Annotated in this window: 54 protein-coding genes (2 of these 54 running past the window's edge); 20 read left to right on the top strand and 34 right to left on the bottom strand. The window is 63.2% G+C overall.

Annotated features, from left to right (window positions below; genetic code table 11):
• On the bottom strand, positions 1-820 hold the 5' portion of the coding sequence (locus tag BM190_RS04830; RefSeq protein ID WP_092252405.1) for a class II 3-deoxy-7-phosphoheptulonate synthase. 569 nt of this gene lie to the left of the window's left edge; the window shows 820 of its 1,389 coding nt (coding positions 1-820); it begins with the start codon at positions 818-820; the stop codon falls past the left edge of the window.
• 180 nt (positions 821-1,000) lie between these two features.
• Between BM190_RS04830 and BM190_RS04825 the strand changes: the two genes are divergently transcribed.
• Positions 1,001-1,897 (top strand): alpha/beta hydrolase family protein, encoded by an 897-nt coding sequence (locus tag BM190_RS04825; protein WP_092252403.1) that lies wholly within the window; start codon positions 1,001-1,003, stop codon positions 1,895-1,897.
• Positions 1,898-3,338: 1,441 nt separating this feature from the next.
• Positions 3,339-3,506: a hypothetical protein gene (locus BM190_RS40270; protein WP_092252401.1), complete on the top strand. Its 168-nt coding sequence runs from the start codon at positions 3,339-3,341 to the stop codon at positions 3,504-3,506.
• A 164-nt stretch (positions 3,507-3,670) separates the two neighbouring features.
• On the opposite strand, the gene BM190_RS04810 is transcribed toward BM190_RS40270, so the two are convergent.
• From BM190_RS04810 to BM190_RS04790, 5 genes are all read right to left on the bottom strand, one after another.
• On the bottom strand, positions 3,671-3,934 hold the full coding sequence (locus tag BM190_RS04810; RefSeq protein WP_092252399.1) for a hypothetical protein: 264 nt from the start codon (positions 3,932-3,934) through the stop codon (positions 3,671-3,673).
• A gap of 203 nt (positions 3,935-4,137) precedes the next feature.
• Complete coding sequence (locus tag BM190_RS04805; protein WP_092252397.1) at positions 4,138-4,719, bottom strand: TIGR00645 family protein; 582 nt, start codon at positions 4,717-4,719, stop codon at positions 4,138-4,140.
• 33 nt (positions 4,720-4,752) lie between these two features.
• On the bottom strand, positions 4,753-5,388 hold the full coding sequence (locus BM190_RS04800; RefSeq protein ID WP_018319996.1) for a TerC family protein: 636 nt from the start codon (positions 5,386-5,388) through the stop codon (positions 4,753-4,755).
• Positions 5,385-5,747, bottom strand: a complete 363-nt coding sequence (locus tag BM190_RS04795) for a hypothetical protein (RefSeq protein ID WP_092252395.1) — start codon at positions 5,745-5,747, stop codon at positions 5,385-5,387. Before BM190_RS04795 ends, BM190_RS04800 begins: the two co-directional genes overlap by 4 nt.
• A 2-nt stretch (positions 5,748-5,749) precedes the next feature.
• Positions 5,750-6,223, bottom strand: coding sequence for a tellurite resistance TerB family protein (locus BM190_RS04790; protein WP_092252393.1), 474 nt, complete (start codon positions 6,221-6,223; stop codon positions 5,750-5,752).
• Between the two features lie 500 nt (positions 6,224-6,723).
• Here BM190_RS04790 and BM190_RS04785 point away from each other — a divergent pair, with 500 nt between their 5' ends.
• The 3 genes from BM190_RS04785 (at position 6,724) to BM190_RS04775 (ending at position 9,050) form a co-directional block, all read left to right on the top strand.
• Positions 6,724-7,551 carry a class II glutamine amidotransferase gene (locus BM190_RS04785; protein ID WP_092252391.1) on the top strand — a complete coding sequence of 276 codons (828 nt, stop codon included), beginning with the start codon at positions 6,724-6,726 and terminating at the stop codon, positions 7,549-7,551.
• Positions 7,552-7,570: 19 nt separating this feature from the next.
• A complete protein-coding gene (locus BM190_RS04780) occupies positions 7,571-8,800 on the top strand; it encodes a carboxylate-amine ligase (protein WP_092252389.1) in 1,230 nt (409 codons plus the stop codon).
• Between the two features lie 64 nt (positions 8,801-8,864).
• Positions 8,865-9,050 (top strand): hypothetical protein, encoded by a 186-nt coding sequence (locus BM190_RS04775; protein ID WP_018319991.1) that lies wholly within the window; start codon positions 8,865-8,867, stop codon positions 9,048-9,050.
• A 13-nt stretch (positions 9,051-9,063) separates the two neighbouring features.
• Here the strand turns inward: BM190_RS04775 and BM190_RS40265 are convergent, their stop codons facing one another.
• Positions 9,064-9,372, bottom strand: coding sequence for a hypothetical protein (locus BM190_RS40265; protein ID WP_244550597.1), 309 nt, complete (start codon positions 9,370-9,372; stop codon positions 9,064-9,066).
• A 377-nt stretch (positions 9,373-9,749) separates the two neighbouring features.
• Between BM190_RS40265 and BM190_RS04765 the strand changes: the two genes are divergently transcribed.
• Complete coding sequence (locus tag BM190_RS04765) at positions 9,750-10,889, top strand: hypothetical protein (protein ID WP_092253040.1); 1,140 nt, start codon at positions 9,750-9,752, stop codon at positions 10,887-10,889.
• An 8-nt stretch (positions 10,890-10,897) separates the two neighbouring features.
• On the opposite strand, the gene gor is transcribed toward BM190_RS04765, so the two are convergent.
• The 3 genes from gor to rpiA are packed head-to-tail and all read right to left on the bottom strand — an operon-like array spanning position 10,898 to position 13,591.
• Complete coding sequence (gene gor, locus BM190_RS04760) at positions 10,898-12,286, bottom strand: glutathione-disulfide reductase (protein WP_092252387.1); 1,389 nt, start codon at positions 12,284-12,286, stop codon at positions 10,898-10,900.
• A gap of 46 nt (positions 12,287-12,332) precedes the next feature.
• A complete protein-coding gene (locus BM190_RS04755) occupies positions 12,333-12,875 on the bottom strand; it encodes a DUF2059 domain-containing protein (protein ID WP_092252385.1) in 543 nt (180 codons plus the stop codon).
• Positions 12,876-12,877: 2 nt separating this feature from the next.
• Positions 12,878-13,591 carry a ribose-5-phosphate isomerase RpiA gene (gene rpiA, locus BM190_RS04750; RefSeq protein WP_092253038.1) on the bottom strand — a complete coding sequence of 238 codons (714 nt, stop codon included), beginning with the start codon at positions 13,589-13,591 and terminating at the stop codon, positions 12,878-12,880.
• A 168-nt stretch (positions 13,592-13,759) separates the two neighbouring features.
• Between rpiA and BM190_RS04745 the strand changes: the two genes are divergently transcribed.
• From BM190_RS04745 to BM190_RS04725, 5 genes are all read left to right on the top strand, one after another.
• Positions 13,760-14,434: an HAD family hydrolase gene (locus BM190_RS04745; protein WP_092252383.1), complete on the top strand. Its 675-nt coding sequence runs from the start codon at positions 13,760-13,762 to the stop codon at positions 14,432-14,434.
• A gap of 353 nt (positions 14,435-14,787) precedes the next feature.
• Positions 14,788-15,807: a GTP 3',8-cyclase MoaA gene (moaA, locus tag BM190_RS04740; protein ID WP_092252377.1), complete on the top strand. Its 1,020-nt coding sequence runs from the start codon at positions 14,788-14,790 to the stop codon at positions 15,805-15,807.
• Between the two features lie 171 nt (positions 15,808-15,978).
• Complete coding sequence (locus BM190_RS04735; RefSeq protein WP_092252375.1) at positions 15,979-16,560, top strand: TRAP transporter small permease subunit; 582 nt, start codon at positions 15,979-15,981, stop codon at positions 16,558-16,560.
• Positions 16,561-16,586: 26 nt separating this feature from the next.
• Positions 16,587-18,242 (top strand): TRAP transporter large permease, encoded by a 1,656-nt coding sequence (locus tag BM190_RS04730; protein ID WP_092252373.1) that lies wholly within the window; start codon positions 16,587-16,589, stop codon positions 18,240-18,242.
• Between the two features lie 119 nt (positions 18,243-18,361).
• A complete protein-coding gene (locus BM190_RS04725) occupies positions 18,362-19,651 on the top strand; it encodes a M20/M25/M40 family metallo-hydrolase (RefSeq protein ID WP_092252371.1) in 1,290 nt (429 codons plus the stop codon).
• Between the two features lie 204 nt (positions 19,652-19,855).
• Here BM190_RS04725 and BM190_RS04720 read toward each other — a convergent pair whose 3' ends face one another.
• The 8 genes from BM190_RS04720 to BM190_RS04685 all read right to left on the bottom strand — a co-directional run bounded on the left by BM190_RS04720 (position 19,856) and on the right by BM190_RS04685 (position 28,026).
• A complete protein-coding gene (locus BM190_RS04720) occupies positions 19,856-21,304 on the bottom strand; it encodes a sensor histidine kinase (protein WP_092252369.1) in 1,449 nt (482 codons plus the stop codon).
• Position 21,305: 1 nt separating this feature from the next.
• Positions 21,306-21,980, bottom strand: coding sequence for a response regulator (locus BM190_RS04715; RefSeq protein ID WP_092252367.1), 675 nt, complete (start codon positions 21,978-21,980; stop codon positions 21,306-21,308).
• Between the two features lie 194 nt (positions 21,981-22,174).
• Positions 22,175-22,738, bottom strand: coding sequence for a MarR family winged helix-turn-helix transcriptional regulator (locus BM190_RS04710; protein ID WP_092252365.1), 564 nt, complete (start codon positions 22,736-22,738; stop codon positions 22,175-22,177).
• Between the two features lie 477 nt (positions 22,739-23,215).
• Complete coding sequence (locus BM190_RS04705; protein ID WP_092253036.1) at positions 23,216-23,566, bottom strand: YunG family protein; 351 nt, start codon at positions 23,564-23,566, stop codon at positions 23,216-23,218.
• 184 nt (positions 23,567-23,750) lie between these two features.
• The gene (locus tag BM190_RS04700) at positions 23,751-24,839 is read right to left on the bottom strand and encodes a TRAP transporter substrate-binding protein (protein ID WP_018319977.1); all 1,089 of its coding nucleotides are present in this window, start codon (positions 24,837-24,839) and stop codon (positions 23,751-23,753) included.
• 168 nt (positions 24,840-25,007) lie between these two features.
• A complete protein-coding gene (locus tag BM190_RS04695) occupies positions 25,008-26,096 on the bottom strand; it encodes a TRAP transporter substrate-binding protein (RefSeq protein ID WP_092252363.1) in 1,089 nt (362 codons plus the stop codon).
• Positions 26,097-26,316: 220 nt separating this feature from the next.
• A complete protein-coding gene (locus tag BM190_RS04690) occupies positions 26,317-27,459 on the bottom strand; it encodes an Mrp/NBP35 family ATP-binding protein (RefSeq protein ID WP_092252361.1) in 1,143 nt (380 codons plus the stop codon).
• A gap of 129 nt (positions 27,460-27,588) precedes the next feature.
• Positions 27,589-28,026, bottom strand: coding sequence for a VOC family protein (locus BM190_RS04685; RefSeq protein ID WP_018319974.1), 438 nt, complete (start codon positions 28,024-28,026; stop codon positions 27,589-27,591).
• Between the two features lie 197 nt (positions 28,027-28,223).
• On the opposite strand from BM190_RS04685, the gene BM190_RS04680 reads away from it, so the two are divergent.
• The 5 genes from BM190_RS04680 (at position 28,224) to BM190_RS04660 (ending at position 33,057) form a co-directional block, all read left to right on the top strand.
• Entirely contained in the window at positions 28,224-29,096 is an 873-nt protein-coding gene (locus BM190_RS04680; protein ID WP_092252359.1) for an NAD(P)-dependent oxidoreductase, read from the top strand.
• A 114-nt stretch (positions 29,097-29,210) separates the two neighbouring features.
• Entirely contained in the window at positions 29,211-30,491 is a 1,281-nt protein-coding gene (nhaD, locus tag BM190_RS04675; RefSeq protein WP_092252357.1) for a sodium:proton antiporter NhaD, read from the top strand.
• Positions 30,492-30,629: 138 nt separating this feature from the next.
• Complete coding sequence (locus BM190_RS04670) at positions 30,630-32,225, top strand: sensor histidine kinase (RefSeq protein ID WP_026202287.1); 1,596 nt, start codon at positions 30,630-30,632, stop codon at positions 32,223-32,225.
• Positions 32,226-32,270: 45 nt separating this feature from the next.
• Complete coding sequence (locus BM190_RS04665) at positions 32,271-32,474, top strand: DUF1289 domain-containing protein (protein WP_026202286.1); 204 nt, start codon at positions 32,271-32,273, stop codon at positions 32,472-32,474.
• Positions 32,475-32,502: 28 nt separating this feature from the next.
• A complete protein-coding gene (locus tag BM190_RS04660; protein ID WP_091952184.1) occupies positions 32,503-33,057 on the top strand; it encodes a TIGR02281 family clan AA aspartic protease in 555 nt (184 codons plus the stop codon).
• Between the two features lie 350 nt (positions 33,058-33,407).
• Here BM190_RS04660 and dusA read toward each other — a convergent pair whose 3' ends face one another.
• Positions 33,408-34,406 (bottom strand): tRNA dihydrouridine(20/20a) synthase DusA, encoded by a 999-nt coding sequence (dusA, locus tag BM190_RS04655; RefSeq protein ID WP_092252355.1) that lies wholly within the window; start codon positions 34,404-34,406, stop codon positions 33,408-33,410.
• Positions 34,407-34,554: 148 nt separating this feature from the next.
• Between dusA and BM190_RS04650 the strand changes: the two genes are divergently transcribed.
• On the top strand, positions 34,555-35,652 hold the full coding sequence (locus BM190_RS04650; RefSeq protein ID WP_177236914.1) for an integrase: 1,098 nt from the start codon (positions 34,555-34,557) through the stop codon (positions 35,650-35,652).
• Here BM190_RS04650 and BM190_RS40260 read toward each other — a convergent pair.
• Both BM190_RS40260 and BM190_RS41040 read right to left on the bottom strand, forming a co-directional pair.
• Complete coding sequence (locus BM190_RS40260; protein WP_157644208.1) at positions 35,649-35,822, bottom strand: hypothetical protein; 174 nt, start codon at positions 35,820-35,822, stop codon at positions 35,649-35,651. The genes BM190_RS04650 and BM190_RS40260 overlap by 4 nt on opposite strands.
• 300 nt (positions 35,823-36,122) lie before the next feature.
• Positions 36,123-36,311 (bottom strand): MFS transporter, encoded by a 189-nt coding sequence (locus BM190_RS41040; protein WP_018316651.1) that lies wholly within the window; start codon positions 36,309-36,311, stop codon positions 36,123-36,125.
• A gap of 337 nt (positions 36,312-36,648) precedes the next feature.
• Here BM190_RS41040 and BM190_RS41855 point away from each other — a divergent pair, with 337 nt between their 5' ends.
• Both BM190_RS41855 and BM190_RS41850 read left to right on the top strand, forming a co-directional pair.
• A complete protein-coding gene (locus BM190_RS41855) occupies positions 36,649-36,894 on the top strand; it encodes a sigma factor (protein ID WP_502686979.1) in 246 nt (81 codons plus the stop codon).
• Complete coding sequence (locus tag BM190_RS41850; RefSeq protein ID WP_502686978.1) at positions 36,849-37,040, top strand: sigma factor-like helix-turn-helix DNA-binding protein; 192 nt, start codon at positions 36,849-36,851, stop codon at positions 37,038-37,040. The genes BM190_RS41855 and BM190_RS41850 overlap by 46 nt, the downstream gene beginning before the upstream one ends.
• Before the next feature lie 53 nt (positions 37,041-37,093).
• On the opposite strand, the gene scpA is transcribed toward BM190_RS41850, so the two are convergent.
• The 6 genes from scpA to mdeB all read right to left on the bottom strand — a co-directional run bounded on the left by scpA (position 37,094) and on the right by mdeB (position 48,567).
• On the bottom strand, positions 37,094-39,232 hold the full coding sequence (gene scpA / locus BM190_RS04635; protein WP_092252351.1) for a methylmalonyl-CoA mutase: 2,139 nt from the start codon (positions 39,230-39,232) through the stop codon (positions 37,094-37,096).
• 63 nt (positions 39,233-39,295) lie between these two features.
• Positions 39,296-41,311: an acetyl-CoA carboxylase biotin carboxylase subunit gene (locus BM190_RS04630; RefSeq protein WP_092252350.1), complete on the bottom strand. Its 2,016-nt coding sequence runs from the start codon at positions 41,309-41,311 to the stop codon at positions 39,296-39,298.
• Between the two features lie 8 nt (positions 41,312-41,319).
• On the bottom strand, positions 41,320-42,849 hold the full coding sequence (locus tag BM190_RS04625) for an acyl-CoA carboxylase subunit beta (protein WP_092252348.1): 1,530 nt from the start codon (positions 42,847-42,849) through the stop codon (positions 41,320-41,322).
• A gap of 17 nt (positions 42,850-42,866) precedes the next feature.
• On the bottom strand, positions 42,867-44,582 hold the full coding sequence (gene lpdA, locus BM190_RS04620; protein WP_092252346.1) for a dihydrolipoyl dehydrogenase: 1,716 nt from the start codon (positions 44,580-44,582) through the stop codon (positions 42,867-42,869).
• A gap of 8 nt (positions 44,583-44,590) precedes the next feature.
• Positions 44,591-45,871 carry a 2-oxo acid dehydrogenase subunit E2 gene (locus BM190_RS04615; protein ID WP_092253034.1) on the bottom strand — a complete coding sequence of 427 codons (1,281 nt, stop codon included), beginning with the start codon at positions 45,869-45,871 and terminating at the stop codon, positions 44,591-44,593.
• 17 nt (positions 45,872-45,888) lie between these two features.
• Entirely contained in the window at positions 45,889-48,567 is a 2,679-nt protein-coding gene (mdeB, locus tag BM190_RS04610; protein ID WP_092252344.1) for an alpha-ketoglutarate dehydrogenase, read from the bottom strand.
• 369 nt (positions 48,568-48,936) lie between these two features.
• On the opposite strand from mdeB, the gene BM190_RS04605 reads away from it, so the two are divergent.
• Entirely contained in the window at positions 48,937-49,797 is an 861-nt protein-coding gene (locus tag BM190_RS04605; protein ID WP_177236913.1) for an AraC family transcriptional regulator, read from the top strand.
• Between the two features lie 72 nt (positions 49,798-49,869).
• Here BM190_RS04605 and BM190_RS04600 read toward each other — a convergent pair whose 3' ends face one another.
• The 7 genes from BM190_RS04600 to BM190_RS04570 all read right to left on the bottom strand — a co-directional run.
• Positions 49,870-51,093, bottom strand: a complete 1,224-nt coding sequence (locus tag BM190_RS04600) for an ABC transporter substrate-binding protein (RefSeq protein WP_092252342.1) — start codon at positions 51,091-51,093, stop codon at positions 49,870-49,872.
• A 76-nt stretch (positions 51,094-51,169) separates the two neighbouring features.
• The gene (locus BM190_RS04595) at positions 51,170-53,035 is read right to left on the bottom strand and encodes an AMP-dependent synthetase/ligase (protein WP_092252340.1); all 1,866 of its coding nucleotides are present in this window, start codon (positions 53,033-53,035) and stop codon (positions 51,170-51,172) included.
• Position 53,036: 1 nt separating this feature from the next.
• Complete coding sequence (locus tag BM190_RS04590; RefSeq protein ID WP_007594449.1) at positions 53,037-53,816, bottom strand: enoyl-CoA hydratase/isomerase family protein; 780 nt, start codon at positions 53,814-53,816, stop codon at positions 53,037-53,039.
• A gap of 16 nt (positions 53,817-53,832) precedes the next feature.
• The gene (locus tag BM190_RS04585; RefSeq protein WP_092252338.1) at positions 53,833-54,966 is read right to left on the bottom strand and encodes an LLM class flavin-dependent oxidoreductase; all 1,134 of its coding nucleotides are present in this window, start codon (positions 54,964-54,966) and stop codon (positions 53,833-53,835) included.
• Positions 54,967-55,133: 167 nt separating this feature from the next.
• The gene (locus BM190_RS04580; protein ID WP_092252336.1) at positions 55,134-55,928 is read right to left on the bottom strand and encodes a creatininase family protein; all 795 of its coding nucleotides are present in this window, start codon (positions 55,926-55,928) and stop codon (positions 55,134-55,136) included.
• Entirely contained in the window at positions 55,929-56,693 is a 765-nt protein-coding gene (locus BM190_RS04575) for an enoyl-CoA hydratase/isomerase family protein (protein ID WP_092252334.1), read from the bottom strand.
• Between the two features lie 102 nt (positions 56,694-56,795).
• Positions 56,796-57,197, bottom strand: partial view of an ABC transporter ATP-binding protein gene (locus BM190_RS04570; protein ID WP_092252332.1) — the 3' portion only. 318 nt of this gene lie beyond the right edge of the window; 402 of the gene's 720 nt are visible here — the last part of the coding sequence; its start codon lies off the right edge, out of view — the gene reads right to left on this strand; its stop codon occupies positions 56,796-56,798.

The following is a 57,197-nucleotide window of genomic DNA, read 5'->3' as shown; positions in this document are numbered from 1 at the left end:
CGAGCTGGCGGGTGCGGTCGCCGATCCAGATCATGTGGCCCGAGGTCGCGTACCAGTCGCCGGTGGTGGAATCGACGCGGGTCATGGCCTGCTCGTAGCCGAGCAGCAGCGCCTCGTGGCTGGTGTAGAAATCGGTGGCGCGCAGCTCGGGATGGGCCTCGAGATCGAGACCGCAGGCGCGCATGAAGTTGAGCGCGTCGGAGATGCGGTCGGCCAATTCCTTGTAGCGGCGGGACTGCGGCGAATCCTTGAGGAAGCCGAGCATCCACTCATGCACGCTGCCGAGATTGGCGTAGCCGCCGGTCGCAAACGCGCGCAGCAGGTTCAGCGTCGCGGCGGACTGGCGATAGGCCATCAGCTGGCGCTGCGGATCCGGCACGCGCGCTTCCCTGGTGAAGGCGATGTCGTTGACGATGTCGCCGCGATAGCTCGGCAGCTCGACGCCATTGAGCTTCTCGGTCGGCGACGAGCGCGGCTTTGCAAACTGGCCGGCGATGCGGCCGACCTTCACCACGGGCACCGCGCCGGCGTAGGTCAGCACCACCGCCATCTGCAGCAGCACGCGGAAGAAATCGCGGATGTTGTTGGCGCCGTGCTCGGCAAAGCTCTCGGCGCAGTCGCCGCCCTGGAGCAGGAAGGCCTCGCCGGCCGCAACGCGGGCCAGCGCCTTCTTCAGGTTGCGCGCCTCGCCCGCGAACACCAGCGGCGGAAAGGTCGCAAGCTGCGCCTCCACGTCGGCCAGGGCCTTGGCGTCGGGATAGTCGGGCACCTGTAGCACCGGCTTGCTGCGCCAGGACTCGGGCGTCCACCGCTCGGACATCGCAATCTCTCCGTGAAGCAAAAAGCACAACCTGATCTAGGGGTTGCGAGGGCCGCCTTATACACAGGCTGGCCCCGCCCCGCCAGTTGTAAATCCAGTCGGCACTGCAAGCCCTTGCGGGGAAAGCCAAATTCGCATTTGCTGGGAGGGCGAGGCAAACTGGCAGGATACCTTGCGCCCATGGACGCGGCACTGGACGACGTTTTCATCGACGAGATCAACTTCCCGGCGACCGACGGGTATGCCCTGGCCGGCACCCTGTTCCTGCCGCGCGGCACCAAGCGCCATGCCGTCCTGATCAATTCGGCCACCGCCGTGCCGCGCAAGATTTATCGGGGCTTTGCCTCCTACCTCGCCCATCGCGGCTGCGCGGTCCTCACTTACGACTATCGCGGCATCGGCGATTCCCGGCTGCCGGCGATGGTCGGCTACAACCAGCCGAAATCGCTGGTCGGCTTCAAGGCCTCGATGTCGGACTGGGCCGCGCTCGACGTCACCGCCGCGGTCAGCTGGATGCGGGAGCGGTACAACACCCTGCCACTGGCCTATGTCGGCCATTCCTTCGGCGGTCAGGCGCTGGGGCTGATCGCCAACAACAGCGAAATCTCGCGCGCTACGTTCGTGGCCTCGCAGGCCGCGACCTGGCGGCTGATGACCTCGCCCGAGAAGTACCGCGTCTTCGCCTTCATGAACCTCATCGGCGTCCCGCTCACCCACACGCTCGGCTACGCCCCGGGCTGGGCCGGCGTCGGCGAGGATTTGCCCAAGGGGGTCTTCCTGCAATGGGCCAATTGGGTCTCGAGCCCCCGCTATCTCTTCGATTCCAAGCTGCCGGCGCTGGAGAATTTTGCGAAGTTCAAGGGCGAGCTGCGGGCGCTGTGCTTCTCCGACGATCCGTGGGCGACGCGGCCGGCGGTCGAACTGCTCGCGAGCGGGTTCACCGCGATCAAGCCGGAGGTGCTCAACGTCAAGCCGTCCGACGTCGGCGCCAAGACGATCGGCCATTTCGGCTTTTTCCGGCCCGAGCATCGCGACACGCTGTGGCGCGGCGTCGCCGAATGGATTCAGGGGGACTGAGACACAGCTTCGCGTTCTCGCGGCTTTTCTCGCCCGAGCTTTGACCAGTGCCTCACCCTCTCATGAAAGAGGGCGCAGGGAAGGCCGGGAGCCGGTTGGCTCCCATCGACCGCCATGCGAAGAGCAGATTGCGTGTGCTTCATGCATAGCGGATAACAGGGCAACCGGAGCATCCCGGCCTTCCCTGCGCAGTGGATTTACGGCTTATGTCGTACTCTCCCCGGGGAGCGTTGCACTATTGCCCCCGTCGCCTTGTGGATGATTGATGCGCGTGCCCGGTTGGACCGCCACATCACCGCAAGACTTGGCGCACAGACCCCGGGCGCCAGGACCACACGATTTTGCCGTACGCGGATCCCACCGGTCGTGTGCGCGACGGTCTTGCTCACGGTTGCCCGCCCTGCAAAACCCTCAGCGCCGATGTGACCCACGTCCACCGCCACCCCGCCCGCGTTCGTGACGATCGCGATACGCCCCTCTTCGTTGGGCCGGGATGCAGAGACACATACGCGATTTCCGAATTTCGGTAAAGTAGAATATTTTGGGCAGTGCGCGTTGACCCAGGGCTCGCGTGTTTTGCCCGTCGGGCAACACAAGGCCTTGTAAATATCGTGCGGCCGCGGCTCGAGCGTTTCCGTGGAAACGCTGAAAGGCGTGCGATTCCCGGCGCGCAGCCGCGTCTGCACCGACGAGGAAGCCTCTGAGGTGAAGGCCGTGTGACCGCCGGCGCCCGCCTCGAATTAGGGCGTGTACCCATAAATGTCGGCTCACCACCGTAAAGCGGAAGTCGCCACCATGATCTACTGTTCGCGCCCCAAAGCGGACACTACAACTACAAATTTACCGCCGCTTGGCCCAGATAACTCGGACTTTCGATCGTTTGCGACTGCTTCTCTCGCAGGTCTTCAATACCCGAGCGCGGAGGTTCCGAAGTTCTGCAAGTTGAGAGTTGAGCAACCACACCCGTTGATTCAAAATGATCATACGGTCGCAAATCCGACCACGACTATTCATTACGAGCTCCAAGAGCTGCAACTGCTGAAAATTACCGACATTTGTAAAAGGCGTTCACCGGGGATCTTAGCGTTGCTTCACGTAAAAGATGTGAAACGGCACATACGCGGCAGGAAAGGTATTTCACCTATCGAGTTTCTGAAGGCGTGCCTTAGGCACTAGTTGGCGCAGAAAGGGCCACGACCGTGATGCAGGAGCAAGGTGATGTCACGAGCCTGTGGCATGTTCGTTGCACATTGGCGTCAACTGAGATTTCAGTGCTCAGTTAGAGAATAGGGCGCCGCCGGGACGCATATTTCAAGCCCGGCCGCGCCTCTTTTAACTGCTGCCCTGCTCTCGCGCCGTCATAAATCCGTAATTTTCAGGCATCGAACCTTGGCGCTGTCGCCCGATTTGCTTAGGAGTAAGGCCGCGAGAGGACCTGATCATGACCGACAATACGCAATACGACGACGCTAAGCGAAATCGCCTGCTCGAAGCAGCTCAGCAGGAGATGATCAAGTTCGAACGCAAAGAGAACGAGTTCCGCAAGAGGGATCGTGCCGAGAGAGCGGCGGAACTGCAATTGCCTCTGGTAAAGCTCAATATTCATTGATTACGTTGCCGGCAGTTTCCAGCCATGGTCCATCTAGCTCGGGTCGCGCCGTCGGATTCTGGCTACTGTTCGGATTCGACAAGCTCATTAGCGGTTGAACTGCCAGCGCCCTGGCTGGCGGTAAACCGGACGTCAGGCGGACAGCCGATTAATGAGTACAGGCCCTAACGGATAATCGTCGTCAGGGACGAGTAGCGCCTGTTGGGCTTGGCCTCGCCCGGCGCGAACTGCGAGAACGCGTCGCTGACGCGGACCGCCGGCGGCGTGTCGGTCGCAAACCGAAACTCCTTCGGCCGCGGTGCGTAGAAGCTGGCGCGATAATAGGCGTCGTCGAAGCGCGCCTCGCCGACCCCGAACAATGCGTCACAGACGAGCAGGAGCGCGTAGACTCCCGCGACCGATGCGACGATCTCCCTTAGAGTTGACATGCCGATAGCCCTGCCCTTTTGCGAGCAGGATGCAGATCGGTTCCAAAGGCCTGGTTTAAGGCGCCAGGCTTCTTGTCTGCAGGGTTTGCTGCTGCTGAGCGGATTGCAGACAATTTTATCGATGGAAAAAGGAGCCCGCCGGATCGGACGATCAGGCGGGCTCAGGATTGGCCGCTCGGGAGGTTATCAGACGGCCAGGTTCGTCAGCCGTGGGCGGCCTCCTTGCGATGGCCGTTGTCGCTGAGGCGGTCGACCCAGGCGATTCCGATCGCCGAGACGATGAAGGTCATGTGGATCAGCACCTGCCACATCACGCCGGTCTCGGTGAAATTGCTGCGCGTGGTGCCGAGATTGCCGGCCTCGATGAAGGTCCTGAGCAACGAGATCGAGGAGATGCCGATGATCGCCATCGCGAGCTTGATCTTGAGCACGCTGGCATTGACATGGCTCAGCCATTCCGGCTCGTCGGGATGGCCGGTCAGGTTCAGGCGGGACACGAAGGTCTCGTAGCCGCCGACAATCACCATGATCAGGAGGTTCGAGATCATGACGACGTCGATCAGCCCGAGCACGACCAGCATGATCTGCTGCTCGCTGGCGTCGAACGAGTGCGCGACCAGATGCCAGAGCTCCTTCAGGAACAGCAGCACATAGACGGCCTGCGCGACGATCAGGCCGACATAGAGCGGCACTTGCAGCCAACGGGAGCCAAAGATGAGCTGCGCAAACAGGCCTAGGCGCGGCGGCTCGCCTTGCGCCGAAGGTGCTTTGGGTTCGGACGTCATGAATTACTCCGGATTGCGGAAAGAGTTGTCGCCTCAGAGACTCGCGATGACAGGCGCGAGCTCGAGCGAGCCCCGATAGATCATCTCGAAGGCGACGTAAATGATGATGGCGAGGCCGACATAGGCGACCCAGCGATGCTTCTGGAGCACGCGACCAAGCAGATCGGCGGCAACACCCATCATCGCCACCGACAGCAACAGCCCGAAGACGAGAATGTAGGGATGCTCGCGCGCGGCGCCCGCGACCGCGAGCACGTTGTCGAGCGACATCGAGACGTCGGCGGCGACGATCTGCACCGCAGCCTGACCGAAGGTCTTTCGCTGCACGGTCGCACCGTCCGCGCCGCCGCCATGGCTGAACGCCAGCTGCCCCCCATGCGACTGCTCGCGCAGCTCGCGCCACATCTTCCAGCAAACCCAGAGCAGCAGCACGCCGCCGGCAAGCAACAGGCCGATGACCTGCAGCAGCTGGGTCGCGACGCCGGCGAAGACGATGCGCAGTACCGTGGCGGCGGCGATACCGACGATGATGGCGCGGCGGCGCTGTTTGGCCGGAAGTCCCGCTGCGGCGAGGCCGATGACGACGGCATTGTCGCCGGCGAGAACGAGGTCGATCAGGACGACTTGAAGCAGCGCAGTGAGCGCTTCGGGCGTGATGAATTCAGTCATGATTGATCATTTTTCGATGCGGATGGATCGAGCCAATGCGGCTTCTTCCGCTCGACCCAATCCAGGACCTTCGAACGTGAGGAGCGCAACGCAGGCACGTCCTCGGCAAGCAGCGCGAGACCGAGCGGCAGCATCCAGACGCCGAGGATCGGAAGGAAGGAAAGCACGCCGCCCACAATGAGGAGCGCGCCCGATGGAATTCTGACCCAGCGGTTCGACGGCTTGAGCAGATAGGTGACGGTGTCACCCATGCGCGGCGGCAGTCGATCGACGAGCTTTTCGAGGCGCGGGTCGCCGCCGGCCATTTCGCTGGCGGGACCTGCGGCTTCACTCGTACGCTCGTGCGATGCTGCGCTCATGCTTACTCCTCTGTGGCCATCTGCCGTTCGGTGCGCCCTTGACCCGACGTGACCGGCTTCGCGCGCGGCAGCACCAGCGTCAGCAAGCGCAACAATTTTATCGCCTGCACTTCGCGGGGATGGACGTCCTCATCCGCCGCAGCCACCCGCTCCGACAGCTCAATCAAATGGGACGACAGCGGCAAGTTCGAAACCGGCCGCAGCGTGTCGATCACGACATTGGCAAAATCCGGTTCCTCGAGCCGTTCGGCGAGCTCATCGAACATCGCATAGAGCCGTTCGTCCGAGATGTGCGGCGCCAGCTTGCGATCCTTGATGAAACGGATCACCTCGTCGCGCTCGACCGGCGAAACGCGCCGGTCGGCAACCGCAACCAGCGCGCCCACGATCACCAGCGCAACCGCGGCCTGCTCGTTCAGGCTGGACGGTTCCGTGATTTCGATTTCGATCGGATTTGAATGCTTGGCGTCAGTCATCGTTGCTCCTCAATGTTGCGAAATGGCCGCACGGAGCTGCGATGGGGACGAATGGTCGGAGAGAGAGTACAGAGGCCCGACGATCGGCCGATCCATCGCATTCGCGCGGGACAGGTCATCCGACATCACGAGGTTTGCCGACGAACGTCGGCGTCCTCGCCAGAGGGGCCCGGATTCTTGTTCGTGTCAGAGATAAAGGTGGGTCCGTCGGAATCAAGGCGAGATGACTGCGACCAGCCGCCGCATCGGTTCCGCGGTCGTGCATCTTCGTTAAGCACGTCGCGCTCCGTGTCCCGGACGCGATGCAACGCGTAGCGCTGCTGCGCAGAGCCGGGACCCAGATGGCGCACCCAACCTTATGGGCCCCGGCTCAGCAGTGCGCCGCCAAGAGGCGCTGCACTGCGTCCGGGGCAAGCCCTCGGCGCCGGGAACATCGCCTCGGCGGGTGTGTTGGTGCAACTCAGCACGCATTGTCTGACAGGAAGCCGCAAGGAACTCCCATGTGCCGCTGGATCGCATACCGGGGCGAGACCACCTCGTTTGAGCCTTACGTCACCGAGCCCGAACATTCGCTGGTCGCGCAGAGCATCCGCTCGCTGCAATCCACGGCGGGCTCGAACGGCGACGGCTTTGGTCTCGGCTGGTACGGCGAGCATCCGGAGCCCGGCCTTTATCGCGAGACCCGCCCGGCCTGGTCGGACGAAAACCTGCGCTACCTCTGCCGGCATCTGCGCTCGCACTTGTTCTTTGCCCATGTGCGCGCCGCCACCGGCACGGCGGTGACGCGACAGAATTGCCATCCCTTTGCCTGCGGCCACTGGATGTTCATGCACAACGGATTCGTCGGGAGCTGGAATCGGCTGCGGCGCAAGGTCGAGGCGCTGATCCCCGATGCCTATTATCCATCGCGGCTGGGCACGACCGATTCGGAGGCTGTGTTCCTGGCGATGATGGGTGCCGGGCTCGACAGCGATCCGCTTCAAGCGACGCGGCGCGTGCTGCACGCCCTCGTCGGCCTCGTCAACGAGGGGCAGCTGCGCGAACGGCTGCGCTTCACCAGTGCGATCGCGAACGGCCGGGATCTCTATGCGTTTCGCGTTGCGGTCAACGACGCCGCAAACACGCTGTATTACCGGGAGGACGGCGGCCAGGTCATCGTCGTGTCCGAACCCTTCGACAAGGAATCGGATTGGTCCGAAGTGCCGCCAAATCACGCGCTGATCGCGCGCGCGTCCGAAAACGTGAAGATTGTTCCGTTCGACGTTGCAATTTCCGGTGAGTGCGACGCGGAACCCGCCCCCGTCAGACGGATTATCGCCCGCAGGTAATGCCTTTGCCGGGTGGCCAATGACATCTACTTCGGACGTTTTGAAACTGCTGCGCCTCGATTCCTCGGGTGATAGGCAGCACCTGGTCATTCGCTCTGCCGGCGGCGGGGCCAAGGCGGCTGAATATTCCTTCGGCATCGAGGAGGAGTACTTCCTGGCGGACCGCCGCAGCTTCGACGTCGCCATTCAAACTCCGAACGAGCTGTTCGAATCGGCGAATTGGTCGACCGGCGGCCAGGCCATGCGGGAGATGCTGCAATCCCAGCTCGAGGTCGCCACCAACGTTCACGTCGACGTCAACGACGCCCGCGAAGAGCTTCGCTTCCTGCGGCGCGAAGTCGCCAACGTCGCCGCGCAATATGGTTTCGTGATCATGGCCTGCGGCACGCACCCGACCGCGGTCTGGCGCATGTCGCAGCCAAGCCCGAAACCGCGCTATGAGGAGATGATCGAGGATCTGCGCAGCATCGGCCATCGCAACATGATGTGCGGCATGCATGTGCACGTCCAGCTGCCCGATCCCGAGAAGCGCATGGCGGTGATGCGGGCGATGCTGCCGCATCTGCCGCTGTTCATCGCGCTGTCCGCGTCCTCCCCGTTCTGGAATTCGCACAAGACCGGACTGAAGGGCTACCGTCTCGCCGCCTATTCCGAGCTGCCGCGCACCGGCCTGCCCGAACTGTTCGAGAGCAGGCAGGATTACGACGACTATGTCGGCGCGCTGCAGCGCTCCGGCGTCATTCCCGACGAGAGCCACATCTGGTGGGCGATGCGCCCCTCGATGCGGCACCCAACCCTCGAGCTTCGGGCGCCCGACACCTGCACCTTCGTCGACGATGCCGTCGCCATCGCCTCGCTCTATCGCTGCCTGACGCGCCGCCTCTATCTGCGACCGGATCTGTCCAAGGGGGTCACCGCGGTCGAACGCGCAATTGCGGTGGAGAATAAATGGCGCGCCCAGCGCTACGGCACCGATTGCATCTTCGCCTCCAGAGACGGACCGGTCACGATCTCGGAGATGCTCTCCCGAATCATCGACGACATCACCGAGGACGCCGACGCACTGGGCTGCGCCGCCGAGATCGAGCATTGCCGGGTCATTGTGGACCGCGGCAGCTCGGCCGAATTCCAGCTTCGCGCCTATCGCGAAAACGGCGACGACATCGCAGCCGTGTCACGATGGATCGCTACATCGACGATCTCAGGAACCAGCGCGCCGATCGGGCGCAGCGCTCCAGCGCCGTCATAGCGCCCGCGCAAGCTTCCCGGACGAGAACGTCATTTCTGAATTTTGCTACGCCGTGGGGGAATGCATGACTGACATCGCCTGGTGCGCCGGTTGCGGCCACAGCCTGGTCCCGATCCTGTCCGAGAACGGCCGCGCGCGGCCAAGCTGCTTCTGGTGCGAGGGCGTCGACGCCCGGACCATGGAGATGGCAAAGTGGGCTGACAGCCCGGCCGGCAAGCCGGATCGGGCCGCGCCTCACGCCTTTGATTGAGCCGCCCTCTGCGTCAAACCCGCGCCACCACGCGCGGACGGAACACGGAATCCGCGGTCGGCGAAAGCGCCGTGACCGGCTTTCGCGTCGGCCGGCGCCGCGGGATGAAGAAATTGTTCACGACGATCGGCTCGTGATCGCCGAGCGCGATCCGCTCCTTCGCGAGCAGGCTCATGACCGAGCGCATCTTGATGACTTCCTGCGCCACGAAGCTGCAATCCTCGTCGCGGTTGATCTGCTCATGCATGATCGCTTCGGCCTCGCGCATGCTGACGCGGAGTGCTCTGATGGTTCTGCGAATTTCGCTGATACGGTTGTCCATGGCTGCCTCCATCTCGGTTGCAGCATAAGAACAAAACGTGAACAATCTGTCAATCGCCGCCCTGCCTTGTCGCGACGTTTCCGCTAAATCCCGAAGGCGCCCATCGGACCGATCCGGCACCGCCGCCGCTGCACGCGCACTCCCGCCCTGCCGACAAATTAGACAGGTCCCCTCACTGCGCCGGACGCGCGCATCCCCGGCACGCGTCCGACCAGCAGAACAAGCCGTTGATCTAACCTCCCGTGCAACCACCGGATTTTTCCTGAACGGGCACGCCGGCATCGCGGCGTCAGGCCCGCTTGCTGCTTCGCAAACCAACTGGCCCAAAATTCGCAATGACGCTGCAAGCGAAGCAACGGCGCAGAGCGGAGAACGTCATGAACGTGCATGCTGCGGGCGATCTCAAGACGACCGGCCTCACCCATCCGAATGGCGCGCCGCTCCGCCTCAACACGCAGGACTTCATCGCGATCGATCGCGATCGGAAAGCGAAGTTCGAGGCGACGTATCGCCCGCAAGCGCTCTACAATCGCGCCAATGAAGGCTTTCACGCCAACAACGAAACCTTCCTGCTCCACGAAGTCGCGACCAATCTGCCGATCTACCGTCCCGACACCGGTCCCACCGACTTCCATCTGCATCTGCCGCCCGGCGGCTTTCAGCTCGTGCTGGTCACCTCGGGCGCTTTCACGTTCGACTATGACGGGCGCTTCTACAATGTCGGCCCCGGCGCGGTGATGCTGCAAAGCGCGATCGTGCATCGCCAGCTGTTCTACACCTGGTCGGGTTTGCCAACTGAAGAGAATTTGAAGACGCCGCAGACGGTGGTGCCGGATCCGGTCTCGATGGGCTATTCGGGCAAATTCCTCGAAGCCTTCATCACCGATCCCACCACCTTTCCGAATCCCACCATCGTCGGTCCCGATCAGATCAACGAAGCCGAAACGCCGCGCGTGGCCTGGAGCCATCCGTTGCACGATCGCCCGGCCAATGCCGGCTTCTGGCTTCAGGATCCCCTGGCGCTGGATGCACTGTTCAAGCCGCTTGGCGACGGCTCGATCAAATCGGCGCTGTCCGTTTACGTGCGCGATATCGGCATCGAGGCACCGAGCGGCCAGCTCGTCACCGGCCACATCATCGCAACCGATCCGCGCGGCCGGTCGCTTCTGCCGAAGAGCACATCGGCATCCGCGGACGCCGCCTCGTTCGCCAAGGGCGAGGTCGTGATCTATCGCGTCATTCGCGGCACGGCCGAATTCAGGAACAAGGCAGGCGAGACCTTCGAGCTCGCGGCCGGCGACGTCGTGACCGCAGGCAAGAGCTCGATCAGCCTCATTGCGGTCGGTGAGAACACGCAGGTGCTCCGGCTCGGCCTTCTCAGGGGTATCGACGACCTTCGCGGCTGGACGCCGACGCAGCGCGACGAGATCGACGGTCTCGCCGGCCAGATCATCACGCAGAAGGACATTCGTCCGCTCCGCACCGAAGGCAAGCCTGTCGGATATCTCTACGCTTAGGAGACGCCCTACTCCGCGGCCTGGCGCACGTGGCGCGCGGTCGGGGTGCGCATGGTGACGAGCTCTTCGGCTGCGGTCGGATGCAGCGCGATGGTCGCGTCGAAATCGGCCTTGGTCGCCTTCATCTTCACCGCGATCGCGACGGCTTGCGTGATCTCGGCTGCGGCATCGCCGACGATGTGGCAGCCGAGCACGCGATCGGTCGAGCCGTCGACGACGAGCTTCATCAGCACGCGGGTGTCGCGGCCGGACATCGTCGCCTTGATCGGGCGGAACGAGGTCTTGTAGATGTCGACGTGACTGAACTGCGCGCGCGCTTCAGTCTCGGTGAGACCAACGGTGCCGACCTCTGGCTGCGAGAACACGGCGGTCGGGATGTTGGCGTGGTCGACCTTCACCTCGCGCTTGCCGAACACGGTGTCGGCGAAGGCGTGGCCTTCGCGGATCGCCACCGGCGTCAGGTTGAAGCGATGGGTGACGTCGCCGATCGCGTAGATGCTGTCGACCGAGCTCCTGGAGAAATGATCGACCGCGATGCCGCCATTCGCAGGATTAATGGCAACGCCGGCGTTCTCGAGCCCGAGATTGGCCACCGCCGGATGGCGGCCGATCGCGAACATCACCTGCTCCGAGGCGATGCTCGATCCGTTCGACAGATGCGTGGTGAATTCATCGCCGTGGCGGTCGACCTTGCTCACCGTGCAGCCGGTGAGAATGGTGATGCCCTGCTTCTCCATCTCGGCACGAACGTGGACGCGAACGTCCTCGTCAAAACCGCGGAGGATGTTGTCGCCGCGATAGATCACAGTGACGTCGGAGCCGAAGCCGGCGAAGATGCCGGCGAATTCCAGCGCAATGTAGCCGCCGCCCTGGATCACGATCCGCTTCGGCAGCCTCGCAAGGTGGAACGCCTCGTTGGAGGAGATCACGTGCTCGATGCCGGGAATCGATGCGCCGTGGTTGGGCGCGCCGCCGGTGGCGATCAGGATGTATCTTGCGGTGATCTTGCGGTCGTTTTCGAGCAGACGGATGGTGTGCTTGTCCTCGATCACCGCGCGGCTCTTGACGATCTGCGCGCCTGACTTCTCGACATTGGCGGTATAGGCCGCCTCCAGCCGCGCGATCTCCTTGTCCTTGTTGGCGATCAGCGTCGGCCAGTCGAAGCTGGCAGGCGGAACGGTCCAGCCGAAACCTGCGGCGTCCTCGAGCTCGTGGCGAAAATGCGAGCCGATCACGAACAGCTTCTTCGGCACGCAGCCGCGGATCACGCAGGTCCCGCCCATGCGGTACTCTTCCGCGATCGTCACGCGGGCGCCGTAGCCCGCCGCGATGCGGGCGGCACGCACGCCGCCCGAGCCGCCACCGATGACGAAGAGGTCGACGTCGAATTCAGCCATTGTCCACTCCGACCCCTGTCAGGAATTCCTGATCAGATAGTGTCTGTCAGATCTCCTTGCCACGCTTGCGCATCTCGGCGCGGAAGGCTCCCATCACGGTCTCGGCGAAGTTCTGGGCCCAGGAATTCATGAAGGCCATGGACAGGCCGATGGCGCGCGGCTCGGCGTCGATCAGCTTCTTGCCCAGCGGCGACTTGTAGAAGGTGACGAGATCCTTCAGCTCCTGCTCGGTGAACTCGCTGGCGTAGATCTGCGCCATGCCTTCGCCGATCTCGTTCTGGCGGCCTTGCAGCTGCTGGGCGACGATCGGGGCGACCTCGTTGAGGTCCTTCTGGTAGTTGAGGTTCTGCTGGGTCAGCGCGATCTTGGTCTTCTCGACCAGACCGGGCACTGCGCCCGCGTACATCGCGGTGGCGTTCTTGATCTGCAGGATCTCCCTCGCCGCCGCGATCGCCGCAGGCGAGGCCTTGGGCTGGGCGGGTGCGGCGCCAGCCTTGGGCGCAGCCTGCTGCGCGGCGGCCGGGACGACCGAGAGGGCCAGTCCCACAGCGAGGGTCGCAGCCGGCAAAAATCTCAAAACGCTCTTCATTCCTAGTCTCCTTTCGGCTTACGCCGTTCAATCACGCGAATTCCCTCGCCGCCCGCCAGAACAGCCGAGCTGGCCAAGCCGATGAACAACCCATGCTCGACCACGCCGGGAATCGCGCTCAACGCGCTGGCGAGGCCGGCAGGATCCCCGATCTGTCCGAGCTGGGCATCGACGATCCAGTGGCCGCCGTCGGTGACGAAAACGTGGCCTTCCTTGGCTTTGCGGACTGCCATTTGCCCGGAAACGCCGCATTCGGCAAATGCCTTCTCGATCGCCCGGCGCGTCGCGCCGAGCCCGAACGGGATGACCTCGACCGGCAGCGGAAAGCGGCCGAGCGTCGGCACCCATTTGGTGTCATCTGCAATCACGATCATGCGATCCGAGGCCGCCGCCACGATCTTCTCGCGCAGCAGCGCGCCGCCGCCGCCCTTGATCAGGTTGAGCGCCGGATCGATTTCGTCGGCGCCGTCGATGGTGATGTCGAGATGGTCGATCTCGTCGAGCGTGGTCAGCGGCACGCCGCACCGCACAGCATCGAGGCGAGTCGCCTCCGAGGTCGGCACGCCGATCACCTTGAGCCCGGCGGCGACGCGCTCGCCGAGCAGCTCGACGAAATGCTTGGCGGTCGAGCCGGTGCCGAGCCCGAGCTGCATGCCGTCCCGCACCTCCTCGAGCGCGCGCGCCGCGGCCTGTCGCTTCAACTGGTCCATATTCACGTTTGCGCCCGCCTCTGAAGTCTCGAACATGCCGCCGATCGTGGCCGCTTTCGGCGGCCTATGTAGCCTCGTTTTCCGCCGGAGAACAGGGTCTGGGAACCAGGCTATAAGCTGAACTTATGGCGCCGCCCCTTGCACTGACCTGACCGGGCCGGTAGCGCTTGGACCATGACCTCCCCTCACACCATCGTCTTCGATCTCGACGGCACGCTTGTGGATACGGCGCCCGACCTGATCACCGCGCTGAACCACGTGCTCGACCGCGAAGGGCTGCCGCCCGTGCCGATGGCCTCGGCCCGCAACATGATCGGCGCCGGCGCCCGCAAGCTGATCGAGCGGGGGCTGGAGGCCGAAGGCCGCACCGTCACCCCCGCCGACATGGACCGGATGACCGCGGATTTCATCGCCTATTACGCCGATCACATCGCCGTCGAATCCCGCCCCTTCGAGGGGCTCGAGGCCGCGCTGGACCATTTTTCCGCGCAAGGCCATCGCCTCGCCGTCTGCACCAACAAGCTGGAATGGCTGTCGAAGCGGCTGCTGGACGAGCTCGACCTCAGCCGCCGCTTCGCGGCGATCTGCGGCGCGGACACCTTTGGCGTCCAGAAGCCCGACCCGACCATCTTTCGTGAAACGGTGGCGCGGGCCGGAGGAGCGGTCAAAGCCAGCATCATGGTCGGCGATGCCGGAACCGATGTCGGGGTGGCCCGCCGGGCCGGAGTGCCGGTGATCGGCGTCAGTTTTGGCTATACCGACGTGCCGATCGCCGAGCTGAAGCCGGACCGGCTGATCCATCACATGCGTGACCTGCCGGCCGCCGCCAGCAGCCTGATGATGACATGACCTCATCAAGATACTGATATCGCTACGGTATTCCGCGAGACCCCGCACTAACCATCCACTAACTATGCGCAGCCCGCCGGTTGCCTGCCCCGGACGACGCTCCTAAGGTCCGGCCCGGGGCTTATGTGGCGGTTTGTCGCAGACGAAGTGGATGGCTCAAGCGTCATGTCATCGCGGTTGCGCTAGCCGGAGCCAGCCTATTGGGAGCGGCAAGATTTGGTGGTGGCTGCTCCGGCAGGCGTTGATCTACGTATACCACCCGATTGTCCTCGTCGCGTCCGATGCTTAGATTGGGTGCCGAGCACCGCTGAAGCCAAGGTGCACCCGTCGCCGTTAGTGACAAGGCCTCTCGCATGAACGGATCCGCCGCGCTGTCCACCCCGATGACCGATCCGTTCGGGCGGACCATCAGCTATTTGCGCGTTTCCGTCACCGATCGCTGCGACCTGCGCTGCTTCTACTGCATGTCGGAAGACATGACGTTCCTGCCCAAGGCGAACCTGTTGACGCTGGAGGAACTCGACCGGCTCTGCTCGGCCTTCATCGCCAAGGGCGTCAAGAAGCTGCGGCTCACCGGTGGCGAGCCGCTGGTCCGGCGCAACGTGATGACGCTGGTCCGCTCGCTGTCGCGGCATCTGTCGAGCGGCGCCCTGAACGAGCTGACGCTGACCACCAACGGCACCCAGCTGGCGAAACACGCAAGCGAGCTCGCCGATTGTGGCGTGCGCCGCATCAACGTCTCGCTCGATACGCTCGATCCCAAGAAGTTTCGTGAGATCACCCGCTGGGGCGAGATCGACAAGGTGCTGGAAGGCATCGAGGCCGCGCGCGGCGCGGGACTTGCCGTGAAGATCAACGCGGTGGCGCTGAAGAAACTCAACGAGGACGAGCTTCCCGACCTGATGCGCTGGGCCCACGGCAAGGGCATGGGCCTGACGCTGATCGAGGTCATGCCGATGGGCGAGATCGGCTCGGGCCGCATCGACCAGTATCTGCCGCTGTCGCTGGTGCGCGCGCGCCTCGCCCAGCAATTCACGCTGACGGATTTAGCGGAGAGCACCGGAGGTCCGGCCCGCTATGTCAGCGTCACCGAGACCGGCGGCAAGCTCGGCTTCATCACGCCGATGACGCATAATTTCTGCGAATCCTGCAACCGGGTTCGTATTACCTGCACGGGAACGCTGCACACCTGTCTCGGCCACGAGGATGCCTCCGATCTGCGGAAACCTCTGCGTGCATCCGATGACGACATGCTGCTTGCGGATGCGATCGACCGCGCCATCGGACTGAAGCCCAAGGGCCACGATTTCATCATCGACCGCCGCCACGATCGCCCCAGCGTCTCCAGGCACATGAGCGTCACCGGCGGCTAACTCCGTACAACTCCGGCCTTATTCCCCTTAACTATCAACAAACTTCCGATTGACTGGCGGCACGGCCGCTGGTTTGGTGCGGCTGCCTCATGCCTGCGCGGCGAGACAAGCCACGCGCCCGCTTCGGCGCAGTCAAGACGGCCGGGGCACACCATCGGGGAGGACCTATCGTTGCAAGCGCTCCTGAAGCTGAGCCAAAGGATTGACGCGTTCACACGCTGGACGGGCAAACGCCTGGCGTGGCTGATCGTGGCCGCCGTCATCATCTCGGCGGTCAATGCAATCGTCCGCAAGACGTTCGACACGTCCTCCAATTCGTGGCTCGAGCTGCAATGGGTGCTGTTCAGTATCGTGTTCCTGCTGTGCTCGCCCTGGACGCTGCTCGACAACGAGCATATCCGCATCGACATCGTGAACAACACGCTGCCGAAGACGGTCCGCAACCTCATCGACGTGGTCGGTCACCTGTTCTTCCTCATCCCGCTGTGCATCGTCATGATCATCACCGGCGTGCCGTTCTTCCAGCGCTCATTCCATATCAACGAGCAATCCGGCAACGCCGGCGGTCTGCCGCAATGGCCCGCCAAATCCCTGATCATGATCGGATTCGCATTCCTGCTCGTTCAAGCCATCTCCGAGCTGATCAAGCGAATTGCCGTCATGCGCGGAATGATTCCGGACCCGCATGAATCCCAGGTGTCGGCGCTGGAGGCGGAAGTCGAGCATCTCGTCGAAGCGATCGAGAAGAAGTAGCCGTTGGCGACGGTTTAGGGGAAATCATGACCGCGTTTATCATCGCCAATATGGCGCCCATCATGTTCGCGTCGCTGGTCGTCATGCTGTTGCTTGGCTACCCCGCGGCCTTCTCGCTCGGTGCCGTCGGCCTGTTCTACGCCATCGTCGGCATCGAGCTCGGCGAGTTCCGCCCGGACTTCCTGCAGGCTCTTCCGGAGCGCGTCTACGGCGTGATGAATAACGACACGCTGCTCGCCATTCCCTTCTTCACCTTCATGGGGCTTGTGCTGGAACGGTCTGGCATGGCCGAGGACCTGCTCGACACCATCGGCCAATTGTTCGGGACCATCCGCGGCGGCCTTGCCTATGCCGTGATCTTCGTCGGCGCGCTGCTCGCCGCAACGACGGGCGTGGTCGCCGCCTCCGTGATCTCGATGGGTCTGATCTCGCTGCCGATCATGCTGCGTTATGGCTATGACCGCCGCGTGGCCGCCGGCGTCATCGCCGCGTCCGGCACGCTCGCGCAGATCATTCCGCCCTCGCTCGTTCTGATCGTGATGGCCGACCAGCTCGGCAAGTCCGTCGGCGACATGTACGAAGGTGCCTTCATCCCCGGTCTCGTGCTCGCCGGCCTCTACGCCGGTTACGCCTTCCTCGTCAGCATGTTCTTCCCGAAGGCCACCCCGGGCCTGCCGAAGGAAGCCATCGGCTTCCGCGAGGAGAGTGGCAGCCGCGGCCTGGTCTCGCTCGGTATGCTGTTCCTCGCGAGCTGCGTGTTCGGTTGGTTCATGATGCGCAATTCGAACGTGCATGGTGCCGATTACGTCGTGCTCAGCATGTTCTGCGGCATCATCTTCGCCTTCGCCGTGGCCGTGGTAAACTGGGTCATCGACAAGCTCACCGGCTTCCGTTTCCTCTCGAAGATGGCGCAGCAGACCACCTTCGTCATGGTGCCGCCGCTGTTCCTGATCTTCCTGGTGCTCGGCACGATCTTCATCGGCATCGCGACGCCGACCGAAGGCGGCGCGATGGGTGCCGCCGGCGCCCTCATCCTCGGTGCCGCGAAGCGGCGGCTGAGCTGGGACCTGATCCGGCAGGCCACGGAATCGACCGCCAAGCTGTCGGCGTTCGTCGTGTTCATCCTGGTCGGCGCCCGCGTGTTCTCGCTGACCTTCTACGGCATCAACGGCCACGTCTGGGTCGAGCACCTGCTCACCTCGCTGCCCGGCGGCCAGGTCGGCTTCCTGATCTTCGTCAACGTCTTCGTGTTCGTGCTGGCCTTCTTCCTCGACTTCTTCGAGCTGGCCTTCATCGTGATTCCGCTGCTCGGACCTGCCGCCGAGCACCTCGGCATCGACCTGATCTGGTTCGGCGTCATTCTCGGCGTCAACATGCAGACCTCGTTCATGCATCCGCCGTTCGGCTTTGCGCTGTTCTATCTCCGCTCGGTCGCGCCGAAGGAGCGATACACCGATCGCGTCACCGGCAAGCGGATGGAACCGGTCACCACGGGCCAGATCTATTGGGGCGCGGTGCCATTCGTCGTCATCCAGATGATCATGGTCGGCCTGGTGATCGCGTTCCCGTCGATGGTCATGCACTACAAGGGCGTGCAGACCAACATCGATCCCAGCACGATCAAGATCGAAGTGCCGCAGATCGAGCTGCCGCCGCTGGATCTCGGACCGCCGTCGAAGTAGCGGCGGACGCCCCTCGCCGTCGTGCTCCGCTCAAGCGGCGCATGACGCGCGACGGCGCGCGTGACAAGCACCGGAAACGGAGGCATACCGGGCCATCCTCAGTCTATGGACGGCCGCTCATGCCCCGATTGCACCCTGCTCCCTCGGTCCTTGGCCCGTTGATCGCCTCGCTCTGGCTGGCCTGTGCCGCAACGATGGTGCGGGCCGAGCCGATTGCCGATGTTCATGTGCTGGCGCAAAAGGAGCAGCAGCCGCTGCTCGACACGCTGCGCGATCTCGTCAACATCGAATCCGGCAGCAAGGACATCGAAGGCCTGAACCAGATCGCCGAGCGCGTTGCCGGTCAGCTCAAGCAGCTCGGCGGCACGGTGGAGATCCTGCAACCCACCGACATCTATCGCCTCGACGACACGCCCGAGAAGGTCGGGCCGGCCGTGCACGCCGTCTTCAAGGGCACAGGCACCAAGAAGATCATGCTGATCGCCCATATGGACACGGTGTACCTGAAGGGCATGCTGAAGGATCAGCCGTTCCGCATCGACGGCGACAAGGCTTACGGCCTCGGCATCGCCGACGACAAGCAGGGCGTCGCGCTCATCCTCCATACCGTGGCGCTACTGCAAAAGCTGAGCTTCAGGGATTACGGCACGCTCACAGTGCTCACGAACGGCGACGAGGAGATCTCCTCGTCGGGCTGGCGCAGCACCATCACCAAATTCGCCTCGGATCAGGACGCGGTATTCTCGTTCGAAGGCGGCGGAATGGACGGCACGCTGCGCCTCGCCACCAGCGGCATCGGCTCGGCCTATCTCAGCGTGCAAGGCAAGTCGTCACATGCCGGCGCAAGGCCCGAGGGCGGCGTGAATGCGCTGTACGAGCTCTCGCACCAGGTTCTGCAGATGAAGGACCTGTCGAAGCCGGAGCAGGGCCTGAAGCTGAACTGGACGGTCTCCAAATCCGGCACCAACCGCAACGTGATCCCTGCCGACGCCACCGCCCAGGCCGATGCGCGTGCGCTCAAGGTGTCCGACTTCGACGAGTTGGAGAAGGCGCTGCAGGACAAGATCAAGAATCGCCTGCTGCCGGACTCCAAGGTCGCCCTCAAGTTCGAGGTGCGTCGCCCGCCGTTAGAGGCGAATGAGGCCTCGCGCCGCGTGGCCGCCTACGGCAAGACGATCTATGGGGAGATCGGCCTATCCCTCAAGGTCGACGAGAAGGCGACCGGCGGCGGCACCGACGCGGCATTTGCCGCGCTGAAGACCAGCGGAGCCGTGGTGGAGGGCATGGGCCTGTCGGGCTTCGGTGCGCACTCCAACGACGCCGAATATGTGCAGGTGGGCAGCATCGTGCCGCGGCTGTATCTCGCCACACGCATGATCATGGACCTGTCCACGGGCAAGCTGAAATAGGGGCGCGCTTTCTTCCTTCTCCCCTCATGTCCGCCGAGCCTTGGCGAAGGCGGATGTGGGAGAAGGCGGCATAGGCGGCCTACGGCCGCCGTCTTAAGCATACGCCGACGCGCAGCGTCGGCTACGGTGCCGGATGAGGGGTTCTCTCCACGCGCGCGATTGAGAGTGGGACTCGTGGAGAGAACCCCTCACCCGTCTCGCCGCTTATCGCGGCGAGCCATCCTCTCCCACATCCGCCTTCGCCAAGGCTTCGGCGGACATGAGGGGAGAGGGGAAAGAAGCAGCCTCCTCCGCCAGCCGAAACCGCAGCGTGAACTCGGCCCCGCCCCCCGGAAGGTTCTCCACCGCGACCGTGGCGGCGTGGTCGTCCGCCACCGCGCGCACGATGGAAAGCCCCAGTCCCGCGCCGTCGCTGCGGCGGCGGTCGGCGCGCCAGAAGCGCTGGAAGATAAGCTCGCGCTCGGCCTCCGCGATCCCCGGGCCGCTATCGCGCACGCGCACCGAACCGTCCTCGCGCACCTCGACATCGACGGTGGTGTCCTTTGCCGTGAACTTGATGGCGTTTTCCGCGAGGTTGAAGACAGCGCGCTGCAGCATCTCCGAATTGCCGTGGATCCTGACAAGCGCGTCGGTACCCCGGAGCGCGATGTCCTTGTGCTGCGCGATCGCGAACGGGGCGATCGAGGCGACCACTTCGGCGCAGACAGCGCGCAAATCCGCAGTCTCGCCGGGATCGAGCACCAGGGTGTCGAGCTCGGCGATCTCGAGCAATTGCGCGACGAGGCGGCTCATGGTTTCGATGTCGGCATGCAGCGCCTGCCGTGCCGCACGATCGTCGAGCGTCTCGATCCGCGTGCGCAGGATCGCGAGCGGCGTGCGCAATTGATGCGCGGCATCCGCCGTGAACTGCCGCTGCACCCGAAAGCCGCCTTCGAGGCGGTCGAGCGCCTGGTTGACGGCGGTGACGAGCGGCAAGATCTCGCGCGGGATCTGCTCCGTCGGCAGGCGGATGTCGGTGCGCGCCGGCCCGATATTGCTGGCTTCCTCGGAGGCCTTCCACAGCGGCGCGATCGCGCGGCGGAAGATGATGATGTCGGTGGCGAGCAGGACCAGCAGAATCGGGATGGTGATCCATCCCACGCGCCGGAAGAAATTCGACACGATGTCGTCGATGATGACGTCTCGGTGTGCGAGGTCCTCGGCGACCTGGATGCGCACCGTCTTGCCGTCGAGGTCGCGGGTGACGGCGGCGCCGGAAATGCTCTCCGACGAGCGCGGTGCCGCGGTGGCGGCAGAGCGCCGATGCGAGGAGAACAGCAGCCGGCCCTCGGCATCGCGAATATCGTACTGATAGCGGCCATACGCTTCAGAATAGAGGCCCTTGAGACTGTCCGGCAGATTGAACGTCAGCAGGCCGCCCGGCTGAACAACGATGCGCTCCGCCAGCACCTCGGCCTGGGCGCGCATGGCATCGCGATGCAGCTGGTCGATCTCGGAATTGAGCAGCCAGAACAGCACCAGCGGCAGGAAGATCGCGACCACCGCGACCGCCAGGATGTGCAGGAACACGATGCGCCAGATCAGCGATTTGAACGTCGGAGACCTGCCATAGGACCCGGCATAGGATCCGACGTTGGATCCGGGCTGGGCCACGCTATTTCTCCACGTCCATGAGATAGCCGACGCCGCGGATGGTATGGATCACGACCTTGGCGCCGTGTTCGGCGAGCTGCTTGCGCAGCCGCGAGACATAGACCTCGACCGCGTTGGAGGCGACCTCGCCGTCCAGCCCGAAGATGTGGTCCTCGACGTTCTTCTTCGGCACCACCCGCCCCTGCCGGCGCAGCAAAATCTCCAGCACCGAGGTCTCGCGCGCGGAGATAATCCGCGGCTGGTCGTCGACGAAGATCTGGCGGCTCTCGGTGTCGTAGACGAGGTTGGCGAGACTGAGCGAGCGGCCGAGCAGCTGGCCCGGCCGGCGCAGGATCGCCTCCAGCCGTGCCACCAGTTCCTCCATCGCGAACGGCTTGGCGAGATAGTCGTCCGCGCCGCTGCGCAGGCCGCTGACGCGGTCCTGCAGGCCGCCGCGGGCGGTCAGCACCAGCACGGGGAGCGGTTCCATCTTGACGCGCAACTCGCGCAGCACCGACAGGCCGTCGCCGTCGGGCAGCCCGAGATCGAGGATCATCGCGGCATAGCTGACGCTGCTCACCGCCTCGCGCGCCTCGGCCGCGCTGCCGACGATGTCGCTCTGGTAGCCGGCCGCCGCCAGCCCGCCAGCGACGAGGCGCGACAGCTCGGCATTGTCCTCGACGATCAGAAGGCGCATCGCATATCCGCCGGATACTCAGGTCACCGCACGCCTGGCGCGGCATCTTCGCTGTCTTCCATCATTCCGGACGCCTCGGCCAGCGAAAAAGCGTCCGGCCGAACCAGTCGTCTGTCAGGTTTGTGTAAGCCGACCAAGTGTGCCCCCAAAGGTGACCCAAAGGCAGGGGCCTGCGGACGTTCGTAGCAGCTATCCTAGCCTCGTCCCTCGAAATAGGCGCAAAGCAGGGTCGTGTCCTTTGGAGCTAAGGATTTCCGGAACAGCCGGCACTTGAAGTGACGATCCCTCCCCTCTCCGCTCTCGATCAGGAACATGCACCTGCCGCAGACGTCGGCATTGTGACGGCGCTTGGCAACATCGAGCCCATCGAGGACGCGGCGAAGCGTATCGCGCAGCTGAGATCGATCGGGGAGCTCAAGTGTCACGAGCTGATCTCGAAGGACGTTAATTGGATCGCGCTCGAGGAACTTCTCGCCTTCGCCCGTGATGCAGAGTGCAATCGAGCGCTTGTCTTCTGCAGATGGCTTGCGAACCATCAACCCCTTGCTCTCGAGCACGGCGGCGATCTGCGATGCGACGCTGCGGGTCGTGCCCAGAAAGCTGGCAAGTGCCGTGGGCGTCCGCGAGAACCTGTTAGCGCGGGCGAGAAAGCGCAAGGCCATCCATTCCCGATCGCTCAGCCCCGCAAGGCTCCCTTCAAAAAGCCAGCTGTCGGCCGACTGGACCAGGAGTTGTAGAATTTCAATTGCCAGTTTCATTTGAGAAGTCCCACGGGAAACGGCCGCCCTTGCATCTCGATCAACGATCGAGAGCCGCCGTGTTCGGTGAATGCTGCATTCCCGTCGGGACTGGTTGAGTCCGGTATACCGTACCGTGAAGCGCGGCCGGCGTGATGACACGCCGCGACTTCAGCCCGATTGCCGGATTCCGATAACTCGACCGTTCCGTAAAAGGAACACCGAAAAACTACGCAGCGCGTGGGCGTTGAATGACACGAAATCTCTCGCGTCAGAACGCGATGGTCGCTCCCGGCGCACCGCTGGTGAGCAGGCATCAGAGAAGGGCGCGCTCGTCAGGTTCGTGTAAGCAATGGCGCTTCAGCGTGAAGGATGGAGAGAGCGCAGCGAAGAACCGCCTTATGGATTGAACGCTCCGAACAGTTACCTCCGGCAAATCTCAACGGAAAGCAACGCATGCACGTTGTCAGACTCGCATTCGTCTTCCACCTGGTGGCGCTAGCCTGACTTGGTATGGCTCTGCTGAAATGCCGCCCTGAGTTCGGTTAATTGATCGCTCGTTGCTCCCACCAACGCTTCGGCCCCATCTGCAGGCAAGTCCGCATAAGCGATCGGCTGGTCGAACTGGCTCGCCGTGAAGTCGTACCTCTTGCCTTCGATCCGATTGTAAAAATGATCGCCGGCCGGCAGTGGCGTCTTCAGCAGGTCGCCGCCGAAGAGTTCATGAACGAGCAGCGACGTGACCTTGCATTGTCCTGCGGCCGGATTGTCCGCCGTCCATTGGCTCGCGGTCGACCGCGACCACGCCTTGAGCAGCGCGCTTTGAACGGCCTCGGGATCAAAACTCATCGTCACGTCCAACGGCTGCCGGCTATATTCGGTTTATTCGATTTTTACATTTTGCCACTGCTTTAAGCCGCTGGCCACTGTGCATGGGGTTGTTTTTCAATTTTGAGTCGGGCTCCGGCCAGGACGCACAAGAAAACGCCCCGGAGCTTTCGCTCCGGGGCGCTGCATCCAACCGGTGATGAGCTCAGCTCTGCGAGCGCCGCGCCATGAAGATGTCGTAGCCGACCTCTGCGACCTGGAACCAGGCGTAGCCGTCGCTCGTGAACTTGGCGAGGGAGTCGTGCACCTTCTTGAAATTGGCGTTGGTCGCGCCGACTTCGGCATGCAGCTCCTTGGCGGCCTTGTAGCAGGCATCCATGATCGACGGCGAGAAGGCGTGCAGCTTGGTGCCGCCCGCCAGCAGCTTCTTCAGCGCCAGCGGATTGGCGGTATCGTAGCGAGCCATCATGTAGTTGTTGGCGTAGTGGCCGGCCTGCTCCAGCACGCTCTGGTAATATTTCGGCAGCGCGTTCCATTTGTCGAGGTTGACGAAGGCCAGCAGCATCGGCCCGCCTTCCCACCAACCGGGATAGTAGTAGTGCGGCGCGATCTTGTAGAAGCCGAGCTTCTCGTCGTCATAGGGGCCGACCCATTCGGCCGCATCGATGGTGCCCTTCTCCAGCGCGGGATAGATGTCGCCGCCGGCGAGCTGCTGCGGCACCACGCCGAGCTTCTGGAGCACGCGACCGGTGAAGCCGCCGATGCGGAATTTCATGCCCTTGAGATCGTCGGGCGTGTTGACCTCCTTCCTGAACCAGCCGCCCATCTGGCAGCCGGTGTTGCCCGCGAGCAGCGAGGTGACGTTGTAGCTCTTGTAGAACTCGTTGAGGACATCGCGCCCGCCGCCCTGCATGTACCAGGCCTGGTTGATGCGCATGTTGGGGCCGAACGGCACGGCCGAACCGAAGGTGAAGGTCGGATCCTTGCCGAAATAATAGTAGGACGCGGTATGACCGATTTCGCAGGTGCCGTTCTGGACGGCGTCGAGCACCTGGAGGCCCGGCACGATCTCGCCGGCCGCGAAGATCTGGATCTGGAATTTGTTGTCGGTCGCCTCGGCGACCATCTTGCACATCATCTCGGCGCCGCCAAACAGCGTGTCGAGCGACTTCGGCCAGCTCGTCGGCATGCGCCATTTGATTTCCGGCATCGACTGCGCGATCGCGGGAGCCGCGAGCGTGGCGGCGCCGGCCGCGCCAAGTCCTGTGACCTTGATGAAGTCTCTTCTCTTCATGATTTCCTGCCCTGATGTACCAGTGATTGTGGGCCTTCTTGCCGAGGCTTGGCACCACCATGACGCAAGCCGCCGCCTAATTCCATCCCGATCGCACTGCGGCAAAGAAAAAGCCCGGCCTCCACTGGAGGCCGGGCTTTCCGGTCTTGCGACTTTAGGCCTAGGCGATCAGCCGCGCGTGCGCGAGCGGATCATGAAGCTGTCGTAGGTATATTCGGCCACCTGCCACCACAGATATTCGTCGGAGCGGTAGGCCTGCATGGCGTCGATCGACTTCTTGAAGTCGGGGTTCTTGGCCGAGATCTCCGCCCAGAGCTCGTTGGTCGCCTTGAGGCAGGCTTCCAGCACCTCGTTGGTGAAGGGACGAAGCTGGGTGCCGCCGGCAACCAGGCGCTTCAGCGCCGCCGGGTTCTGCATGTCGTAGCGTGCGGCCATCCAGGCGTTGGCGTTGGCCGTCGCGTTGGTGAGGATCGCCTGGTAGTTCTTCGGCAGCGCATTCCACTTCTCCAGGTTGGTGAAGGCATGGACGGTCGGACCACCTTCCCAGAAGCCCGGGTAGTAGTAGTACTTGGCGACCTTGGCGAAGCCGAGCTTCTCGTCATCGTAAGGCCCGACCCACTCGGCGGCGTCGATGGTGCCCTTCTCCAGCGCCGGATAGATGTCGCCGCCGGCGAGCTGCTGCGGCACCACGCCGACCTTCTGGAGCACCTGGCCGGCAATGCCGCCGATGCGCATCTTCAGGCCGGAGAGGTCGGCAACGGTCTTGATCTCCTTGCGGAACCAGCCGCCCATCTGGGTGCCGGTATTGCCGCACGGGAAGCCGACGACGTTCGACTTCTTGAAGAACTCGTTGGCGAGCTCGTTGCCGCCGCCCTGATAGAGCCACGAATTCTGCTGGCGCGCATTGAGGCCGAACGGCACCGAGGCGAAGATCGCGAAGGTCGGATCCTTGCCGACGTAGTAATAGGACACCGTATGGCACATCTCGACGGTGCCGCTGGAGGTCGCATCGAGCGCCTGCAGGCCGGGAACGAGTTCACCGGCGGCGAACACCTGGATCTGGAATTTGTTGTCGGTCATCTCGGCGACGTACTTCGCCAGCTGCTCGGCACCGCCATAGATGGTATCGAGCGACTTCGGGAAGCTCGAAGTCAAGCGCCACTTCACCTCGGGCGAGGACTGTGCGATCGCCGGCGAGGCCACAGCGGTTGCCGCCGCGCCTGCTGCCGACACTTTCAGAAAATCACGACGCTTCATCTTCAGGTCTCTCCTTGCTGGGGCGTTTCCCCTTAGCTTCTCTTCTTGCCGCCGCTCATTCCGGCGACGCGTTAGGGCCGCGTCGAACCGAAGGGGCTTGACTGCCGTGGGCCTTTACCACGGAAGCCCCGCTTGCGGAACGCGACAATGGCATGACGGGGCTCTACGAAAGTCGCATGTCCCCCAAAAGGACGAGAAGGCGGGCCGCGGGGCGGCCGGCTCAGGCGGCCGCGATGACGCCCTTGAGCTGGTCGCGCACCTGCCCTGCAATGGCGCGGTAGATCGCCGCATGAGGACCGTCCGGCTCGCTGTCGACGACGGGATTGCCGGCATCCGAGCTGGCCCGAATCGCCATGTGCAGCGGGATCTCACCGAGGAAGGGTACCTCGAGCTTCTCGGCCTCGTGCCGCGCCCCGCCATGGCCGAAAATGTCCGACCGCGTGCCGCAATGCGGGCACTGGAAGTAGCTCATGTTCTCGACGATGCCGAGCACGGGCACGTTGACCTTCTTGAACATGGCAAGCCCCCGCCGCGCGTCGATCAGGGACAGATCCTGCGGGGTCGAGACGATCACGGCGCCCTTCAGCGGCACGTTCTGCGCCAGCGTGAGCTGGGCATCGCCGGTGCCCGGCGGCATGTCGACGACCAGCACGTCGAGCTTGCCCCATTCGACGTCACGCAGCATCTGCGTCACCGCCGACATCACCATGGGACCGCGCCAGATCATCGCGGTCTCTTCCTCGACCAGGAAGCCGATCGACATGATGGCGAGACCGAAGCGCCGAAGCGGAATCATTTTTCGCTCGTCGTTCAGCTCCGGCTTGTCGTGCAGGCCGGTCAGCCGCGGCACCGAGGGGCCGTAGATGTCGGCATCGAGCAGCCCGACCCTGAGGCCGAGGTCGCGCAGGCCCAGCGCCAGGTTCAGCGCGGTGGTCGACTTGCCGACGCCGCCCTTGCCGGAGGCGACCGCGATCACGGCGGCGACGCCGGGGATTTCCGACTGCCGCGCCATGGGCGATTGGGCGCCACCCTGCGGCGGCGGCTTGTGGGCATGGACGGGCTGCACGCCCGGCGCGCCGCGGCTGGGCTGCGGGGGTGGCGGCGGCGCGGAGCCCGGCTTGCGCTCGGCGGTCAGCGCCACCATGACGGTGGTGACGCCGGGAATGGTGCGCACAGCGGCCTCTGCTTCGGCCCGGATGGACTCCCAGGCCCTCGCCTCGGCGGCATCGACATTGATCGAGAAGAACACCTTGCCGTCGGACGCGCTGATCGCGCTCAGCACATTGGCATTGGTGAGCGCGACCCCGCGGGGGGATTTGATCCGGGCGAGGCTGTCGAGAACCTGTTGCTGCGTCACGCTCAAAGCGCATCTCCTGAACGGAGCATGATCCGGACCTGGAGGATGGCACCAGCGCCAAGCGTGGCGCGGCTTTCCGGCAAGGTCATGCTCGAGACTTTAGGATGCCCCATTAGAGCGGAAACGCCCAAAAGGCTACTGCCTGCCGATATCGTCAGCCTTCTCGGCGGGCGCCGCCCCCTGCTCCCTGGCGGCCTCGTAATTCAGCTCGATCATGACCCCGTTGGGGTCGTTGACGAAGATCTGCCAGAGGTCGCCGCCGGGCACCTGGCGGGACTCGAACTTCATGTCCTTGGATGCCAGCCGCTGCTTCATGCCGGCGAAGCCGCGACTGGCGAAGGCGACATGATGGACAACGCCGGAATCCGGCTTTTGTGGCTCGGCCGTCGCAGAAATATCGACGAGGTGCACCACCGCCTTGCCCTCGCTGTACATCCAGGCGCCAGGGAAGGCGAAATTCGGCCGGGCACCTTTTTCCAGGCCCAGCACATCCTCGTAGAAGCGGACGGTCTCGGCCAGATTCCGGGTCCGGATGTTGAAATGATCGAGGACGCCAACGCTCACGCCGCCCATGCTTTCGCTCCCTTTTTTGAAGTCCTTAGGTCCGCCATCCTAGCACAGGGGACCGCCAAACGAAGCCGTTGCCCTCCGCCCTTAACGGTTTATGGTGCGCCTCCGATCCGCCCTCGCGGCGGAACCTCGAGGACGCCGCCCTGGCGCCCTCGCCCGGCTGCAACCGTAAAACTCAAGCTACGGACAAGGTACCACACATGGCTAAAGTCGCTTTCCTCGGTCTCGGCGTCATGGGCTACCCCATGGCCGGCCACCTCGTGAAAAAAGGGGGCCATGAGGTCACCGTCTACAACCGCACCGCGGCCAAGGCGAAGGAATGGGCGGACAAGTTCGGCGGCAAGACCGCACCGACCCCGAAGGCGGCCGCCGAAGGTCAGGATTTCGTGATGTGCTGCGTCGGCAACGACAATGATCTGCGCGCGGTCACGATCGGCCCCGATGGCGCCTTCGCCGGCATGAAGAAGGGTGCGACCTTCGTCGACCACACCACCGCCTCCGCCGAAGTCGCACGTGAGCTGGATGCGGCCGCGACCAAGGCCGGCTTCAAGTTCATCGACGGCCCGGTCTCCGGCGGCCAGGCCGGCGCCGAGAACGGCGTTCTGACGGTGATGTGCGGCGGCGCGCAGGACGCCTATTCCGGCGCCGAGCCGATCATCACAGGCGCCTATGCGCGGATGTGCAAACTGCTCGGGCCCGCCGGCAGCGGCCAGCTGACGAAGATGGTCAACCAGATCTGCATCGCCGGTCTGGTGCAGGGTCTCTCCGAGGGGATCCACTTCGCCAAGAAGAGCGGCCTCGACGTCGCCGCAGTGATCGAGACCATCTCCAAGGGCGCGGCGCAGTCCTGGCAGATGGAAAATCGCTACAAGACCATGAACGAGGACAAGTACGATTTCGGCTTCGCGGTCGAATGGATGCGCAAGGACCTCTCGATCTCGCTGGCTGAAGCCCGCCGCAACGGCGCCAACCTGCCGGTCACCGCGCTGGTCGATCAGTTCTATTCCGAGGTCGAGAAGATGGGCGGCAAGCGCTGGGATACGTCGAGCCTGCTCGCGCGCCTGCAACGCTGAGGAACGCATTGACGGCCGCAGCCGGGGCAGCTGCGGCCCTCGCGGGTCTCGACGCGGCGCCCGTCGCGACGAGGCTCGCATTGAGCCGAAGAACGGATTCCGGGGGGAATTGACTTGCTGAGCGTGATAGCCGCCGTTTTCATCGTTGCGTATGCTGCCATCGCGCTCGAACACCCGCTCGGCGTCAACAAAAGCGCTTCGGCTCTCCTGGGAGCCGGCCTGCTCTGGACCATCTACGCGCTGTCCGTCGGCGACCCCTCGCTCGTCAACCATCAGCTCGACGAATCCGTCGCCTCGACCGCGCAGATCGTCTTCTTCCTGATCGGTGCCATGACGATCGTCGAGGTGATCGATGCCCATAACGGCTTCGAGGTCATCACCTCGGTCATCCGCACCACGAAGCAGACCACGCTGATGTGGATCATCGGCTTCGTGACGTTCTTCCTGAGTGCGATCCTCGACAATCTCACCACCACCATCGTGATGATCTCGCTGATCCAGAAGCTGATCGGCAACAAGAGCGATCGCCTGCTGTTCGCCTCCATCATCGTCATCGCGGCCAATGCCGGCGGCGCCTGGACCGTGATCGGCGACGTCACCACGACGATGCTCTGGATCGGAGGGCAGATCTCTCCCGTCAACATCATGAAGTCGGTGTTCCTGCCGTCGCTGCTCAACCTGCTGATACCGCTGCTCATCATCGGCTACTCGCTCAAGGGAAAGGAGATCGTCCCTCCGCTGCAAGGGCGGCAGCAGGCCCTCAGGGTCGAGGTGTTCGAGCGCAACCTGATGTTTTATCTCGGCCTCGGCACCCTGGTTGCCGTTCCGGTTTTCAAGGCCGTGACGCACCTTGCGCCCTTCATGGGTATTCTTTTCGGGCTGGGCATCCTCTGGCTGGTCGGCGAGGTCGTTCACCGCCACAAGGACGAGGATGCGCGCCGTCCCCTCACCCTCGTCCACGCGCTGGCGCGCATCGACATGAGTTCCATTGTGTTCTTCGTCGGTATCCTCATGGCCGTCGCGTGCCTGGAGCACGCCCGCGTCCTCGAGCTGCTCGCCAAATGGCTCGACGCCACGGTCGGGCGTCTCGACGTCATCGTCATCCTGCTCGGCCTCTTGAGCGCCATCATCGACAACGTGCCGCTCGTCGCGGCCACGATGGGCATGTACAGTCTGGTGCAACATCCGCCCGACAGCTTCCTGTGGGAGTTCATCGCCTATTGCGCCGGCACCGGCGGCTCGATCCTGATCATCGGTTCGGCCGCGGGCGTTGCCGCCATGGGACTCGAGAAGATCGAATTCTTCTGGTACGCCCGCCGCATCGCAGGGCCCGCGCTGGTGGGGTATCTGGCGGGCGCGATGGTCTACATCGCGCAGTACGCGGCGCTGCATTGACGGCGCAGGCGAGATCCAAAATTAACGCCGGGTTAACGTAATTCTTTAGCTCCTTAAGTCACCTCTTAAGGATTTCTTGCCAGAGATAGACAATGCAGAAGGCCCGCGTCCGGCGTGGGCAGGAATCGTTGTTGCTTGATGAGTAACCCCGCTGAAAAGCCTGAGGTTGTGCAGCTTCCGGCCGAGCCGGTGAGCGCTCCATCGGCGAGCAGCCGAAGGGCTGCGGCGCAGCGGGTGCGCGAGGCGCGGGACAAGTTAACGTCGACCAGCGGAACCCGGCCGGCCTTCGACGCCGAGATGCTGCGTCAATACGCTCAGACGCGGCTGTCGGCTTCCTATGTCGTGATGCTGCTGGTGGTCGCGACCGGCGTGCTGTTCGGCCTGTGGATGCAGCCGATCCCGGCCGCGGCCTGGACCGCCGGCATGCTCTGCATCCACAGCGCCATGACCCGCAGTTGCCGGCGCTTCCTGACCGAGCCCGCATCGCCCGCGGCGACGCGCGCCTGGCGGACGCGCTTCGTCGTGCTCGACCTGCTCTATGGCCTGTGCTGGATGGCGATCCTGATCCATCCCGTGCTCGACATGGTCACGGAAACGCTGATGATGTTCCTGATGCTGCTGGTGATCGCAGTGTCGAGTATGCTCGCCGCCAATCTGCCGATCGCAGCCCTCGCCGCCACCGCACCGGTCGCCGTCGCCATGGCGCTGAGCTTCGTGATGACCGGCTCGCTGGACAATTACATTCTGGCCGCGCTTGCGCTCGCCGCCGAAGGCTATTTCGTGCTGCTGGCGCACCGCCTGCACTCCTCCACCTTCGCCACGCTGGAAGCGCGCGCCGAGAAGGACGCGCTGATCGGCGAGCTCGAACAGGCCAAGGCGATCTCGGACGAGGCGCGCCACCGCGCCGAATCCGCCAACGTCGCCAAGTCGCGCTTCCTTGCGCAGATGAGCCACGAGCTGCGCACGCCGCTGAATGCCATCCTCGGCTTCTCCGAGGTGATGAAGAGCGAGATTTTTGGCGCCCATGCCGTGCCGGTCTACAAGGAGTACTCGGCGGACATCCATAATTCCGGCGTGCACCTGCTCAACCTCATCAACGAGATCCTCGACTTGTCGCGGATCGAGGCCGGCCGCTACGAGCTCAACGAGGAAGCGGTGTCGCTGGTCGGCATCGTCGCCGACTGCCATCACCTGATGAAGCTGCGCGCCTCCAGCCGCGGCATCACCATCCACGAAGTGTTCGAGCAGGCCATGCCGCGGCTGTGGGCCGACGAGCGAGCGATCCGCCAGGTCGTGCTCAACCTGCTCTCCAACTCGATCAAGTTCACCCCGCAAGGCGGCGAGATCTGGCTCAAGGCCGGATGGACCGCCTCGGGCGGACAATATCTCTCGGTGCGGGATTCCGGGTCCGGCATTCCCGAGGACGAGATCCCGGTCGTGCTCGCCTCGTTCGGCCAGGGCTCTAACTCGATCAAGTCCGCCGAACAGGGCGCCGGTCTCGGCCTGCCGATCGCCAAGAATCTGATCGACCTCCATGGCGGCACGTTCACGCTGAAATCGAAGTTGCGCATCGGCACCGAGGTGATCGTCACCTTCCCGCCGGAGCGCGTGATGAGCGCGCTGGCGCCGCTGTCGGATGATTCCCCGCCGCTCCAGCCCGAGAGTTCCGTACTGCCCGAGGAGAAGCGCCGGCCGCGCCACAAGCCGATCATGAGCGCAGGCACGGGCTCTTAAACCAGATGCTTGCAGACATGCCCGACAATCCCCCACAATGTCCGAATGAGCAAAGAAACGCCGTGCGTCGCCGTCTGCATGATCGATCCCAGGACCAAGCTGTGCTTCGGCTGCGGCCGGACCTTGCCCGAGATCGCGCGCTGGCACGCCATGGAAAGCGCGGACCGGCTCGCGGTCATGGCGCTGTTGCCCGCACGCATGACGGAAGCCGGACTGGCGCCGATCGCGGCGTCGCCGAAACGCACCTGACCGGCCTGCCCGCCTGCGGAGGCGTGCGATGATCCGCTTCCTGCTCGTTCTCGTCATGCTTGCCGGCACGGCAGGCGCGGTCGTCGCCTATGGCGATCCCGATCAGATCGCGCGTGCCAGCCACAAGGTCTCCCACATCTTTCGCGCGCAGACGGCAACGCCCGCGCCTGCCGTGCAGATCCCGCGCGGCCAGGGCGGCGAATTCGCGCTGCGTGCGAAGATCAACGGCATCGCCGCGCCGATGGTGATCGATACCGGCGCAACCTCGGTGGTGCTGACCTGGGAAACCGCGAAAGCCATCGGGCTGCCGCTCGAGATGCTCGAATACGATGTCGACCTCGAAACCGCGGGCGGCCATACCAAGGCAGCCCGCCTCACGCTCGACCGTCTCTCCGTCGGCCATCTCGTCGAAAAATCGGTGCCGGCCCTCGTCGTCCAGCGCGGGCAGATGAAGACCAATCTGCTTGGCATGAGCTTCCTCGACCGCCTGGAGAGCTGGGGGGTTCGCGCCGACAAGCTGATGCTGACCGGCTATCCCGAGCTTCAGAGCAGCCATCGCCGCTCGCGTACGGCGCTCGACTAGACCATCCGCAAGAACCGTCGCGCAGGCGCCAACGACCTCGCTTCACACGGGCCGTGACCTAATCCCTGCGCGGTGCGTGATGCCGGTTGGTGCGGCGAACAGAAAACGCGAAAACAACCCCATGCACAGTAGCCGATGCTTGTCCGATCAAGGACTTACGCGGGACAACGATGGGCGCCTCCCCGGAGTTATTGGATGCGTCGGGGCAAGGATATTGGTGACACGTCGGGCAAAACACCGGCAGAAGGGCAACATCGCGCAATCCGCCAGAGTCGGTCCGGCCGTCCGTCAAGCGGTGGTGCGTCAACTCATCGGCCTCTGAAACATCGCATCGGCCCGCAGGAATGCGGCTAGGCCGCGGCTTCCTCCGCAGGAGCACGCGCACCGACGCGCGCGATCGCATCGCGCAGCACCTCGGGACCGGCGCCTGCTTTCACCCCCTGCTCGGCCAGATGTCGGCGGAAGGCACGCGCGCCGGGCACGGCATGGAATGCGCCGACGAAATGCCGTGTGATCGCATGCAGCCGCGTGCCGCGCGCAAGCTGCTGCTCGATATAGGGCATCATCGCCTCGAGCGCGCCCTGCATGGTCGCGTGCGACGTCGCCTCGCCGAAGATTTCGTGATCGACGCCGAGCAGCCGCCACGGGTCCTGATAGGCGGCGCGGCCGAGCATCACGCCATCGACATGTTCGAGATGCGCTCTCGCTTCGTCGAGGCCTCGAATGCCGCCGTTGATGATGACAGGCACGTCAGGCATTGCGCGCTTGAGCCGATAGACGCGCTCATAGTCGAGCGGCGGGATGTCGCGGTTCTCCTTCGGAGACAACCCGTTGAGCCAGGCCTTGCGGGCATGCACGATCAGTGCGTCGCAGCCGGAGGCGACCACCGCGCGCGCAAGCGCATCAAGGGCGACTTCCGGATCCTGGTCGTCGATGCCGATGCGGCACTTCACCGTGACGGGAACCGCGACAGCGCGTTTCATCGCCTCGACGCACCTCGCCACGAGTTCCGGCTCCGCCATGAGGCAGGCGCCGAAGCGGCCATCCTTCACGCGGTCCGACGGGCAGCCGACATTGAGGTTGATCTCGTCGTAGCCGAACGTCTCGCCGATCCGCGCAGCTTGCGCCAGTTCGCGCGGATCCGAGCCGCCAAGCTGAAGCGCCACCGGATGCTCGCTCGCATCGAACCCGAGCAGCCGCTCACGGTCGCCATGAATCACAGCGCCCGTCGTCACCATTTCCGTATAGAGCAGCGCCCGCCGCGTCAGGTGGCGGTGGAACACCCGGCAGTGCCGGTCGCTCCAATCCATCATGGGGGCCACGGAAAAGCGATAGTCTTGATATTTCAATAAGTTGTCCTATTCTTTCAATGGACTAGAACGTGAACCAGGTGCACACGTGTGCACTTAAACTAGCCCAAATTGCACACGTTTGTACCGCATTTGATCTCCCGGTGCACACGTAGCGCACACGAAATCGGGGTGGAGTGCACACGCAATGCCGACGTTTACAAAACTCAGATCGGGAAGCTGGCGCGTTCAGGTCAGGAGGAAAAACGAGTACATCGCAAACACGTTCGTGCGACGGCGCGATGCTGAAGAATGGGCGCTTGATGTGGAGCGCTCTATCGATCGCGGCACCCCAATTCGACGTTCCCGGCCTTTTGAGCAGCCTCGAATTTTTTCCGATTTGATCACCCTGCATCTCGACGATCTTGCCCAGGTCGGCAAGCCCGTACGACGATCCAAGTCGATGGTGCTCAAGGCCCTCAAGATCTCGCTTGGACGAACAAACCTCAAAGAGCTGACCAGGGAGAGATTGATTGAGTTCGGGCGAAAGCGAGCTGCTCAAGGCGCTGGACCGGCGACCCTTGCGATCGATTTCTCATTCATCCGAACGATCCTACTTCACGCTGCCGCAGTCCACGGCATTAACGTTTCAGTCGAGAACGTACAGCTGGCCAGAGCTGCGCTAAAGCACCTGGATCTCGTCGGAAAGTCAAACGAGAGAGATCGGCGCCCTAGCCAAGACGAACTCGATCGACTGATCGGATACACAGAATCTAACGCCCAACAGTATCTACCACTCGGTAGAATTGTTCGCTTTGCTGTGGCGACAGCAATGCGCCAAGCTGAGATCTGCCGCATCGAGTGGACTGATGTCGACATGTCAAAGCGAACCGTCACTATTCGCGACCGCAAAGATCCTCGACGCAAAGACGGAAACCACCAAGTGGTTCCTCTCCTCAATTCGACCGGGTACGATGCCTGGCAGCTTATGCTCGAGCAGCGGATTCTCACGCGCGGCCTCGGACGCGTTTTTCCATACCACTCGAAGTCGGTAGGAGCTGCCTTCCGCAGGTCATGCAACGCTATCGATATAGATGACCTATGCTTTCACGATTTGCGCCATGAAGGAACAAGTAGACTCTTCGAAGCGGGCTTTTCGATACAGCAGGTTGCGATGGTGACAGGCCATAAAGACTGGCGAATGTTGCGCCGATATACAAATCTCAAGCCCGAAGATCTGCACAAGATGCAGAAAGCTGCACAGCCATCCATGGAGCAATTCCTAGCCACCTTGGTCGCCAGCTAGAGCGCGACCTTCGTCAAATTTGAACCTGCTCGCTGAATATGTAACTGCAAGGGATCGTCTTGCCTGCTTTGGCCTTGAGAGCGGACTTCGGCGGGTAACTGCATCACGTCAGCCTTGCGCCATGAGCTGACTTGCGACAGGTGGTGGCTGTCGGCGGAACGCAGACTCATGATGGGCTTTCCGGCCCGCTGTGAGTCCGTCTTAGCGATACACGGCGCGTAGGCGAGAAGCCGTAACACTCAACCCGCCAAAAATGGCCCACTTAAAAAATGACGGGTTTCAGATCGGACCCCATAAGGCTCCCCGAAGCCAACTCTGGCCAAATCCGGTCCTTCGGCTTCTGATCGCCGCAGGGGAATGAGCCCGCTTAATCGCGCATCCGAAGATCGGTGGCGATGAAATGCGTAATGGTTGGAGCGGCTGATGCGTTGACGCCGCCGATCGCATCCTGGATGCACGGTCAGCGTTTGTCACGCGCTGGGCTGCCTCAGGTGCTCGAGCCACGAGGCGACCTTGAAAGCCTCCAGGTTGCGGCCGTTCACAGCCGCGTCCTCGAAGAGATCCCACGCGTAAGCGCCGTCGCACCGTCGTTGCTGCTCCAAGCCGGCGATCGCCTGCAGAAGCGCTTCTCGTTTCGCTGGATCAATCCGGTATCCCACACCGGACGAGAAAGCGCCCTTTCCGATTGCCCGTTATTCGGGCGGCTAATGAGCCGAGCAGCGGCTCGAAGGCCCTTGCGAGCGGGCGCGCTGTTCTATTTGCCAGCGGGGCGGATCTCGTACGACGTCGTCGCCGCTGATGGCAGCGTCGCAGTGCGATGGCTATGTTTCCAATGTACCAGGCCGAGGCTATTGCTTCCTCCCCGACGGATGACAGGCGGCAGCGATTTCGGCAGCCGTTCGGCGGCAGCCAACTCTATGGCCAACGGGTTTCCATCGAGTCGGCGACACCGAGTTCGAAGCGAAGCGCAGGCGCCTGACACGCCTGGCCTATCGGATGATGGGCTCGCTCGCCGAGGCGCAGGAGGTCGTTCAGGACGCATGGCTGCGGTGGGTCGGGGTGGAGGATTACGTCGATTCGCCTCCCGCCCATCTAACCCGCATCGTCACACGCCTGTGCCCTGACGACGCCGCGCCGCGCGCGCGCGCCGGGAAGCCTACCTGGGACCCTGGCTGCCAGATCCTCTCGTGGGTTCCATGGAGCCAGACGAGACGGTCGCCGACGACGTCACGGTCACGTTGATGCTGGCCCTCGAGCGTCTGTCTCCTCTGGAGCGGGCCGCTTTTCTTCTCCATGACGTCTTCGACGTGCCGCTAACCGAAGTGGCCATCACCCCCGCGGGCCAGCCGCGGTCCGTACGCTCGCGGCGCGCGCTAGTGCTTGGATGAATAGAACGGATCCTGATCGAAGCCCGTGCAACTTCAAAGCGGTCGGGCCTCGATCAGCGATTTCTTCGCCGTCCCTCGATAAGATCGAGAACTGCCATAGCGGCCTCAAGTACGTTGGTACCAGGTCCAAACACGGCTGCCACTCCGCTCCGAAGCAATTCCTCGTAGTCCTGCCGTGGCACGACGCCCCCGCAAACAACAATGATGCCGCCAGCGCCAGCCAGCTTCAACTCCCTGACAACCTGAGGAACGAGCGTCCTGTGACCGGCCGCGAGCGACGAGACCCCCAGAACATGTACCTTTGCCTGAACGGCCATCGCGGCAGCTTCGGCTGGCGTCTGAAACAAAGGACCGGCAACAACATCGAACCCCATATCGCCGAATGCCGACGCAATAACCTTCGCACCTCGATCATGACCATCTTGTCCTAGCTTGGCGACCATAATCTTTGGCCTCACGCCAATCACTTGTGACACTTCGTCGAGCCGCGAGACAAGATTGGTGAACTCGGGATCGTTTCCATAAGCAGGGCCATAGACACTCGAAACAACATCGGGTATCGCCTGGTGATCTCCAAAAGCCTGCCGCATTGCATCAGACATTTCGCCGACGGTTGCTCGAGACCTAGCGGCCTCAATCGCGGCTTCCAGCAGATTTCCCTCACCTAATTGCGCGACCCGGGTTAGTCGGGCCAACGCACTGGAGACGCCCTTAGAATCTCTCGACCGTTTGATATCGGTCAGGCGGCGAATTTGCGAAGCGCGCACAGTCGAATTGTCGATCTCCAGAATGTCGATTGGCTCCTCTTGTTCAAGCCGAAACCGATTAACTCCGACAATAACCTGATCGCCGCGATCGATCGCGGCCTGCTTGCGCGTCGCCGATTCTTCGATCAATCGCTTAGGCCACCCTGTCGCGATCGCGTTCGCCATCCCTCCCCGCTCTTCGACCTCCTCCATGAGTTGCCAGGCAGCCTTGACGAGATCGTCCGTCAGGCGCTCGACATAGTAGGATCCCGCGAGGGGATCGACGACGTCGGCGACGCCCGTCTCATGCTGAAGGATCAGCTGGGTGTTCCGGGCAATCCGAGCCGAAAACTCAGTAGGCAATGCGATGGCTTCGTCGAACGAATTTGTGTGCAGCGATTGCGTGCCGCCCAGAACGGCGGCTAAGGCCTCATAAGCGGTCCGCACGATATTGTTATACGGATCATGCTCCTGGAGCGACACTCCCGACGTCTGACAGTGCGTACGAAGCACTAAGGACGACTGCTTTTTAGGATTGAATTCCGCCATAACACGCGACCAGATAAGCCGAGCAGCGCGCAACTTCGCCGCTTCCATGAAGAAATTCATTCCGATAGCGAAGAAGAATGAAAGCCGCCCTGCAAAGTCATCGATGTTAAGGCCCTTGGCAAGAGCAGACCGGACGTATTCACGTCCATCAGCAAGCGTAAAGGCCAGCTCCTGGACGAGCGTCGCCCCCGCCTCTTGCATATGGTAGCCTGAAATCGAGATGGAGTTGAAGCGCGGCATGTTCTGCGCGGTAAACGCTATAATGTCAGCAACAATGCGCATCGATGGTTCCGGCGGATAAATGTATGTATTGCGGACCATGAACTCCTTCAGAATGTCATTTTGGACAGTTCCCGAGAGAGCTTCGCGCGGAATTCCCTGCTCTTCACCGGCGACAATGAAGGTTGCGAGAATGGGGATTATCGCTCCGTTCATGGTCATCGACACCGACGTTTCCCCGAGGGGAATGCCGTCAAAGAGGATCTTCATGTCTTCGACTGAGTCGATGGCAACGCCCGCCTTCCCGACATCACCTAGGACGCGAGGATGATCAGAATCATAGCCGCGGTGGGTCGCCAAGTCGAATGCAACCGACAAGCCCTTCTGTCCTGAGGAAAGGGCGGAACGATAGAATGCGTTTGACGCCTCTGCAGTCGAGAATCCCGCATACTGGCGGATTGTCCACGGTCTGCCAGTATACATCGTCGCCTTAGGACCGCGAACGAACGGCGACATGCCAGGTAACGTGTCCAGATGCTCGATCCCATCTAAATCAGAAGCCGTATAGATCGGCTTGACTTCAATGCCCTCCGGAACCTTCCGCACGAGCGCGATGGGATCGCCTTTTAGTTCCTTCTCGGCAATCCTCTTCCATTCATCTGGAAATGACATCGACATTCCTGATCTCGCACCGGTTACCGACCTAATTGTCAACCACGCATCACGGGCTACATGGCCTGCTTACGCAAATTCCAAGATCAGCGCGTCCACCGCCAGCGTCGCACCGGCGCTGGCGTGGATCTTCTTCACCGTACCGTCCTGCTCGGCACGGAGCACGTTCTGCATCTTCATGGCTTCGACCACCGCCAGCGTCTCGCCGGCCTTGACCTCCTGGCCTTCGCTGACCGCGATCGAGACCACGAGGCCGGGCATCGGGCAAAGCAGCTTCTTGCCGCTGTCGGAGGCCGTCGTCACCGGCATCAAGCGCGCCGAAGCCGCTTCCGCCTCGGTCCAGACATAGACTGGCACCTCGACGCCCTGATGCGCGAGACGGATGCCGTTGGCGATGGGGCGGGTTTGCACGGCGACGAAATGGCCGTCGATGGTGCCCTGCCAGACCGGGTCGCCCGGCTTCCACGGTGACTGCAACAGATGCGCATTGCCGGCCTTGCCGTCGGCATCGATGAAGCGGATCGCGATGGCATCGCCTTCGCGGGCGACCTCGAGCAGGATCTCCTGGCGGTCGAGCCAGACCGCGCGGCGGCGCTCGCGCTGTACGACGCGGCCGCCCATCTGGCCGGAGATCTGCCGCTTGCGCTCACCCAAGACATGATCGATGGCGGCGCCGACCGCGGCGATCCGCCGGGCGACCTCGCCTTCGGGCACGCGCACCGCAAAACCCTTTGGGAACTCCTCGGCGATGAAGCCGGTCGAGAGCCGGCCCTCACGCCAGCGCGGATGATGCATCAGCGCGGACAGGAACGGGATGTTGTGCCTGATACCGTCGACGTAGAACGAGTCGAGCGCAGTCGCCTGCGCCTCGATCGCGGCCGCGCGCGACGGCGCATGCGTGACCAGCTTGGCGATCATCGGATCGTAATGGATCGAGATCTCGCCGCCCTCCTGCACGCCGGTGTCGTTGCGGATGGTGATGCCGTCCTGGCTGGCTTCCGCCGGCGGACGGTACTTCACGAGGCGCCCGATCGAGGGCAGGAAGTTACGGAACGGGTCCTCGGCGTAGAGGCGGGATTCCACCGCCCAGCCGGTGAGCGTAACGTCCTTCTGGCTGATGGCAAGCTTCTCGCCGGCGGCCACCCGGATCATCTGCTCGACGAGGTCAATGCCGGTTACGAGCTCGGTCACGGGATGCTCGACCTGGAGACGCGTGTTCATCTCCAGGAAGAAAAAGCTCTTGTCCTGGCCTGCGACGAACTCGACGGTGCCGGCGGAATCGTAGTTCACGGCCTTGGCCAGCGCGACGGCCTGCTCGCCCATCTTGCGGCGGGTTTCCTCATCGAGCAGCGGCGACGGCGCCTCTTCGATGACCTTCTGGTTGCGGCGCTGGATCGAGCATTCGCGCTCGCCGAGATAGATCACGTTGCCGTGCTTGTCGCCGAGCACCTGGATCTCGATATGGCGGGGATCGACGATGAACTTCTCGACGAAGACGCGGTCGTCGCCGAACGAGGCCTTGGCCTCGGCCTTGGCGAGGTTGAAGCCTTCGGCGACCTCGGCCTTGGAATGGGCGATGCGCATGCCCTTGCCGCCGCCGCCGGCCGAGGCCTTGATCATGACGGGATAGCCGATCTCGTCGGCGATGCGGACCGCGTGCTTGTCGTCCTCGATGACGCCGAGGTGGCCCGGCACGGTCGAGACCTTGGCCTTGGCCGCCGCCTTCTTGGATTCGATCTTGTCGCCCATCGCCGCGATCGCGCCCGGATTGGGGCCGATGAAGACGATGCCGGCCGCCTCCAGTGCGCGCGGAAATGCCTCGCGCTCTGACAGGAAGCCGTAGCCGGGATGCACGGCCTCGGCGCCCGTCTTTTTACATGCCTCGACGATCTTCTCGATCACCAGATAGCTCTCGGCCGCGGCAGGAGGGCCGATCAGCACGGCCTCGTCGGCCATCTCCACATGGAGGGCATCGCGGTCGGCCTCGGAACAGACCGCAACCGTCTGAATTCCCATCTTGCGGGCGGTCTTGATGACCCGGCAGGCGATTTCGCCGCGATTGGCGATCAGAATGCGTTTGAACACTTCTCTTCTCACAACGGCATGTTGTCGTGCTTCTTCGCCGGCGCTTCCATTTTCTTGTCCTTCAGCATCGCCAGCGCCCGCGCGATCCGCTTCCGCGTCGAATGCGGCATGATGACGTCGTCGATATAGCCGCGCTCGGCGGCGATGAACGGCGACAGGAAGCGGTCCTCGTATTCCTTGGTGCGCGCGGCGATCTTGTCGGGGTCGCCGATGTCACTGCGGAAGATGATCTCGACGGCGCCCTTGGCACCCATCACCGCGATCTGGGCGGTCGGCCAGGCGTAGTTCATGTCGGCGCCGATCTCCTTGGAGGCCATGACGTCGAAGGCGCCGCCATAGGCCTTGCGGGTGATGATGGTCACCAGCGGCACGGTGCACTGCGAATAGGCGAACAGCAGCTTTGCGCCGTGCTTGATCAGGCCGCCATATTCCTGCGCGGTGCCCGGCAGGAAGCCCGGCACGTCCACGAAAGTGACGATCGGGATGTTGAAGGCATCGCAGAAGCGGACGAAGCGCGCGGCCTTGCGCGAGGCATCCTTGTCGAGCACGCCGGCCAGCACCATCGGCTGGTTGGCGATGAAGCCGACGGTGCGGCCCGCGATACGGCCGAAGCCGGTGACGATGTTCTTGCCAAAACTCTCCGCGATCTCGAAGAAATCGCCCTCGTCCACGACCTTCAGGATCAGTTCCTTCATGTCGTAGGGCTTGTTCGGATTGTCGGGGATCAGCGTGTCCAGAGACATGTCGACCCGCTCGATGTCGTCGAAGCTCGGCCATTCCGGCACGCCGTCGGAATTGTTCGACGGCAGGAAGTCGATCAGGCGCCGCATCTGCAGGAGCGTCTCGACGTCGTTCTCGAAGGCGCCGTCGGCGATCGAGGAGCGCGTCGCGTGCACCGAGGCGCCGCCAAGCTCTTCCGCCGTGACGACCTCGTTGGTGACGGTCTTCACCACGTCGGGGCCGGTGACGAACATGTAGCTAGTGTTCTTCACCATGAAGATGAAGTCGGTCATGGCAGGCGAATAGACGTCGCCGCCGGCGCAGGGGCCCATGATGACGGAGATCAGCGGGATCACGCCGGACGCCAGCACGTTGCGGCGGAACACGTAGGAATAGCCGGCGAGCGCGGCGACGCCTTCCTGGATGCGGGCGCCGCCGGCGTCATAAAGGCCGATGATGGGCGCCCTCGCCTTCATCGCCATGTCCTGGAGCTTGGTGATCTTCATCGCGTGCGTTTCCGACAGCGAGCCGCCGAACACGGTGAAGTCCTTGGCGAAGACGAAAGTCTTGCGGCCGTTGACGGTGCCCCAGCCGGTGACGACACCGTCGCCGGGGATCTTGGTCTTCTCCATCCCGAATTCGGTCGAGCGGTGCTGGACGAACATGTCCATCTCCTCGAACGAATGCTTGTCGAGCAGCAGGTCGATACGCTCCCGCGCAGTGAGGCGGCCGCGCGCATGCTGCGCGTCGATGCGCTTCTCGCCGCCGCCGAGTTTGGCACCGGCGCGACGTTGTTCAAGAGCTTCGATAACGGACATCGATTGGGCCAACTGAGCTACCGCTTTCTGGCGATTGGAGGCAGGTCGGTGCAAATGCCCTCATAGACTTCGGCAGCCATGCCGATCGTCTCGCCGAGGGTCGGATGCGGGTGAATGGTCTTGCCGATATCGATCGCGACAGCCCCCATTTCGATCGCGAGACAGATTTCCCCGATCATATCGCCGGCATGCGGCCCGACGATCACGCCCCCGACGATGCGATCGGTCTCGACGTCGAACAACAGCTTCGTCATGCCATAGGACGCGCCCGACGCGATGGCCCGGCCGGACGCGGCCCATGGGAATTTTGCCGAACGGATCTTCCCTCCGGAATCGGCGACATCACGCTCGGACTTGCCGACCCATGCGATCTCAGGATCGGTGTAGGCGACATTGGGGACGATCTTCGCTGTAAAGGCCGCCGGCTTCCCGGCGGCTACTTCCGCGGCGACGTGCCCCTCGTGAACGGCCTTGTGGGCCAGCATCGAACCGCCGACGACATCGCCGATGGCGAAGACGTTGCGCACCGTCGTTCTCATCTGCTCGTCGACCTGAATGAAGCCGTTCGGATCGATTGCAACGCCGATCCGTTCGAGGCCGAGCTCGCCGCTGTTGGGAACGCGGCCCGCAGATTGCAGCACGAGATCGTAGGATCGTGTCTGAACTGACGCGCCCGTGATAGCAACCGTCACGCCGTCGGGCGTCACCGCGGCAGTTGATACGCTGCTTTCAAGGTCGATATGCTCGAAGCGATGCGCATTGCGCGAACGCCAGATCTTCACCGCATCGGCATCCACGCCCGCCAGGATATCGGGAAGCCTTTCGACAAGATCGATCTTCGCGCCGAGCGCGCTGTAGACGGTCGCCATCTCCAGCCCGATGATCCCGGCTCCGATCACGAGCATGGCGCCCGGAATGCTTCGCAGCGAGAGCGCGCCGGTCGAGGTCAGGATCCGCTCGTCCTTGGGAAGCACCGCCAACTGCACCGCGCGCGAGCCCGTCGCGATGATACATTGTCCGAAGTCGATCTGCTGCGAGCCTGCCCCTTCGCCGGCAACCTCGAGCCGCGTCGCGGAGATGAATTTCGCGGTGCCGCGGATCACCGTGACGCGGCGCGCCGCCGCCATCTGGCTCAGCCCATCCGTCAGCTTCGTGACCACGCCGTCCTTGAAGGCGCGCAGCGCCTGCAGATCGATCTGCGGCGCGCCGAAGCGAATGCCCAGGTCAGCGATCCGCTCGGCCTCCTCTTTGACGGCCGCAACATGAAGCAGCGCCTTCGACGGGATACATCCGACATTCAGGCAAACTCCGCCCAGGGTGCCGTAGCGTTCGACGATCGCGGTCCTCAGTCCAAGATCTGCTGCCCGAAAAGCTGCTGAATAGCCGCCCGGCCCGCCTCCGATCACGACGAGATCGTAGCGTGCATGATCTGTTGCACGCGGGCCAGCATCGGCCTGATCCGCCGAGACCGCCTCGCTTTGCGGGCCCGCTTTGTCCGACGCCGACGCCGTGCCAATCATGGTGCCTTGAGACACCTTGTCTCCAACGCGTAGCGAAATGCTCGTGATCACCCCTGCAATCGGCGACGGAATCTCCAGCGTCGCCTTGTCGGATTCCACGGTGATCAACGCCTGCTCTCGCGCGACGACGTCGCCCGCCCTGACGTGGATCTCGACGACTTCGACGTCTCGGAAGTCCCCGATGTCGGGGACCCGGATCTCCTCTGTCCGCATCTGCGTCCTCACAATGCGAAACGCCGCAGATCGGAGAGCACCGACGCGACGAAGCCCAGGAACCGGGCCCCGGCTACGCCGTCGACGACCCGGTGATCCCACGACAGACTCAGGGAAAGGACGAGCCGCGGTTCGAATTCGCGCCCATTCCAGACTGCCTCGGTGGCGGCACGACCGGCTCCGAGGATTGCCACCTCGGGCGCATTGATGATGGGCGTAAATCCCTGACCGCCGACGCCTCCCAGAGACGACACCGAGAAACAGCCGCCCTGCATGTCGCCCGACGCGAGCTGCCCCGCGAGCGCCTTGTCGGCAAGCGAGCGCATCTCGGCGGCGATCTGCCGAAGGCCCTTCTTATCGCAGTCCCGGATCACCGGCACGACCAGACCTTTCGGCGTGTCGACGGCGAAGCCGATGTGGACGTAGTGCTTGAGGATCAGTTCGTCGCCATCGAGCGATGAATTGAAGCGCGGGTACTTCTGCAGCGCCAAGGCCGCGGCCTTGATCAGCAGCGACACCATGGTGAGTTTCGCCGTGTCCTTCGCGGCCTCGGCATTGGCGAGCTGGCGGAAGGCTTCAGCGTCGGTCACATCCGCTTTGTCGAAATTCGTCACGTGGGGAATGACGGTCCAGTTGCGCGAGAGGTTCGCGCCGGTCAGCTTCTGGATCCGCGTCAGCGGCAGGCGCTCGACCGCGCCGTACCTCTCGAAATCCACTTTGGGCCGATCGACCGGCGCGTCGGGCGCAAGCGCCATCGCCGGTCCCGACCGCGCCAGTCCGTTGACGAAGGCCGCCACATCCTCGCGCAGAATCCGGCCTTTGGGGCCGGTGGGCACGACAGAGTCCAGCGCCACGCCGAGCTCACGCGCCAAAGCGCGCACCGACGGCGACGCATGCGCGGCCCCGCTGGGCCGCGGCTGTTGTGCACGTGCTCGCGAACCATCGACTGGAGCGGCGGGCGCCGCCTGTGACAGCGCCTCCTGCTGCGAGGACCGTTGCTCCACCTGTGGCGCCGACGCAGCCGCCGGCGAAGGCGCGGTGGATTCACCGCGACCTTCGAGGATCATCAGAACCGAACCTTGTGAAACCCGCGCCCCGACGTCGATCATCAGTTTGGCCACCGTGCCTGCGGCCGGGGATGGCACCTCCATCGTCGCCTTGTCGGACTCGATCGACAGCAACGGCATGTCGATTGTGACCTCGTCGCCGACCAACACATTGATTTCGACTACCGGAACATCCTTGTAGTCTCCGATATCCGGCAGAACGACTTCAATTGAATGAGACATGCGCGCTCCGCCCTCTGTCAGCGAGACCAAGGCGATGCAACGCCGGTCGGCAATTCGTAGCTGGCGATGGCTTCGGCGACCTGCTCACGCGCCACGTCACCCGATTTTGCCAGCGCCGACAGCGCCGCAACGACGATCTGCTTGCGATCGACCTCGAAGAAAGATCTCAGCGCGGCGCGCGTATCGCTGCGCCCGAAGCCGTCGGTGCCCAGCACCGTATAGGGGGCCTCGATGTAAGAACCGATCAGTTGCGGATACGCCCGGACATAATCCGAAGCCGCGACGATCGGCACCTTGCCGCCGAGGCATTGTGCGACGTGGCTCTCGACCGCGGTCGACAGCGGCGAGAGCCGATTAGTTCGCTCCACCTCACGCGCCTCTCGCGCCAGCTCGGAAAAGCTCGTTGCCGACCAGACTTCGCTGGGCACTTTCCATTCGCTTTGCAGCATCGCCGCGGCAGCGAGCGCCTCCGGAAGAATGGCGCCCGAGCCGACCAGCCTGATCTTCGCCGGCCCGTTAGCGCTCGGCAGAACCCGATAGAGTCCCTTGATGATGCCGTCGCGCGCATCGTCGGGCATCGAGGGCTGCGCATAGTTCTCGTTCATCGCCGTGAGGTAATAGAACTCGTCGTTGCCCTGCTCGAGCATCGACCGCATGCCGTGATCCACGATGACGGCCACCTCGTAGGAGAATGCCGGATCGTAGGCCCGGCAGTTCGGAACGGTCGCCGCCATCAGATGGCTGGACCCGTCCTGATGCTGCAAGCCTTCGCCACCGAGCGTCGTCCGGCCGGCCGTCGCCCCGATCAGAAAGCCACGCGCGCGCTGGTCCGCCGCCGCCCAGATCAGATCGCCGACCCGCTGAAAGCCGAACATCGAATAGTAGATATAGAACGGTAGCAATGGGAAGTTATGGATGCTGTAGGAGGTCGCCGCCGCGGTCCAGGACGAAATCGCCCCCGCCTCGGTGATCCCTTCCTCCAACAATTGACCGTCGATCGCTTCCTTGTAGTACAGCATCGAGCCGGCATCTTCCGGCTCGTAGAGCTGCCCTGCCGGCGAGTAGATGCCGACCTGCCTGAACAGGTTCGCCATTCCGAAGGTGCGGGCTTCGTCGGCGACGATGGGAACGATGCGCGGGCCGAGCGTCTTGTCCTTGAGCAAATTGGTGAACAGCCGCACGATCGCCATCGTCGTCGACGTCTCCTTGCCGTCACCGCGCAACGCGAACTCCGCGTAGGATTGCAGCGGCGGCACCGGCAGCGTCGCCGAAGCGCGTCGCCGCACCGGCATGTAGCCGCCGAGTGCCGCGCGACGGGCGCGCAGATACTGAATTTCCGCGCTGTCTTCCGCAGGCGTGAAGAACTCCAGATTCTCGACCTGCTCGTTGCTGAGCGGCAGAGCGAACCGGTCGCGGAACGCATACAGCGCATCGACGTCGAGCTTCTTGGCCTGGTGCGACGTCATGCGCGACTCGCCGGCGCCGCCCATGCCGTAGCCCTTCTTGGTCTTCGCCAGAATGACGGTCGGCCGACCCTTCATGTCCTTAGCGGCAGCAAAGGCAGCGAACAGCTTCTTGAAGTCGTGGCCACCGCGCTTCAGGCCGTCGATATCCGCGTCCGACATGTGCGCAACCAGCGCCCGGACCTCGGGGTCCTCGCTGAAGAAGTTGGCGAGGTTGTAGGCGCCATCCTTGGCGCCGAGCGTCTGATATTTGCCATCGACGGTGTCGGCGAATTTGCGCAGCAGCGCATGCTTGCTGTCGCGTGCGAAGATATCGTCCCAGTCCGATCCCCACAACACCTTGATGACGTTCCAGCCGGCGCCCTGGAAGAGAGATTCGAGTTCCTGAATCACCTGGCCGTTGCCGCGGACCGGCCCATCCAGGCGCTGCAGGTTGCAATTGACGACGAAGGTGAGGTTGTCGAGATTTTCCCGCGCCGCCAGGGCGAGCCCGGCGATCGATTCCGGCTCGTCCATCTCGCCGTCGCCGAACACACCCCAGACGTGGCGACCAGCCGTCTGCACCAGGCCGCGATGCTGCAGATACTTCATGAACCGCGCCTGGTAGATCGCGCTGATCGGGCCGAGGCCCATCGACGCCGACGGCACCTGCCAGAACTCCGGCATCAGCCAGGGATGCGGATAGGACGACAGACCGGGACCGCTCAGTTCCTGGCGATACAGCTTGAGATTTTCGTCCGACAGACGGCCTTCGAGATACGCTCGTGCATAGACTCCGGGAGACGAATGCGGCTGGAAATACACCAAGTCCCCCTCCGACTCGGAGCTTGACGCGCGAAAGAAATGATTAAATCCGACTTCGAAAATCTCCGCGGCTGAGGCATAGCTGGCGACGTGCCCGCCGAGTTCCCCATAGGCCCTGTTGGCACGGACCACCATCGCGAGCGCGTTCCAGCGAATGATCGCCGTCAGGCGCGTCTCGATCGCGATGTTGCCGGGGTAGGGCTTCTGCTGCTCGAGCGGAATCGAATTGCGATAGGGCGAAAACGGCGGAGAGTCCGGCAGAACTCCAAGCTCCTTCGCACGCCGATCAAGCGCAGCCAGGATGTATCGCACGCGCTCGGCACCGGCGCTGCGGTGGAGCGATCCAAGCGATGCGAGCCAATCGGCGGTTTCGACCGTGTCCTGATCGGCGTTGACCGCCTTGCGTGGCGGATCGATGTGTGCAGTCATGCGTCGGGCTCCAGAAAGCCGGCACTTGGTAGCATCGGGTGCTATGGCACGTGCTGCTGAATACGGCCGCGTTCCGACGGATTGCCCGACTCCTGAGGGACGCCGAGGCTCGCGTCGCAGCATTCTCTGCTGTTGGTTTAATCAGCAAGTGATCGAACCGTGGGCCGCCTGACAGGTGCTTCCGCTTGGTCACGGCGCAACATGACGCATCACTAAGCGCTCACGCCGCAGGAGCGGGCATCTTGTCGCAGATCAGCGAACTCAACGGCTCGCCGCGACTAGTGACCTGACCTTTCAAAACAGCTAACCTCAGTTAACAGCAGGATCTGCATCAAGGCTTGACTGACTTGACGAATAGGCAGGATTGAAATGCCGCCCGAGACCGAGTTCGATCCGGATTTTGCGCGAATGGATCTGCCCGATCTTCGGATCAACTATGATCCGGTCGATCCGGATCAGTTCGATCGTCCCGTCACTTCATTCTGTCTCGAAACCAGCAAAGACAACGACGACCTACCGCTGCACTCACACCGCAAAGGCCAATTGGTCGTCGCATCTCATGGCTCGGTGATGTGCCGGGCGCCTGGCGGCTTGTGGATCGTACCTCCGCAAGGCGCGGTATGGATCCCGGCCGGCGTGCAGCACAGCAATTGCGTGGCCGATTTCGGCAAACTCTACACCGTGTTCATCGATCCACAGGTCAGCATGCTGCCGCGGACCTGCTGCACGCTGATGATCACGTCGCTGGTGCGCGAATTGATCCACCGCCTCTCGGTGTTCCCACCGCTCTATCCGCTGGAAGGACCGACCAGCCGTCTCGGCCGGGTATTGCTCGACGAACTCGTGCAGATGCCGACGACGGATGAAATGTATCTGCCGATCTCCCCCGACGCCCGTCTTCAACACCTCGCCAATTCCTTGTTGAATAATCCGGGCGACCGCAGCACGATGGACGAAGTCGCCTCGCGCTACGCAATGAGCGAGAGCACGTTCGCACGCTTCATCGCCAAGGAAACAGGGATGACCTTCGGGCGCTGGCGCCAGCGTCTCCACATTCTGATCGCCATGCAACGCCTCACGGCGGGCAGTTCGGTCCAGGCCGTGTCGCTGGAACTGGGCTACGAAACGCCCAGCGCGTTCATCACGATGTTCAAGAAGACGATGGGACAGAGCCCTCGCCGCTTCCTTGCCGAGCGGTCGCGCCTGATAAATTCGGACAGTTTGCCCTAGCTCGCACGTCCCTGCCTCGGTATTTGACGACCGCGACCCCACGACACTTTCGCGGGGCCGCACGGGACGAGCTCAGCGTTTGCTGTAAGGCGCAAGCGGATATTCGAGCGACGCTTCCGCGATGGCCTTTGGAGCCACCACCCGCGGCCTGCCTTTCAAACCCTGCAGCATCACCATCGAACAGTGGATGTTCTGGCCGGTCTCGTCGAACTTGGTGTTGTCGCCGTACATCAGGAAAGGCTTCATGTCGGTCGTCTTGAGCGCGCCGTGAATCGCTGGTGACTCCGGCGACGCCGCCCGCGTCACGGCATCTGCGACGATCTGCACCGCCTCGAACGCGCAGCCCGCATTGGCATCGAACCAGTCGCGCGGGTAGTCGGCCGCGAACATCTTCATGATCTTGTCGGTCTCGGTGCCCTTGGGATTGAGCCACAACGCCGACAGAACCGGACCGTCACCGTACTTTCCGAGCGCGTCATGATACGCCTTGTCCGACACGCCGTTGGAGTTAGGCGAAAACACCATCTTGGGATCCCAGCCCTGCTTGATGCATTCGCGCGCGATCATGATCGCGTCGTTGACGCGCGTGACCGAGATCAAGGCATCGGCACCCGACGCTTTCGCCTTGGCTACTTCCACCGACAGGTCCTTGGCCTTCTCGTCATAGGCAACGTACTGCGCGATCTTGAGCGGAACACCTACCTCCTTCCACGCCTGATCGATGCTGGCCGCCGTCGACTGCCCCATCGTGTTGTTGAGATGGAGAACGACGGCGCTGCTCGGCGGATCCCTCAGCGTGCCGAGCACGGACTTCAGCTCGGCCAGCGATTGCCGCACGATGGTCAGCGACGTGGGGTAATAGCGGAACACTTGGGTGAAGCCCTGCGAAGTCACCTGGGTGGCGCTCGCGATGTGGACCACCATCGGCACCTTGGCGGCCTCGCAGGCCTGCAGCGCCGAAATGGTGGCGCCGGAATCCCACGCGCCGATCAGCACGGTGCAGCCCTGCCGGATCAGGCTCTCGGCGGCAATCCGGCCGTTCTCCGGACGGCTTTGCGTGTCGGCGTGAACGATCTCGATGTCGAGGCCGAACTTCTCACGCGCGAATTTGGCGCCGAGATCGATGCCGCGCACGCAGGCCTGACCGGGAAACGCCAGCACGCCGCTGCTGGGCATGATCGCTCCGACCTTCACTTTCGTGGTCGCCGCAAACGATGGCCTTGATACCAGGCCTGCCGCAATTCCCAATCCGCTTCCGACAATCGTCCGCCGCGTGATTCCGCTTCGCTTGGTCATCTCGATGTCCTGTTGCTGAAGGAGTGAACTGTATCTTGACTAGTAGCTTCGTAGGTTTGGGGAGCGACCGCCGACGTCAAAGGCCCATCTCGGCCTTGATCAGCTTTTCCTCGGTTTCGTCGTAGAGAGATGCGATCAGCGACTGATAGCGCTCGTTGATCTGCTTGCGACGCTTCTTCCGCGTCGGCGTCATCACGCCGTTCTCGAGCGACAGCTCCTCCGGCAGAATGCGGAACGCCTTGATCTGCTCGGCTCGCGCCAGCCTTCCGTTGGCCTTGCCGATCTCCGCCTCGATCAGCCGGTTGACGATCTCGGAGGCTGCCAGGTCGGCGTAACCTGTGATCTTGTCGTCGCGCGACTTCGCCCAGTCCAGTGTGGCGGTAGCATCCACTTCGATCAGGGCGGTGAGATATTTTCGCCCCTCGCCGATGACCGCCGCTTCGGAGATGAAGGGGCTGTGCCTCAGCTCGTTTTCGATCTGAGTTGGGCTGATCGATTTACCGTTCGACGTGTTGATGATTTCCTTCTTCCGGTCGACCAGCTTGAAGGTTCCTTCCGGCGACACTTCGACGATGTCGCCGGTGTAGAGCCAGCCGTCGCGAAGCGCGGCCTTCGTTTCGTCCGGCTTGTTCCAATAGCCCGCGAACAATCCCGGTCCACGGACGATCATCTCGCCGTCCTGGAGCACGGCGGTTTCCCAAGCCGGATCCGGCAACGGGACCCCGACGTTGCCGGCCTTCGGCCACTCCGCCATCTGCACCAGATTGGCACCGACCAATTCGGTCTGGCCGTAGCACTCCTTGAGCTGCAAGCCCCACAGCTGCCACAGCGACATCAGCTCGGACGGCATCGCCGCCGACGAGGTGAACGCGACCTTCAGCTCGTCGAAACCGACCTCCGCGAGCAGCGGCAGGAACACTTGCTCGCGGCAGGCCGCGAATAGTTTCGAGACGAAGGCGTCTTCGTGGCCGCCCTGGCGGTCTTCGAGCGCCCTGCGCGCGATCGTCATGGCGAGCGTGTAGTTCTGATCTCCCGCGCCGCCGGCGGGATGCACCTTGCTGAGAATTTGCGTCGCAAAACGCTGGTAGAACCGCGGCGGCGCCATGTAGTAGGTCGGCTTCACCTCTTTGATCGTCTGGGCGAAGTCCGCGGTCGTCTCGCCGAAATAAGGAACTGCGTCGGCGATCAGCGGCAACGTCGTCGCCTGCCCGCGCGCGACGGTATGCGACATCGGCAAATGCACCACCACCCGATGTTCCTCCTCGCGCATGCTGGGGCCGAACAGGGTGATGCAATGAACGCCGGCGAGAATGGAAAGGTGCGTCAGCATGGCGCCTTTGGGGTTCCCGGTCGTCCCGGACGTATAGCCGATGCTGACGACATCGGACGCCTTTGCTGTCGCGCTCTCCTTCTGCAGATAATCATGCGCATCGACGTCGTGTGCTCCGACAAAGTCGGCCAGCGACTTGATCGACGCCGTGGCCTCGCCGGTCCAATCCGGGTCGAGCACGATGATGCCGCGGAGCTGTTCGGCCTGATTGGAGGCGATCACGATGCGAAGCTGCTGCTCCCCGCCGACGAACGCGAACTTCGCGCCTGAATCCGTGAGACAGTAAGCCACTTCTTCAGGTGACGAGGTGAAGTACACGCCTACCATGACGCCGCCGGCGCACATCGTGGCCATGTCGGCGATCAACCATTCCTCGGACGAATCGCCCATGATCGCGACCCGATCGCCGCGCTCGAGACCAGCACGCTGCAGCGCGCTGGCCAGGTTCACGACACGCTGCGCATAGGCGCCCCACGTCATGGCGGTCCAGGCGCCGTGACGCTTTTGTTGCACGGCGATCTTGTCGGGCCGCTCCGCAAGTCGCGCAGCCAAAAGTTGCGCGATGGTCGTATCGGCCAACTGGGCGCCGGATCTAATCGCAGCGACGTTCATCTCATCGCTCCGCGAAACGCTTGCGCTTGGCCGCGAAGGCGGCTACCGCCTCGGCCCTCTCGGGCGACTTGAAGGTCAACATCTCCAGCGCCGCAGAAGTGTCGAGCAGCAGGTGGGCATACTGCTTGATGATCTTATTGACGCTGTACTTGGTCCACACGATCGATTCCTTCGGCCCGCTTGCCAGCAGTTCGGCGTATTCGATCGCGGCATCGAGAACGTTACCGTCCGCGACCACCTCGTTGATCATGCCGATAGCAGCCGCTTTCTCGGCGGAGATGAATTCGCCGGTCATCAGATAGTGCTTCGCACGCACCGGCCCCATCAGCAGCGGCCAGATCACCGCGCCGCCATCGCCCGCGACAACGCCGGCATTAACGTGCGTGTCGGCGAAACGAGCTGTCGAGCTCGCATAGATCACGTCGCAGAACAGCGCGAGCGTGGCACCCAGGCCGACCGCGACCCCGTTGACGGCCGCGACGATCGGCACTTCGACTTCCAGCATGTTGCGGATGAGGTGGCGACCGCTGCGCGTCGGGGACGGCAGCGTCCCCTTATCCAGCGACTTCTGATCGCCACCGGAGCAAAATCCGCGGCCCGCACCGGTGAGAACGATCGCGTTGACAGAGCTGTCGTGATCCAGCTTGACGAAGACGTCTTCGAGCTCCTCGTGCATCTCCCAGTTGATCGCGTTGAGGATCTCCGGTCGGTTCATCGTGACGATCGCGACGCCTGTGGCGCGCTGTTCGACGATCAGGTACTTGTAGCCGTATTGAGACATTGATTTCACCGCTGGATTACTTGTTCTGGGTCCGCATCAGCCGGATCTGCCCGAGGATCTCCTCGGTCGGCCGCACGACGTTGTTTCTGTCGTTGAAATGCGGGATGACGTAGCGACCGACCATGTCGATCGCTTCCATGATCTTTTCGTGCGGGACCGAGTCCATGTGCAGCAGCACCTCGTCGATCCCCATGGCCTCGAACTTCTCGATCTGACGAATGACCGTATCGGGGCTGCCGCACACCGTCGTGGCCGACTCGTTGACCAGATAGTCCCAGTCGTTGGCGGCACGCTCCATCGACGGCACGCTCTCTCCCATGTACTTATAGTCATCGGCAATCGCCGCGAGACGAGGATAGGCATCGGTCGAGATCTTGGCATAGTGCATCAGTGGGCCGGCATAATCCGCCTTGGCCTGCTCGTCCGTTTTCCCGATACCGATGAACAGCGGAATGCCGATACGCGGACGCTGCAGCGGTCCCCCCTCGTCGCGTTTCCAGTTCTTCTGATAGGCACCGATCAGCTTCTGTTGCGCTTCCCAGCCCTGATAGATGTTGCTGCTCATCACGGCGAAACCCTGCGAGGCCGCCCAGACGTGACTGCGCTCGCTGGTCGCCGCGATCCCGATCACCGGATGCGGCTTCTGCAGCGGCTTCGGAACCAGCTGGCGCGGAGGGATCTGGTAGTACTTGCCGTCAAACGTGAAAATGTCCTGGCGCATCGCCCTTTTCAGCAGCGCCAGTCCTTCTTCCATCTGCGCCAGCGTTTCGTTCGGATCGACGTTGAACGCCCGCATCGCGATGGTGGTGTTGGCGCGGCCGCCGTAGAATTCCATGCGGCCGTTGGACAGGATGTCGGTCACCGCAAGCCGCTCGGCCGAACGCAAGGCGTGGTTGATGCGCTGCGGCATCAGCGTCACGGCTGCGCGCAGCTTGACGCGCGACGTCACCGCGGCCAGATAGCCGAACACCACTTCGGGCGCCGAGCTCGAGATCCCGCCCAGTGCCACGTGCTGCTCGGAGAGCGCGACACAGTCGAAGCCGACTTTCTCGGCCAGACGGACTTCGTCGACGAGTTCGTGAAGCCTGCGCGAGTAACTGTGGCCGACCTGGGTTTCCTGTTCAGACCAGAACCCGAACGTAAGTGCCATGTCTCAATCCTCTTAGCTTTCGAGATGCCAGAGGGTTTCATAGGCGGGGCGATATTTTCGCCCGAAAGCCGCGTTCCGTAGTCAAGCTTTCCGAATTTTATGCTGTCAGTATTCGCAACATGGCAGACGCCGCGGGAATCTTCGCCGCGCAGCGGACGGGCTGACCGTCAACGGCGGGCGCTGTCGTCTCCGGCCTCGCTATCGAAGGTCTTGATCAGCAACTCGGCGACCGCCGCGAGGCACGCTTCGCCGATGCTGTGGCTCGAGCCGAACGGACTTCCGATCACGCCGTTATGCGAAACCGATCGGATGCCGTTCTTCCACATCAGCTCGAGGTCAGCCTCCGACAAGCCGCCAAGATGGCCCACCTCGAAGCGGTCCGGTCTGACGCTGTCGGGCCGAATGACCATCATCAGCGACGTCTCAGCGATATCGGCGTGGCCGCCGACAGCCGACACGTCTCCTCCGGCTTCGCGCACCGCATCGCGCCACGTGTCGATCCATTTCGTCGAGACGACGAATGCCTGGATCGCAACATCCGAGGGGACGGCCCCACGCAAGCGACCGAGCATGTCCTTCAGGACCGGAAAATTGCCGATGTGGGCCGAGTGAATCAGGATGCGCTTGAAGCCGTGCCGCGCCAGGCTCGTGCAATAATCGACACAAATCGCTTCTAGCGTCTCCGGCCGCAGCGAGATCGTGCCCGGGAATGGCAGATGGTGAGACGAGCAGCCGACCCTGATGGTCGGCGCCACCAGCGTGTTGCCGCGGCTGCGCGCGATCCGCTCGGCCAGAGCATCGGCATGATCCGCATCCATGCCCAAAGACAAATGCGGTCCATGCTGCTCGACGGCCCCCAGCGGGATCACCACCGTCGTGCACCCATCGGCCAGCGCCGCGGCGACTTCCTCGTGGCTCATCTGCTCCAGATAGATCTGATCGGGATATCCGCGCGCCATCATTCAGCCCTTACTGTTCCTTGACAAAAACCTCGCACGCACATTAATCGAGCTCTCGTCTGTGACATAGGCGTCGAGGTCGGCCACGGTCATTTCTTCGAGCGCCTGATCACTCATTTGCCTGGTGAGGTTGAGCGATCGTTTGATGGCGTGGAACAGCTTGCGGTCTTTCTGCCGCAACGCGCCGCACACGTCTCGCGCTCGGGACGCGACCTCCTCGGTCGCGACGATCTCGTTCACAGCGCCAATCGCCACGGCGCGCTCCGCGCCGACGAGCTCGCCCCAATACAGCAGCTCTTGTGCCGCCCGCACGCCGAGCTTCTCGACGGCCCGGCGCATGCCTTTGGTCACCGGCAGCAGGCCGTGGTTGATTTCCGGGAACCCAATCTTGCACGCCGCATCGGCCACGACATAGTCCGCATGCAGCAGAAACTCCAGAGCGCCTCCGACCGCATACCCGCGGACGGCGCAGACGATCGGACCCGGATAGTTCTCCATCGCCACGAGAAGTTCGTGGAAGAACCGGATGCGCGGCCTCGCGACATCGATCCCGACGACTTCCTTGATGTCGCCGCCTGCGCTGAAGAAGCGGTCGCCGCCTCCGGTGAGCACGATGCCGGGCGGTTTCTCGTCATCGGCAAAGCGCCGGATCGCCTCCAGCAACTCGACGATGAGTTGAGCATTCAGCGCATTGGCCGGCGGCCGGTTCATCGTGACCGTGACCAGGTCTTGATCACGCTCGATCAGGAGAGCAGTGGCAGTGTTCATAAGTGAGACCCAAGCGAGAGCGGCTGCAACAGCCGGGGAACGGTGGACCAAGCGGCGGCAACGAGAGCGGCAATGTCCGACGCCTCGCCGAGACGGCGCGCCTCACAATCCCAAATAGGCGCGCTGGACATCGGGGTTCTCGAGCAGATCACGGCTCGATCCGTGTAACACCACGGAGCCGTTCTCGAGCACATAGCCGCGGCTGCTCAGCGCGAGCGACTTGGCGACATTCTGCTCGACGAGAAGGACCGTGATGCCCTGCTCGTTGAGGGATTTGACGACGCCGAACATGACGTCGGTCAGCGCCGGCGACAGCCCGATCGACGGCTCGTCGAACATCACGATTTCCGGCTTCGACATGATCGCGCGACCGATCGCCAGCATCTGCTGCTCGCCGCCGGAGAGCGTGCCGGCGAGCTGGTCGCGGCGTTCGCGAAGTCGCCCGAACAGGTGATAGACGGAATCAAGCGTGTTTGCCCGGTCGTGCCTGGCCCGCTTCAGCGA

Source organism: Bradyrhizobium sp. Rc3b (genome assembly GCF_900114915.1).
Taxonomy (GTDB): domain Bacteria; phylum Pseudomonadota; class Alphaproteobacteria; order Rhizobiales; family Xanthobacteraceae; genus Bradyrhizobium.
The sequence above is the reverse complement of the archived record's forward strand: the minus strand, read 5'-3'. Positions and strand labels throughout refer to the sequence as shown.

Bases quoted from the DNA above. Each gene is read 5' to 3' on its own strand.
- BM190_RS04825 (WP_092252403.1), top strand. From the start codon at position 1,001: ATGGACGCGGCACTGGACGACGTTTTCATCGACGAGATCAACTTCCCG.
- BM190_RS40270 (WP_092252401.1), top strand. From the start codon at position 3,339: ATGACCGACAATACGCAATACGACGACGCTAAGCGAAATCGCCTGCTC.
- BM190_RS04810 (WP_092252399.1), bottom strand. From the start codon at position 3,934: ATGTCAACTCTAAGGGAGATCGTCGCATCGGTCGCGGGAGTCTACGCG.
- BM190_RS04805 (WP_092252397.1), bottom strand. From the start codon at position 4,719: ATGACGTCCGAACCCAAAGCACCTTCGGCGCAAGGCGAGCCGCCGCGC.
- BM190_RS04800 (WP_018319996.1), bottom strand. From the start codon at position 5,388: ATGACTGAATTCATCACGCCCGAAGCGCTCACTGCGCTGCTTCAAGTC.
- BM190_RS04795 (WP_092252395.1), bottom strand. From the start codon at position 5,747: ATGAGCGCAGCATCGCACGAGCGTACGAGTGAAGCCGCAGGTCCCGCC.
- BM190_RS04790 (WP_092252393.1), bottom strand. From the start codon at position 6,223: ATGACTGACGCCAAGCATTCAAATCCGATCGAAATCGAAATCACGGAA.
- BM190_RS04785 (WP_092252391.1), top strand. From the start codon at position 6,724: ATGTGCCGCTGGATCGCATACCGGGGCGAGACCACCTCGTTTGAGCCT.
- BM190_RS04780 (WP_092252389.1), top strand. From the start codon at position 7,571: ATGACATCTACTTCGGACGTTTTGAAACTGCTGCGCCTCGATTCCTCG.
- BM190_RS04775 (WP_018319991.1), top strand. From the start codon at position 8,865: ATGACTGACATCGCCTGGTGCGCCGGTTGCGGCCACAGCCTGGTCCCG.
- BM190_RS40265 (WP_244550597.1), bottom strand. From the start codon at position 9,372: ATGGACAACCGTATCAGCGAAATTCGCAGAACCATCAGAGCACTCCGC.
- BM190_RS04765 (WP_092253040.1), top strand. From the start codon at position 9,750: ATGAACGTGCATGCTGCGGGCGATCTCAAGACGACCGGCCTCACCCAT.
- gor (WP_092252387.1), bottom strand. From the start codon at position 12,286: ATGGCTGAATTCGACGTCGACCTCTTCGTCATCGGTGGCGGCTCGGGC.
- BM190_RS04755 (WP_092252385.1), bottom strand. From the start codon at position 12,875: ATGAAGAGCGTTTTGAGATTTTTGCCGGCTGCGACCCTCGCTGTGGGA.
- BM190_RS04745 (WP_092252383.1), top strand. From the start codon at position 13,760: ATGACCTCCCCTCACACCATCGTCTTCGATCTCGACGGCACGCTTGTG.
- moaA (WP_092252377.1), top strand. From the start codon at position 14,788: ATGAACGGATCCGCCGCGCTGTCCACCCCGATGACCGATCCGTTCGGG.
- BM190_RS04730 (WP_092252373.1), top strand. From the start codon at position 16,587: ATGACCGCGTTTATCATCGCCAATATGGCGCCCATCATGTTCGCGTCG.
- BM190_RS04725 (WP_092252371.1), top strand. From the start codon at position 18,362: ATGCCCCGATTGCACCCTGCTCCCTCGGTCCTTGGCCCGTTGATCGCC.
- BM190_RS04715 (WP_092252367.1), bottom strand. From the start codon at position 21,980: ATGCGCCTTCTGATCGTCGAGGACAATGCCGAGCTGTCGCGCCTCGTC.
- BM190_RS04710 (WP_092252365.1), bottom strand. From the start codon at position 22,738: ATGAAACTGGCAATTGAAATTCTACAACTCCTGGTCCAGTCGGCCGAC.
- BM190_RS04705 (WP_092253036.1), bottom strand. From the start codon at position 23,566: ATGAGTTTTGATCCCGAGGCCGTTCAAAGCGCGCTGCTCAAGGCGTGG.
- BM190_RS04700 (WP_018319977.1), bottom strand. From the start codon at position 24,839: ATGAAGAGAAGAGACTTCATCAAGGTCACAGGACTTGGCGCGGCCGGC.
- BM190_RS04695 (WP_092252363.1), bottom strand. From the start codon at position 26,096: ATGAAGCGTCGTGATTTTCTGAAAGTGTCGGCAGCAGGCGCGGCGGCA.
- BM190_RS04685 (WP_018319974.1), bottom strand. From the start codon at position 28,026: ATGGGCGGCGTGAGCGTTGGCGTCCTCGATCATTTCAACATCCGGACC.
- BM190_RS04680 (WP_092252359.1), top strand. From the start codon at position 28,224: ATGGCTAAAGTCGCTTTCCTCGGTCTCGGCGTCATGGGCTACCCCATG.
- BM190_RS04670 (WP_026202287.1), top strand. From the start codon at position 30,630: ATGAGTAACCCCGCTGAAAAGCCTGAGGTTGTGCAGCTTCCGGCCGAG.
- BM190_RS04665 (WP_026202286.1), top strand. From the start codon at position 32,271: ATGAGCAAAGAAACGCCGTGCGTCGCCGTCTGCATGATCGATCCCAGG.
- BM190_RS04660 (WP_091952184.1), top strand. From the start codon at position 32,503: ATGATCCGCTTCCTGCTCGTTCTCGTCATGCTTGCCGGCACGGCAGGC.
- BM190_RS04650 (WP_177236914.1), top strand. From the start codon at position 34,555: ATGCCGACGTTTACAAAACTCAGATCGGGAAGCTGGCGCGTTCAGGTC.
- BM190_RS40260 (WP_157644208.1), bottom strand. From the start codon at position 35,822: ATGAGTCTGCGTTCCGCCGACAGCCACCACCTGTCGCAAGTCAGCTCA.
- BM190_RS41855 (WP_502686979.1), top strand. From the start codon at position 36,649: ATGATGGGCTCGCTCGCCGAGGCGCAGGAGGTCGTTCAGGACGCATGG.
- BM190_RS41850 (WP_502686978.1), top strand. From the start codon at position 36,849: ATGGAGCCAGACGAGACGGTCGCCGACGACGTCACGGTCACGTTGATG.
- scpA (WP_092252351.1), bottom strand. From the start codon at position 39,232: ATGTCGATGTCATTTCCAGATGAATGGAAGAGGATTGCCGAGAAGGAA.
- BM190_RS04625 (WP_092252348.1), bottom strand. From the start codon at position 42,849: ATGTCCGTTATCGAAGCTCTTGAACAACGTCGCGCCGGTGCCAAACTC.
- lpdA (WP_092252346.1), bottom strand. From the start codon at position 44,582: ATGCGGACAGAGGAGATCCGGGTCCCCGACATCGGGGACTTCCGAGAC.
- BM190_RS04615 (WP_092253034.1), bottom strand. From the start codon at position 45,871: ATGTCTCATTCAATTGAAGTCGTTCTGCCGGATATCGGAGACTACAAG.
- mdeB (WP_092252344.1), bottom strand. From the start codon at position 48,567: ATGACTGCACACATCGATCCGCCACGCAAGGCGGTCAACGCCGATCAG.
- BM190_RS04605 (WP_177236913.1), top strand. From the start codon at position 48,937: ATGCCGCCCGAGACCGAGTTCGATCCGGATTTTGCGCGAATGGATCTG.
- BM190_RS04600 (WP_092252342.1), bottom strand. From the start codon at position 51,093: ATGACCAAGCGAAGCGGAATCACGCGGCGGACGATTGTCGGAAGCGGA.
- BM190_RS04595 (WP_092252340.1), bottom strand. From the start codon at position 53,035: ATGAACGTCGCTGCGATTAGATCCGGCGCCCAGTTGGCCGATACGACC.
- BM190_RS04590 (WP_007594449.1), bottom strand. From the start codon at position 53,816: ATGTCTCAATACGGCTACAAGTACCTGATCGTCGAACAGCGCGCCACA.
- BM190_RS04585 (WP_092252338.1), bottom strand. From the start codon at position 54,966: ATGGCACTTACGTTCGGGTTCTGGTCTGAACAGGAAACCCAGGTCGGC.
- BM190_RS04580 (WP_092252336.1), bottom strand. From the start codon at position 55,928: ATGATGGCGCGCGGATATCCCGATCAGATCTATCTGGAGCAGATGAGC.
- BM190_RS04575 (WP_092252334.1), bottom strand. From the start codon at position 56,693: ATGAACACTGCCACTGCTCTCCTGATCGAGCGTGATCAAGACCTGGTC.